Origin of the sequence: Streptomyces sp. NPDC059832 (genome assembly GCF_042731715.1) — a bacterium.
Classification (GTDB): Bacteria; Actinomycetota; Actinomycetes; order Streptomycetales; family Streptomycetaceae; genus Streptomyces.
On record NZ_JBHWIY010000009.1, the window covers coordinates 275,719 to 333,389 of the forward strand.

General features: G+C 70.4%; 47 protein-coding genes and 1 pseudogene (2 of these 48 only partly in view). 19 read left to right on the forward strand and 29 right to left on the reverse strand.

Features of this window, described 5'->3' with window-relative positions:
• Positions 1–523: pseudogene (locus ACFV8T_RS18720) on the forward strand (hypothetical protein) (it extends 178 nt beyond the left edge of the window).
• Positions 524–685: 162 nt separating this feature from the next.
• A complete protein-coding gene (locus ACFV8T_RS18725; RefSeq protein ID WP_385328705.1) occupies positions 686–1,222 on the forward strand; it encodes a TerD family protein in 537 nt (178 codons plus the stop codon).
• Between the two features lie 128 nt (positions 1,223–1,350).
• Here the strand turns inward: ACFV8T_RS18725 and ACFV8T_RS18730 are convergent, their stop codons facing one another.
• The 5 genes from ACFV8T_RS18730 to nrdR all read right to left on the reverse strand — a co-directional run bounded on the left by ACFV8T_RS18730 (position 1,351) and on the right by nrdR (position 8,478).
• Positions 1,351–3,747: an ATP-binding cassette domain-containing protein gene (locus ACFV8T_RS18730; RefSeq protein ID WP_385328707.1), complete on the reverse strand. Its 2,397-nt coding sequence runs from the start codon at positions 3,745–3,747 to the stop codon at positions 1,351–1,353.
• A 139-nt stretch (positions 3,748–3,886) separates the two neighbouring features.
• Entirely contained in the window at positions 3,887–4,297 is a 411-nt protein-coding gene (locus ACFV8T_RS18735; protein WP_385328708.1) for a VOC family protein, read from the reverse strand.
• Positions 4,298–4,307: 10 nt separating this feature from the next.
• Positions 4,308–4,751, reverse strand: coding sequence for a helix-turn-helix transcriptional regulator (locus tag ACFV8T_RS18740; protein WP_385328710.1), 444 nt, complete (start codon positions 4,749–4,751; stop codon positions 4,308–4,310).
• A gap of 159 nt (positions 4,752–4,910) precedes the next feature.
• Positions 4,911–7,805, reverse strand: coding sequence for a vitamin B12-dependent ribonucleotide reductase (locus tag ACFV8T_RS18745; RefSeq protein WP_385328711.1), 2,895 nt, complete (start codon positions 7,803–7,805; stop codon positions 4,911–4,913).
• A 160-nt stretch (positions 7,806–7,965) separates the two neighbouring features.
• On the reverse strand, positions 7,966–8,478 hold the full coding sequence (gene nrdR / locus ACFV8T_RS18750) for a transcriptional regulator NrdR (RefSeq protein ID WP_385328713.1): 513 nt from the start codon (positions 8,476–8,478) through the stop codon (positions 7,966–7,968).
• Between the two features lie 521 nt (positions 8,479–8,999).
• Here nrdR and lexA point away from each other — a divergent pair.
• Entirely contained in the window at positions 9,000–9,794 is a 795-nt protein-coding gene (gene lexA / locus ACFV8T_RS18755; protein ID WP_072488421.1) for a transcriptional repressor LexA, read from the forward strand.
• A gap of 82 nt (positions 9,795–9,876) precedes the next feature.
• Here the strand turns inward: lexA and ACFV8T_RS18760 are convergent, their stop codons facing one another.
• From ACFV8T_RS18760 to ACFV8T_RS18780, 5 genes are read right to left on the reverse strand one after another with little or no spacing between them, the layout of a single operon-like run.
• Positions 9,877–11,847, reverse strand: coding sequence for an ATP-dependent DNA helicase (locus tag ACFV8T_RS18760; RefSeq protein WP_385328715.1), 1,971 nt, complete (start codon positions 11,845–11,847; stop codon positions 9,877–9,879).
• A gap of 38 nt (positions 11,848–11,885) precedes the next feature.
• The gene (locus ACFV8T_RS18765) at positions 11,886–13,799 is read right to left on the reverse strand and encodes an IucA/IucC family protein (protein ID WP_385328717.1); all 1,914 of its coding nucleotides are present in this window, start codon (positions 13,797–13,799) and stop codon (positions 11,886–11,888) included.
• A gap of 60 nt (positions 13,800–13,859) precedes the next feature.
• On the reverse strand, positions 13,860–14,624 hold the full coding sequence (locus ACFV8T_RS18770) for a GNAT family N-acetyltransferase (RefSeq protein WP_385328718.1): 765 nt from the start codon (positions 14,622–14,624) through the stop codon (positions 13,860–13,862).
• Between the two features lie 44 nt (positions 14,625–14,668).
• Positions 14,669–16,558: an IucA/IucC family protein gene (locus ACFV8T_RS18775; protein WP_385328719.1), complete on the reverse strand. Its 1,890-nt coding sequence runs from the start codon at positions 16,556–16,558 to the stop codon at positions 14,669–14,671.
• Between the two features lie 29 nt (positions 16,559–16,587).
• Positions 16,588–17,967 (reverse strand): diaminobutyrate--2-oxoglutarate transaminase family protein, encoded by a 1,380-nt coding sequence (locus tag ACFV8T_RS18780; protein ID WP_385328720.1) that lies wholly within the window; start codon positions 17,965–17,967, stop codon positions 16,588–16,590.
• Between the two features lie 328 nt (positions 17,968–18,295).
• On the opposite strand from ACFV8T_RS18780, the gene ACFV8T_RS18785 reads away from it, so the two are divergent.
• The gene (locus ACFV8T_RS18785; protein ID WP_385328721.1) at positions 18,296–19,516 is read left to right on the forward strand and encodes a trypsin-like serine peptidase; all 1,221 of its coding nucleotides are present in this window, start codon (positions 18,296–18,298) and stop codon (positions 19,514–19,516) included.
• A gap of 262 nt (positions 19,517–19,778) precedes the next feature.
• On the forward strand, positions 19,779–20,963 hold the full coding sequence (locus tag ACFV8T_RS18790; protein ID WP_385328723.1) for a trypsin-like serine peptidase: 1,185 nt from the start codon (positions 19,779–19,781) through the stop codon (positions 20,961–20,963).
• An 87-nt stretch (positions 20,964–21,050) separates the two neighbouring features.
• Here ACFV8T_RS18790 and hflX read toward each other — a convergent pair whose 3' ends face one another.
• From hflX to miaA, 6 genes are all read right to left on the reverse strand, one after another.
• On the reverse strand, positions 21,051–22,571 hold the full coding sequence (hflX, locus tag ACFV8T_RS18795; protein ID WP_385328724.1) for a GTPase HflX: 1,521 nt from the start codon (positions 22,569–22,571) through the stop codon (positions 21,051–21,053).
• A 143-nt stretch (positions 22,572–22,714) separates the two neighbouring features.
• Positions 22,715–24,169 carry a M1 family metallopeptidase gene (locus ACFV8T_RS18800; RefSeq protein ID WP_385328725.1) on the reverse strand — a complete coding sequence of 485 codons (1,455 nt, stop codon included), beginning with the start codon at positions 24,167–24,169 and terminating at the stop codon, positions 22,715–22,717.
• Between the two features lie 96 nt (positions 24,170–24,265).
• Complete coding sequence (locus ACFV8T_RS18805) at positions 24,266–26,431, reverse strand: RelA/SpoT family protein (RefSeq protein WP_385328726.1); 2,166 nt, start codon at positions 26,429–26,431, stop codon at positions 24,266–24,268.
• A gap of 140 nt (positions 26,432–26,571) precedes the next feature.
• Entirely contained in the window at positions 26,572–27,444 is an 873-nt protein-coding gene (gene dapF, locus ACFV8T_RS18810) for a diaminopimelate epimerase (RefSeq protein WP_385328727.1), read from the reverse strand.
• 100 nt (positions 27,445–27,544) lie between these two features.
• Positions 27,545–27,982 carry a hypothetical protein gene (locus ACFV8T_RS18815; RefSeq protein WP_385328802.1) on the reverse strand — a complete coding sequence of 146 codons (438 nt, stop codon included), beginning with the start codon at positions 27,980–27,982 and terminating at the stop codon, positions 27,545–27,547.
• A gap of 107 nt (positions 27,983–28,089) precedes the next feature.
• Entirely contained in the window at positions 28,090–29,028 is a 939-nt protein-coding gene (gene miaA / locus ACFV8T_RS18820; RefSeq protein WP_385328728.1) for a tRNA (adenosine(37)-N6)-dimethylallyltransferase MiaA, read from the reverse strand.
• Between the two features lie 210 nt (positions 29,029–29,238).
• Between miaA and ACFV8T_RS18825 the strand changes: the two genes are divergently transcribed.
• Complete coding sequence (locus ACFV8T_RS18825) at positions 29,239–29,517, forward strand: antitoxin (protein WP_385328730.1); 279 nt, start codon at positions 29,239–29,241, stop codon at positions 29,515–29,517.
• 84 nt (positions 29,518–29,601) lie between these two features.
• Here ACFV8T_RS18825 and ACFV8T_RS18830 read toward each other — a convergent pair whose 3' ends face one another.
• The 3 genes from ACFV8T_RS18830 to zwf all read right to left on the reverse strand — a co-directional run bounded on the left by ACFV8T_RS18830 (position 29,602) and on the right by zwf (position 33,532).
• Positions 29,602–30,315: a class III extradiol dioxygenase subunit B-like domain-containing protein gene (locus ACFV8T_RS18830; protein ID WP_385328732.1), complete on the reverse strand. Its 714-nt coding sequence runs from the start codon at positions 30,313–30,315 to the stop codon at positions 29,602–29,604.
• A 60-nt stretch (positions 30,316–30,375) separates the two neighbouring features.
• Positions 30,376–31,905 carry a tRNA (N6-isopentenyl adenosine(37)-C2)-methylthiotransferase MiaB gene (miaB, locus tag ACFV8T_RS18835; RefSeq protein ID WP_385328734.1) on the reverse strand — a complete coding sequence of 510 codons (1,530 nt, stop codon included), beginning with the start codon at positions 31,903–31,905 and terminating at the stop codon, positions 30,376–30,378.
• A 202-nt stretch (positions 31,906–32,107) separates the two neighbouring features.
• A complete protein-coding gene (gene zwf, locus ACFV8T_RS18840; protein ID WP_385328735.1) occupies positions 32,108–33,532 on the reverse strand; it encodes a glucose-6-phosphate dehydrogenase in 1,425 nt (474 codons plus the stop codon).
• 606 nt (positions 33,533–34,138) lie between these two features.
• Between zwf and ACFV8T_RS18845 the strand changes: the two genes are divergently transcribed.
• Entirely contained in the window at positions 34,139–35,137 is a 999-nt protein-coding gene (locus tag ACFV8T_RS18845) for a TAXI family TRAP transporter solute-binding subunit (protein WP_385328736.1), read from the forward strand.
• Between the two features lie 24 nt (positions 35,138–35,161).
• Here ACFV8T_RS18845 and ACFV8T_RS18850 read toward each other — a convergent pair whose 3' ends face one another.
• Positions 35,162–36,556: an ATP-binding protein gene (locus ACFV8T_RS18850; RefSeq protein WP_385328737.1), complete on the reverse strand. Its 1,395-nt coding sequence runs from the start codon at positions 36,554–36,556 to the stop codon at positions 35,162–35,164.
• Between the two features lie 15 nt (positions 36,557–36,571).
• Positions 36,572–37,264, reverse strand: a complete 693-nt coding sequence (locus ACFV8T_RS18855; protein WP_385328739.1) for a response regulator transcription factor — start codon at positions 37,262–37,264, stop codon at positions 36,572–36,574.
• Positions 37,265–37,621: 357 nt separating this feature from the next.
• Between ACFV8T_RS18855 and ACFV8T_RS18860 the strand changes: the two genes are divergently transcribed.
• The 8 genes from ACFV8T_RS18860 (at position 37,622) to ACFV8T_RS18895 (ending at position 43,957) form a co-directional block, all read left to right on the forward strand.
• Positions 37,622–38,407, forward strand: coding sequence for an amino acid ABC transporter ATP-binding protein (locus ACFV8T_RS18860; RefSeq protein WP_266427622.1), 786 nt, complete (start codon positions 37,622–37,624; stop codon positions 38,405–38,407).
• 69 nt (positions 38,408–38,476) lie between these two features.
• Entirely contained in the window at positions 38,477–39,313 is an 837-nt protein-coding gene (locus ACFV8T_RS18865; protein ID WP_385328741.1) for a glutamate ABC transporter substrate-binding protein, read from the forward strand.
• A gap of 75 nt (positions 39,314–39,388) precedes the next feature.
• The gene (locus ACFV8T_RS18870) at positions 39,389–40,054 is read left to right on the forward strand and encodes an amino acid ABC transporter permease (RefSeq protein ID WP_385328743.1); all 666 of its coding nucleotides are present in this window, start codon (positions 39,389–39,391) and stop codon (positions 40,052–40,054) included.
• Positions 40,051–40,950 (forward strand): amino acid ABC transporter permease, encoded by a 900-nt coding sequence (locus ACFV8T_RS18875; RefSeq protein WP_385328744.1) that lies wholly within the window; start codon positions 40,051–40,053, stop codon positions 40,948–40,950. The genes ACFV8T_RS18870 and ACFV8T_RS18875 overlap by 4 nt, the downstream gene beginning before the upstream one ends.
• Positions 40,951–41,177: 227 nt before the next feature.
• Positions 41,178–42,791, forward strand: coding sequence for an FAD-dependent monooxygenase (locus ACFV8T_RS18880; protein ID WP_385328746.1), 1,614 nt, complete (start codon positions 41,178–41,180; stop codon positions 42,789–42,791).
• Between the two features lie 32 nt (positions 42,792–42,823).
• The gene (locus tag ACFV8T_RS18885; protein WP_311605579.1) at positions 42,824–42,910 is read left to right on the forward strand and encodes a putative leader peptide; all 87 of its coding nucleotides are present in this window, start codon (positions 42,824–42,826) and stop codon (positions 42,908–42,910) included.
• Between the two features lie 73 nt (positions 42,911–42,983).
• On the forward strand, positions 42,984–43,553 hold the full coding sequence (locus tag ACFV8T_RS18890; protein WP_385328748.1) for a cysteine dioxygenase: 570 nt from the start codon (positions 42,984–42,986) through the stop codon (positions 43,551–43,553).
• Positions 43,550–43,957, forward strand: a complete 408-nt coding sequence (locus ACFV8T_RS18895; protein ID WP_385328749.1) for a rhodanese-like domain-containing protein — start codon at positions 43,550–43,552, stop codon at positions 43,955–43,957. Before ACFV8T_RS18890 ends, ACFV8T_RS18895 begins: the two co-directional genes overlap by 4 nt.
• 153 nt (positions 43,958–44,110) lie before the next feature.
• Here the strand turns inward: ACFV8T_RS18895 and ACFV8T_RS18900 are convergent, their stop codons facing one another.
• On the reverse strand, positions 44,111–46,717 hold the full coding sequence (locus ACFV8T_RS18900) for an FtsX-like permease family protein (protein ID WP_385328751.1): 2,607 nt from the start codon (positions 46,715–46,717) through the stop codon (positions 44,111–44,113).
• Positions 46,718–47,029: 312 nt separating this feature from the next.
• Between ACFV8T_RS18900 and ACFV8T_RS18905 the strand changes: the two genes are divergently transcribed.
• On the forward strand, positions 47,030–47,692 hold the full coding sequence (locus ACFV8T_RS18905) for a hypothetical protein (protein ID WP_385328752.1): 663 nt from the start codon (positions 47,030–47,032) through the stop codon (positions 47,690–47,692).
• A gap of 204 nt (positions 47,693–47,896) precedes the next feature.
• On the opposite strand, the gene recX is transcribed toward ACFV8T_RS18905, so the two are convergent.
• The 4 genes from recX to ACFV8T_RS18925 form a co-directional block, all read right to left on the reverse strand.
• Positions 47,897–48,628 (reverse strand): recombination regulator RecX, encoded by a 732-nt coding sequence (gene recX / locus ACFV8T_RS18910; RefSeq protein WP_385328754.1) that lies wholly within the window; start codon positions 48,626–48,628, stop codon positions 47,897–47,899.
• Between the two features lie 3 nt (positions 48,629–48,631).
• Positions 48,632–49,759, reverse strand: coding sequence for a recombinase RecA (gene recA / locus ACFV8T_RS18915; protein WP_385328755.1), 1,128 nt, complete (start codon positions 49,757–49,759; stop codon positions 48,632–48,634).
• Positions 49,760–50,160: 401 nt separating this feature from the next.
• Positions 50,161–51,333, reverse strand: coding sequence for an AI-2E family transporter (locus ACFV8T_RS18920; RefSeq protein WP_385328803.1), 1,173 nt, complete (start codon positions 51,331–51,333; stop codon positions 50,161–50,163).
• 262 nt (positions 51,334–51,595) lie between these two features.
• The gene (locus tag ACFV8T_RS18925; RefSeq protein WP_114247022.1) at positions 51,596–51,790 is read right to left on the reverse strand and encodes a DUF3046 domain-containing protein; all 195 of its coding nucleotides are present in this window, start codon (positions 51,788–51,790) and stop codon (positions 51,596–51,598) included.
• A 79-nt stretch (positions 51,791–51,869) separates the two neighbouring features.
• Between ACFV8T_RS18925 and ACFV8T_RS18930 the strand changes: the two genes are divergently transcribed.
• A complete protein-coding gene (locus ACFV8T_RS18930; protein ID WP_385328757.1) occupies positions 51,870–52,784 on the forward strand; it encodes a hypothetical protein in 915 nt (304 codons plus the stop codon).
• A 29-nt stretch (positions 52,785–52,813) separates the two neighbouring features.
• Here the strand turns inward: ACFV8T_RS18930 and ACFV8T_RS18935 are convergent, their stop codons facing one another.
• The gene (locus tag ACFV8T_RS18935; RefSeq protein ID WP_385328758.1) at positions 52,814–54,106 is read right to left on the reverse strand and encodes a PucR family transcriptional regulator; all 1,293 of its coding nucleotides are present in this window, start codon (positions 54,104–54,106) and stop codon (positions 52,814–52,816) included.
• Positions 54,107–54,257: 151 nt separating this feature from the next.
• Between ACFV8T_RS18935 and ACFV8T_RS18940 the strand changes: the two genes are divergently transcribed.
• On the forward strand, positions 54,258–55,655 hold the full coding sequence (locus ACFV8T_RS18940) for an alkyl sulfatase dimerization domain-containing protein (RefSeq protein ID WP_385328760.1): 1,398 nt from the start codon (positions 54,258–54,260) through the stop codon (positions 55,653–55,655).
• Positions 55,652–57,004: an MFS transporter gene (locus ACFV8T_RS18945; RefSeq protein WP_385328761.1), complete on the forward strand. Its 1,353-nt coding sequence runs from the start codon at positions 55,652–55,654 to the stop codon at positions 57,002–57,004. Before ACFV8T_RS18940 ends, ACFV8T_RS18945 begins: the two co-directional genes overlap by 4 nt.
• A 181-nt stretch (positions 57,005–57,185) precedes the next feature.
• Here ACFV8T_RS18945 and ACFV8T_RS18950 read toward each other — a convergent pair whose 3' ends face one another.
• Positions 57,186–57,491, reverse strand: coding sequence for an AzlD domain-containing protein (locus ACFV8T_RS18950; protein WP_093539376.1), 306 nt, complete (start codon positions 57,489–57,491; stop codon positions 57,186–57,188).
• Positions 57,488–57,671 carry the 3' portion of an AzlC family ABC transporter permease gene (locus tag ACFV8T_RS18955; RefSeq protein WP_385328763.1) on the reverse strand. It continues 620 nt past the right edge of the window, so only the last 184 of its 804 coding nucleotides appear in the window; its start codon lies beyond the right edge, outside the window; it ends in the stop codon at positions 57,488–57,490. The genes ACFV8T_RS18950 and ACFV8T_RS18955 overlap by 4 nt, the downstream gene beginning before the upstream one ends.

Genomic DNA, 57,671 nt, shown 5'->3' on the forward strand with positions numbered 1-57,671 from the left:
CGGCCTCGGCACACCGGAGGAGGATCTGACCAGCGTCGCCGCGCTCGCCGCGCTCGACGTACCGCAACGCCTCGTCGTGTCCATCGGCTTCGGCATCGACGCGTATCACGGGGTGAGCCACGGCCTCGTGCTGGAGAACATCGCCGCGCTCGAACGCGACGGTTCCTGTCTCGGCGCGTTCTCCGTATCCCGTACGACGCGTGAGGGCGCGCTCTTCGTCGACGCCGTGGCACACGCCCAGCACCACACGCCCGACCACCCCAGCATCGTGAACGGGTCGATCTCCGCCGCCGTCCAGGGGGACTTCGGGGACGTCCGGTTCACCTCGCGCACCCGTGGCAGCGAGCTGTTCATCAACCCTCTGATGACGCTCTGCTTCGCCTTCGAGCTGGACGGAGTGGCCCGCAACTGCCTCTATCTCGACCGCATCGAGCACACCCATCTCATCCGTCAGGTCAGCAGCGCCATCGAGCTCTTCCGGGACGAGGTCCGGCAGCGACCGCCGCGCCGCATACCCCACTGAACCGAAGCGGCCGCGAGGCCACGGAGCCGTGCGGCCTCGGGACACCGATGGCCCGATTCCATCGCCGAAATCCAAGCCGGTTGGATCCACGGCCGGTTACGGACATGATCGGGTGATGTGAACGGCCCGACGGCCCAGCGGAAAGCCAGGGAGGCAAGTCCGATGAGCACGCCCAACAAGGACATGGACAAGGTCGAAGTCAGACTCAAATGGGATCCCAGCCCTCATGGCGCACCGGCCCATGACCTCGACATCATCGCGGCGACCTACCTCGCCGAGGCGCCGTACGGCAGCCCCGCGTATCTCGTGCACTTCGACAGCCGCTCGCCGGACGGCACCATCACCCTCAACCGCGACAGCAGGACCGGCCAGGGCTTCGGCTTCGACGAGGAGATGACTCTGGAACTGAGCCGGTTGTCGACCGCGTACACCCGGGTCGTCGTCGGGGTCGCCATCCAGCAGCGCGACGGCCGCAGGACGTTCGCCGAGATAGCGAACACCGGTGTTCAGGTCCGGGAGGGCTACACGAACCTGGCGGAGGACGACTTCTCGGCGGTCGGCGCGGCCACCGCGGCAACCGTGGCCGAGTTCGTCCGGGGCGCCTCCGGGGCCTGGGAGTTCCACGGTACGGTGCGGGGCTTCGACGGCGACCCCGATTCGTTCGCCGCGACGATGGGAAGCCGTACGCCCGGCATGTGACTGGCCGTCGCGGCACGCGGCTCCGTCCCGGACCGCGCAGCCGCGACACGGCGGACACGACGAAGGGGACCGGCCCGCGGTCGGTCCCCTTCGGGTCGGCCTGCGGCGGCGGATCGCCCAGGCCCGGTTCAGGCCCCGACGTACTCCGCGAGGTGCTCGCCGGTGAGGGTGGAGCGGGCGGCGACGAGGTCGGCCGGGGTGCCCTCGAAGACGATCCGGCCGCCGTCGTGACCGGCGCCCGGCCCCAGGTCGATGATCCAGTCGGCGTGCGCCATGACCGCCTGGTGGTGCTCGACGACGATGACCGACTTCCCGGAGTCGACGAGCCGGTCCAGCAGGCCCAGCAGTTGCTCGACATCGGCGAGGTGGAGTCCGGTGGTCGGCTCGTCGAGGACATACACACCGCCCTTATCGGCCATGTGCGTCGCCAGCTTGAGCCGCTGCCGTTCGCCGCCGGACAGCGTGGTGAGCGGCTGGCCGAGGCTGAGGTAGCCGAGCCCGACATCGGCGAGCCGCTCCAGGATCCTGTGCGCGGCCGGCGTGCGCGCCTCGCCGGCGCCGAAGAACTCCTCGGCCTCGGTCACCGACATCGCGAGCACCTCGCTGATGTCGCGACCGCCGAGGTGGTAGTCGAGCACCGATGCCTCGAACCGCTTCCCCTCGCACTCCTCGCAGGTGGTGGCGACGCCGGCCATCATCGCCAGATCGGTGTAGATGACGCCGGCTCCGTTGCACGTCGGGCAGGCGCCCTCGGAGTTGGGGCTGAACAGTGCCGGCTTCACGCCGTTGGCCTTCGCGAACGCCTTGCGGATCGGGTCGAGCAGTCCGGTGTACGTCGCCGGATTGCTCCGTCGCGAGCCGCGGATGGCGCCCTGGTCGACCGAGACCACGTCCGCGCCTGCGGGGATCGACCCGTGCACGAGCGAGCTCTTGCCGGAGCCCGCGACACCGGTGATGACGGTCAGCACGCCGAGCGGGACGTCGACGTCGACGCCCTGCAGGTTGTGTGCCGTCGCGCCGCGGATCTCCAGCGCCCCGGTGGGCTCGCGCACCGTCTCCTTGACGACCGCCCGGTCGTCGAGATGGCGGCCGGTGATGGTGTCGCCGGCCCGCAGCCCCTCGACGGTGCCCTCGAAGCAGACGGCGCCGCCCGCCGTACCCGCGCCGGGGCCGAGGTCGACGACATGGTCGGCGATGGCGATCGTCTGCGGCTTGTGCTCCACGACGAGCACCGTGTTGCCCTTGTCCCGCAGCCGCAGCAACAGGTCGTTCATCCGCTGGATGTCATGGGGGTGCAGACCGATGGTGGGCTCGTCGAAGACATAGGTGACATCGGTGAGCGAGGAGCCGAGGTGGCGGATCATCTTGACGCGCTGCGCCTCGCCGCCCGACAGCGTGCCCGACGGCCGGTCGAGCGAGAGGTAGCCGAGACCGATCTCCACGAACGAGTCGAGGGTCCGCTGCAGCGCGGCGAGCAGCGGAGCCACCGACGGATCGTCGAGGCCGCGCACCCACTCGGCCAGATCGCTGATCTGCATCGCGCAGGCGTCGGCGATGCTCAGCTTCTTGATCTTCGACGAGCGGGCTTCCTCACTCAGTCGGCTGCCGTCGCAATCGGGGCAGGTGGTGAAGGTGACCGCCCGCTCCACGAACTCCCGGATGTGCGGTTGCAACGCCTCCTTGTCCTTGGACAGGAACGACTTCTGGATCTTGGGAATCAGCCCCTCGTAGGTGAGGTTGACGCCCTCGACCTTCACCTTGGTCGGCTCCCGGTAGAGGAAGTCCTGCATCTCCTTCTTGGTGAACCTGCGGATCGGCTTGTCCGGGTCCAGGAGGCCGGACTCGGCGTAGACCCGCACGGTCCAGAAGCTGTCCGACTTCCAGCCGGGGATGGTGAACGCGCCCTCGGCGATCGACTTGGAGTCGTCGTAGAGCTGGGTGAGGTCGATGTCGGAGACCGTGCCCCGGCCTTCGCAGCGGGTGCACATGCCGCCGGTGCGGGTGAAGGTCCGCTTGACGGTCTTGGTCCGGTCGGCACCGCGGTCGACCTTGAACGCACCGCTCGCCTGGACCGAGGCGACGTTGAAGGAGAACGCCTGGGGCGAGCCGATGTGCGGCTTGCCCAGTCGGCTGAAGAGGATGCGCAGCATCGCGTTGGCGTCGGTGGCGGTGCCGACCGTGGAGCGGGGATCGGCACCGAGGCGCTGCTGGTCGACGGTGATCACGGTCGTCAGGCCGTCGAGTACGTCGACCTCGGGCCGCGCGAGGGTCGGCATGAAGCCCTGCACGAATGCGCTGTACGTCTCGTTGATCAGCCGCTGCGACTCCGCGGCGACGGTGCCGAACACCAGTGAGCTCTTGCCCGAACCGGAGACGCCGGTGAACACCGTCAGCCGGCGCTTCGGGATCTCGATGGTGACGTCCTTGAGGTTGTTCACGCGCGCGCCGTGCACGCGGATCAGGTCGTGGCTGTCGGCAGTGTGCGGCGCAGACGACCGCGTGTCCGTCCTCTTGGCCATGCTCATCGTGTCTCCATCTGTTGGGCGGAGCCGCCTTCGCGGTCCCCGTCGCCGTCTGCGTCGCCCGGCCCGGCATCACGGGCGCCGAGCGGTACGTCCGGTTCTGCTTCGCCGGTGCGGCTCGTGGCCGCGGTCGCCGGACGGTTCAGCGCACCTCGTTGATGCGGATGAGATTGCCGGCGGGATCGCGGAAGGCGCAGTCGCGAATCCCGTACGGCTGCTCGGTCGGCTCCTGGACGACCTCGGCGCCGCCGGCCTGGAGGCGGTCGAAGGTGCCGTCGAGGTCGGCGGTGGCCAGGGTGATGATGGCGTAGGTGCCCTTGGCCATCATCTCGGTGATGGCGCGCCGCTCCTCCTCCGTGACGCCGGGATCCGCGGCCGGCGGATGCAGGACGATGGACGTGCCGGGCCGGCCGGCGGGGCCGACCGTGATCCAGCGCAGCCCGCCGAACCCGACGTCGTTGCGGATCTCGAAGCCCAGGATGTCGCGGTAGAAGGCCAGGGAGGCGTCCGGGTCCTCGTGCGGAAGGAAGGTCGAGTGAATCGTGATGTCCATGGCCGTCACGCTAATCCTGGCCCGGTGACCGCGCTTCTCGATTCCTGATCGGTCTGGTCACCTGTTTCGCCACGCACGACGGCATCCCCGCCGTGGCACGCGCGGCCTCGCGCCGGTAGACGCTGGGCGGCATGCCCACCAGCTCGGTGAAGCGGGTACTGAAGGTGCCCAGCGACGAGCAACCGACCGTGAAACAGACCTCGGTGACGCTGAGATCACCACGCCGCAACAGCGCCATCGCCCGCTCGATGCGCCGCGTCATCAGGTATCCGTACGGCGACTCGCCGTACGCCAGCCGGAACGCGCGGCTCAGGTGCCCTGCCGACATGTGCACGCCACGGGCGAGCGCCTCGACATCCAGTGGCTGCGCGAACTCCCGGTCGATCCGGTCACGGACACGACGCAACCGCGCGAGGTCGCGCAGGCGCTGAGCCTCATCGGGTCTGCTGGTCACCTGCGAGATCGTGCCACACCGCGAGGGCCGTCGCGCGCCGGCCCGGGACCGTACGACCGCGGAGGGCGCCGACTGGAAGTCGACGCCCTCCTTGAGCTGCGGTTCAGCTACCCGGGCACATCATGCGGGACCTTGCGTCCCGCGCGATCGGGCAGCCTGTCAGCTGCAACCGCTGGTCGAGCCGCAGCCCTCGCAGATGTAGCAGGAGCCGGCGCGCTGCATCTTCGTACCGCAGGAGAAGCAGAGCGGCGCGTCCGCGCTGATGCCCAGCTGCATCTCGACGAGCTCCGCCGAGGTGTGCGCGGTCTTCGGGGCGGGCTTCTCCGCCTCCGGCACCGCGGCCACCGCCTTCAGCGGCTCCGTCCGCACCGGGGCGGACTGGGCCAGGCTCTCGATGTCCAGCTCCTCGTCCTCGATGGAGGGCTCGTACGAACCCGTGTCGAGGTGGCGCTGGCGCTCCTCGGCCGAGTGGATGCCGAGTGCCGAGCGGGTCTCGAAGGGCAGGAAGTCCAGCGCGAGGCGGCGGAAGATGTAGTCGACGATCGACTGTGCCATCCGCACGTCCGGGTCGTCCGTCATGCCGGCCGGCTCGAAGCGCATGTTGGTGAACTTCGAGACGTACGTCTCCAGCGGGACGCCGTACTGCAGGCCGACCGAGACGGCGATGGAGAAGGCGTCCATCATGCCCGCGAGGGTGGAGCCCTGCTTCGACATCTTCAGGAAGACCTCACCGAGACCGTCGTCCGGGTAGGAGTTGGCGGTCATGTAGCCCTCGGCGCCGCCCACCGTGAAGGAGGTGGTGATGCCGGGACGGCCCTTGGGGAGACGCTTGCGGACCGGGCGGTACTCGACGACCTTCTCGACCGCGGTACGGATGGTCTCCTCGGCCTTGGCGGTGACCGCCTCCTTCTCCTTCTCCTTGGTCTTCGCGGAGAGGGGCTGGCCGACCTTGCAGTTGTCGCGGTAGATCGCGAGCGCCTTGACGCCCATCTTCCACGCCTCGAAGTAGACCTCTTCGACGTCCTCGACGGTGGCCGTCTCCGGCAGGTTCACCGTCTTGGAGAGCGCGCCGGAGATCCACGGCTGGATCGCGGCCATCATGCGCACGTGGCCCATCGCGGAGATGGAACGCTCGCCCATCGCGCAGTCGAAGACCTCGTAGTGCTCGGTCTTCAGACCGGGGGCGTCGATCACATTGCCGTGCTCGGCGATGTGGGCGACGACCGCCTCGATCTGCTCCTCCTGGTAGCCCAGGCGGCGCAGGGCCTGCGGGACGGTGCCGTTGACGATCTGCATCGAGCCGCCGCCGACCAGCTTCTTGAACTTGACCAGGGCGAGGTCGGGCTCAAGACCGGTGGTGTCGCAGGACATCGCGAGACCGATGGTGCCGGTGGGCGCGATGACCGAGGCCTGCGCGTTGCGGAAACCGTTCTTCGCGCCGAGGCGGATGACGTCCTGCCAGGCCTCCGTCGCGGCGGCCCAGATCGGGTTGTCCAGGTCGTCCATGTGGACGGCCGCGGCGTTTGCGTCGGAGTGCTGCTTCATGACGCGCTGGTGCGGCTCGGCGTTGCGGGCGTAGCCGTCGTACGGGCCGACGACCGCGGCGAGCTCGGCGGAGCGCTTGTACGAGGTGCCGGTCATCAGCGAGGTGATGGCACCGGCGAGGGCGCGGCCGCCGTCGCTGTCGTAGGCGTGGCCGGTCGCCATCAGCAGGGCGCCGAGGTTGGCGTAGCCGATGCCGAGCTGGCGGAAGGCGCGGGTGTTCTCACCGATCTTCTGCGTCGGGAAGTCCGCGAAGCAGATCGAGATGTCCATCGCGGTGATGACCAGCTCGACGACCTTGGCGAAGCGCTCGGACTCGAAGGACTGGTTGCCCTTGCCGTCGTCCTTGAGGAACTTCATGAGGTTCAGCGAGGCGAGGTTGCACGAGGTGTTGTCCAGGTGCATGTACTCGGAGCAGGGGTTCGAGCCGTTGATCCGGCCGGACTCCGGGCAGGTGTGCCAGGCGTTGATGGTGTCGTCGTACTGGATGCCCGGGTCGGCGCACGCCCAGGCGGCCTCGGCCATCTTGCGGAAGAGGGACTTGGCCTCGACCTCTTCGATGACGTCGCCGGTCATGCGGGCACGCAGCCCGAACTTGCCGCCGGACTCCACGGCCTTCATGAACTCGTCGTTCACACGGACCGAGTTGTTGGCGTTCTGGTACTGGACGGACGTGATGTCGTCGCCGCCCAGGTCCATGTCGAAGCCCGCGTCGCGCAGGGCGCGGATCTTCTCCTCTTCCTTCACCTTGGTCTCGATGAAGTTCTCGATGTCGGGGTGGTCGACGTCGAGGATGACCATCTTGGCCGCGCGCCGGGTGGCGCCACCGGACTTGATCGTTCCGGCGGAGGCGTCGGCACCGCGCATGAAGGACACCGGACCGGAGGCGTTGCCGCCGGAGGACAGCAGCTCCTTGGAGGAGCGGATGCGGGAGAGGTTCAGGCCGGCACCGGAGCCGCCCTTGAAGATCATGCCCTCCTCCTTGTACCAGTCGAGGATCGACTCCATGGAGTCGTCGACGGCCAGGATGAAGCAGGCGGAGACCTGCTGCGGCTGGGGCGTTCCGACGTTGAACCAGACCGGCGAGTTGAAGCTGAAGATCTGGTGCAGGAGGGCGTACGCCAGCTCGTGCTCGAAGATCTCGGCATCCGCGGGAGAGGCGAAGTAGCCGTGGTCCTCGCCGGCCTTGCGGTACGTCTTCACGATCCGGTCGATGAGCTGTCGCAGACCGGTCTCGCGCTGCGGGGTGCCGACGGCCCCGCGGAAGTACTTGCTGGTGACGATGTTGACCGCGTTCACCGACCAGAAGTCGGGGAACTCGACGCCACGCTGCTCGAAGTTGATCGAACCGTCGCGCCAGTTGGTCATGACGACGTCACGGCGCTCCCACGCCACCTCGTCGTACGGATGTACGCCGGGGGTGGTGTGGATGCGCTCGATACGCAGACCCCTGCTCGACTTGGCTCCCTTGGTTCGGGAACCTCGTGCCGGGCCGCTCGCCGTCTCTGTCATGCCGCCTCCCATATGTGGGCAAAAACACCCTGAAGTGCCCAGAACTTCCCGGGGCACAGTCTGTCTCTGATGCCTCGGACGCCACGCAGAGCGCCCGGAGCAGGTCTATGAAGCCGCCTTGCCGCCGATCCACGGAACCGTGTCGACCGGCCGGCGCCGATCAGTCGGCGGCGACGGCGGGAACGGGGACCTCAAGGGTCTCGCCCGTCCCGCGTTCCTCCACGGGAGGCCGCCGCTCACGGAGTTCCGCGATGGCGGCCTCGAAGTCTTCGAGTGTGTCGAACGCCCGGTACACGGACGCGAACCGCAGGTACGCGACGAGGTCGAGTTCCTGCAGGGGGCCGAGGATGGCCAGACCCACGTCATGGGTGGTCAGTTCGGCACTGCCGGTGGCACGCACCGCCTCCTCGACCCGCTGGCCGAGCTTGGCGAGGGCGTCCTCGGTGACCGGCCGACCCTGGCACGCCTTGCGCACGCCGGAGATGACCTTGGTACGGCTGAAGGGTTCGGTCACGCCGCTGCGCTTCACCACCATCAGCGAGCAGGTCTCCACCGTCGTGAAACGGCGGGAGCAGTCGGGGCACTGGCGGCGGCGTCGGATCGACGTGCCGTCGTCGGTGGTGCGACTGTCGACGACCCGGCTGTCGGGGTGCCTGCAGAAGGGGCAGTGCATGGCTCCCAACCCTCCTTCACAGCACGACTGAATAGCCTCCTCAGGGCCCGTCGGGGCCCGTGGAAGCTGTCACAAGCATAGGCGATGGCCACACCCTCGGCGGACCGGGGACCACAACTTCTGGGTGGCTGGAACAATCCAACCACTAGATCTTGGGTTTGGCCGCGCATTCGGCCCTACCGCGTGTCGCGCATCACGAGCGACCGGCAGGCAGCCTAAGGCCGCGTACGAGGTTACGGGAACCGCGCGGCAGCCAGGATTGCGGGGCTCCCGCTGTCGGACCCGGACAACGGCCCGACGGCCACCCCGCGTGGCGGCGCCGCACCGGTGGCCGCTACCGTAATAGCCCGAATTGCGGGTCGGCCCGCAAGGGAGTCCTGGCCCCTCGGCCATCGCACATACACCTGACAGAGAACACACGGCGGACTTTTATTCGTTTTTCACTCGAACGTGTGTTTGGCGCAACCTTTCGAAAGCTACTACCGTTGTCCAGCTAGGGAGACCATTCGAGAGGGGCCGACGTGACCACCACCGCAGACAGTGCCACCATCACTGCCCAGGACCGCTCCCAGAGCCGATTCGAGCCGGTGCATGCCATGAATGACTCAGTCACGAACATGGAGGGGCCAGAGCCCGCGCGCCCGGCGCGCTCATTGCCCGGCCGACCTCCTGGAATCCGGGCGGACAGCTCGGGGCTCACGGACCGGCAGCGGCGCGTGATCGAGGTGATCCGGGATTCCGTGCAGCGGCGTGGTTACCCGCCCTCGATGCGGGAGATCGGTCAGGCGGTCGGCCTGTCCAGCACGTCCTCCGTCGCCCATCAGCTGATGGCCCTGGAGCGGAAGGGGTTCCTGCGCCGCGACCCCCACCGCCCGCGGGCGTACGAGGTCCGTGGTTCGGACCAGCCCAGTTCGCAGCCCACCGATACGACCGGCAAGCCCGCGGCGTCGTATGTTCCGCTGGTCGGCCGGATCGCGGCCGGTGGCCCGATCCTCGCCGAGGAGTCGGTCGAGGACGTCTTCCCCCTCCCCCGCCAGCTCGTCGGTGACGGCGAGCTGTTCGTACTCAAGGTCGTCGGTGACTCGATGATCGAGGCGGCGATCTGCGACGGCGACTGGGTCACCGTGCGCCGCCAGCCCGTCGCGGAGAACGGCGACATCGTGGCAGCCATGCTGGACGGCGAGGCGACGGTCAAGCGCTTCAAGCGGGAGGACGGCCATGTCTGGCTCCTCCCGCACAACTCCGCGTACCAGCCGATCCCGGGCGACGAAGCGACGATCCTCGGCAAGGTGGTGGCAGTACTGCGGCGGGTGTGAAGCTCGCCGGTTCTGACCGGGCCCCGGGATCCACTGCGCCGATCCCGGGGCCCTGCCCATGCCACCGGGCACCCGAAGCGGACTACTTGCCGTCGGCCTTGGCCGCCGCGTCGATCGCCGCGAGCGAGCGGCGCGCCTGATTACGGTCGGTGGTGTACCAGAAGTCGGGCAGCGAGGCCCGCAGATAGCTGCCGTACCGGGCGTTGGCCAGACGCGGATCGAGTACCGCGACCACGCCCTTGTCGCCCGTGGCCCGAACGAGCCGGCCGGCCCCCTGGGCCATCAGCAGCGCGGCATGCGTCGCCGCGACGGCCATGAACCCGTTGCCTCCCGCCTCCTCGACAGCCTTCTGGCGCGCACTCATCAGCGGATCGTCGGGACGCGGGAACGGGATGCGGTCCATGACCACCAGCTGGCAGCTGGCCCCCGGCACATCGACGCCCTGCCAGAGCGACAGCGTGCCGAAGAGGCAGGTCTCGGGGTCGGCCGCGAAATTCTTGATCAGCTCTCCGAGCGTCTCCTCGCCCTGCAGCAGGATCGGCTTGTCCAGCCGGCCCCGCAGCTCCTCCGCGGCGGCCTGGGCCGCCCGCATGGAGGAGAACAACCCGAGGGTGCGCCCGCCCGCCGCCTCCACCAGTTCGGCGAGCTCGTCCAGCATGTCGGTGCGGGAACTCTCCCGCCCCGGCGTGGCCAGATGCCGGGCGACGTACAGGATGCCCTGCTTCGGATAGTCGAACGGCGAGCCGACATCGAGTCCCTTCCACTGCGGGATGTCGTCGCCCGCGGTGCCTTCGGGAGCCAGGCCGAGCGAGGCCCCCACCCCGTTGAAGTCCCCGCCGAGCTTGAGCGTGGCCGAGGTCAGGACCACGGACCGCTCGGTGAAGAGCTTCTCGCGCAGCAGCCCCGAGACGGAGAGCGGTGCGACCCGTACGGACGCGCCGAAACGGTCATGGCGCTCGTACCAGACGACGTCGTACTCCGAGCCCTGGGTGATGCGCTCGGCGACGCCGTGGATCGTCTCCACCGACGCCAGGGCCTGCTTGCGGACGGCGTCCTCGTCCTGGACGGACTTGTCCCGGGTGGCTCCCAGGGCCGAGATCACCGTGCGCGCGGCGTCGCGCAGCGCCAGCAGCGCGTAGCCGAGGTCCTCGGGGACCTCTTCCAGGCGGCCGGGGAGCGCCAGCTCCATGACGCGCTCGAACCCCTCCGACGCGGTCTGCAGCGCGTCGGCGGCCTTCTCGTTGACCAGCTTCGCCGCGCGGCGCACCGCGCGGTTGACCTGGCCGGGGGTGAGCTCGCCGGTGGCCACCCCGGTGACCCTGGAGACCAGCTCATGGGCCTCGTCGACGATCAGCACCTCATGCTGCGGGAGCACCGGGGCGCCCTCGATGGCGTCGATGGCGAGGAGGGCGTGATTGGTGACGACGACGTCGGCGAGCTTGGCCCGCTCACGTGCCAGCTCGGCGAAGCACTCCGCGCCGTACGCGCACTTGCTGGCGCCCAGGCATTCGCGGGACGAGACGGAGACCTGGGCCCAGGCACGGTCGGAGACCCCCGGAGTGAGGTCGTCGCGATCACCGGACTCGGTCTCGTCGGACCAGTCCCGGAGCCGGAGCAGATCCTGGCCGAGCTTGCTCGACGGGGCGGCGGCCTCGAACTGATCGAAGAGCCCCTCCTCCTCTTCCTGCGGCACTCCCTCATGGAGCCGGTGCAGACAGAGGTAGTTCGACCGGCCCTTGAGCATGGCGAACTGGGGGCGCCGGCGCAGCAGCGGGTGCAGGGCGTCGACCGTGCGTGGAAGGTCGCGCTCCACCAGCTGGCGCTGCAGCGCCAGCGTCGCCGTGGCCACCACGACCCGCTCCCCGTGCGCCAGCGCGGGCACCAGGTAGCCGAGGGACTTGCCCGTGCCGGTACCGGCCTGGACGAGCAGATGGGAATTGTCGTCGACGGCCTCGGCAACGGCCCCGGCCATGGCGGCCTGGCCGGGTCGTTCCGTACCGCCGACGGCGGTCACGGCGGCGTGCAGGAGCTCGGGAAGAGATGGCTTCGTCATAGCCCGACCAGCCTACGGGTCGCCACTGACAACACCGGTCACTCCCGGACTCCGGCGGAGGGGTGGAGCGGGTTGGGAACGGTCCCGTGGATGGCCGCGTGCGGGCGCTGGGGGCGGTCCCGGTATCCGTCGACATGCAGGCGGTTGCGGTTCAGACAGAGGCGTTCGATGCGGGGTGTCAGCAGGTCGAACATCTCGAACCGCTCCTTGAGCTCCGGGAAGCGGGCGTGGTGGCGCAGGATCTCGCCCCGCACGAGTGACCAGAAATCGGCCTCCGGAACGCCCAGCTGTTCCTCGCACAGCGGGGACAGGAAGCGGAACACGCCGATGAACAGTCCGGAGTGGATGAACTGGGTGAGGAAGGAGGGCTCCTCGGTGAGCAGGGTGCGGCGTACGTCCTCGGGCATCGACTCGTGCTCCGGCAGCGGCCGGGCGCTGATGTTCACGTCGTCGACGAAGTCCTTGATCGCCAGTCGCACCGGTACGTCCTGGTCGTCGTAGACCACGATGGCGTTCTCGCCGTGCGGGGAGAACACCGTGCCGTAGCGGTAGAGGAAGTGCAGCAGCGGCGGCAGCAGGGCGGCGAAGAGGCGGGTCAGCCAGACGGTGGGCGTCAGCCCGGAGCGGGCGACGAGCTCGGCGGTGAAGGCGCGGCCCTGCGGATCGGTGTGGAGCAGCGAGGCGAGGGTCCGGGCCCGCTCGCCGGGCGCGAGCCGGGGCTGGAGGGGTTCGCGCCAGATCGCGCCGAGGATCTCCTTGAACTGGTACGGGGCCTCGGGAAGGTGGTCGTAGAGCGGGTGCTCGACCGCCACCGAGGCCACCTCGCCGAGCAGGATGACCCCGCAGGTGTCACGCAGAAAGGCGTCCCCGTCGCGCAGGCCGTGGACCCAGGTGGTGACGGCGGGGGCCGCGAGGGTGCGTTCGGTCGGCAGTCCTCGCCAGACCAGTGTGTTGAGGATCGACAGGGGCAGCTTGACGGTGTGCCGGTCGGGGCGGGCCACGTTGCTGAAGGTACGGATGGACTGCTGAGCCAGCCTGAGGTCCGCGTCGGCGTGCAGCGGAACGATGTCACCGGCGGCGATGGCGGGGGCGAAGACCGGAACGATCCATTCGTCCCACTGCCAGGGGTGTACGGGAAGGAAGAGGTAGCTGTCGGCATCGAGGCCGCGGGTACGGAGCACGGCGGCGAAGGAATCACGGACCGACGGGTCGAGTTCCTGTGCGTACAGCTGCTCCGGTCCGGCCAGGCCGGCCACTCCGCGGTAGGCGGCGATCCTCGTGGAGACCGCGATCCACGGCAGCGTGAGGGGCGTGCGGGCCTCGGGGGTGTAGCGCGAGGCGTCGGTGGCGGAGAAGCCGAGGCGGCCCTTGTTGGCGACGAGCCAGGGGTGGCCGGTCTGGTGCCCTTCCAGCTCGGCGTAGTCGAGGTCGGCCAGTCGGGCCGCGGTGAGGGCGGTGTGGTCGAGCCGGGCGTCGGCGGTGAGGGTGGTGGTGATCTCACGGATGAGGTGGCCGAGGGTGGCGCCGTCGATGTCGAGGAGCCGGCGGGCGCGCACGAGGAACTGGAGCGGATCGCGGAAGGGGACGGGGTCGGTGCTCCGGTCGCCGGGCGGCTCGGTTGCGGAGCCCCGGTCGCCCTCGGGCCCCGCGCCGGCCGGTGTCCCGGGAGTGTTCCCGGGCGTCTCCAGGATCGAGTCCGGGGCGATGTGCCAGCTTCCGTACACGCCCCGCCGGGCCCTGAAGCCGAGGGTTCCGCCGTCGTCGAGGCCGAGGGTGTACGTATCGGCGCCTGCCTGCGCGGCCGGCTCGATGACTTTCTCGTAGGCGAATTGACCGAGCATCTTCGCGAGCAGTCGGGCGGCGGCTCCGTCCCAGACCGTCCGGTTCAGTTCTGGCGTGCTGAGCAGCTCGGCGGAGTGCGCCGAATCATGGCTCGCGGGATATTTCGGCACGGGGACTCCTCGGGACGGAACCGATGGGTTTCGAGCGGTGTGAGTTGTGCAGCGGTTCGTTCACAGCTGGGCACGATGAGTTCGGTCGCGGACCATCAGGGCGGCTCGTTTGTCGGGGAGTTCGAGTTCCGCGGAGAAGCGGAAGCCGGCACTCAGAAAGGCGGAGACGGACGGGGTGTTACGCAGATCGGGTTCCGCGACCACCCGCGCGCACCGGGGGCGGTTGTCGAGTACGAGATCGGCGACGGCCCGCAGCAGAGTGGTCCCGACGCCGTGCCCGCGGTTGTTCACACCGCCGATGAGCAGGTGGATGCCGGTGTCGTGCGGACGGGCCGGGTAGTGGCGTGCCAGCGGGTCGAGATCCGCGCGGTAGATCTCCCAGTAGCTCATGGGAATGCCTGCCAGCACACCGAGGCAGGGGACGCTGCGTCCGTCGCCGTCGAGTTGAGTACGCAGATGGGCGGCTGTGACGGCCTCGGGTCCGGCGAGTTCCCAGAAGGCCGCGACGGCGGGGTCGTTCATCCAGCGGCTCAGTACGGCGAGATCGCGTTCCAGCCGCACGGGGACGAGTTGGAGGACTCCGGCCGGGGTGGTGACCGGTCCCCAGCCGGCCGGATGGTCGAGCAGGTCCGAGGAGGCCGCCCTGCTCGCCGTCGGCTGCGTACCCGCCGCCCGGCCCGCGTCGCCCGTGGTGCCCGGGGGGTCTTCCCCGAACAGGGCGAGGAGTTCCTCGGAGAGCTCCAGGTCCAGGGTGTCCTCGGCACCTGTGTCGGCCGGTGGGGCAGGACCGGTAACGGCGTCGGTGTGCGCATCGGCTGGAGCCACGGTGTCGCTCTCCTCTCGGCGGTTCGGGCGGTGGTGATGTTCCCTCAGGCGTACAGGGGGTTGGCGATGGTGACGTAGACGGACTGGGTGTCGACGGGGCCGACGAGTTCGTCCAGGCCGTGCATCCGGGTCAGCAGGTTGGCCTTGCACCGCAGCTCGGGCTCTTCCAGCAGATGCGCGGGGAGCGGGGAGCCCAGGGCGGCGGCCGAGCCGAGGAACCGGCGGAAGGCCGCGATGAGTACGCCTTCGCCGGCGAGACGCTGGGCGCCGAACGCGCCGATCAGGCCGAACACATGGTTGATGCCGAGGTAGTAGGCGAAGCGTTCGTCGGTGACCGCGTCGGAGACGAAGGTGTCGCTGGCCGATCCGATGCCGGGGAGCCTGCGCTCCAGCGCCGCGCGGTGGGACTCGCGGAAGTAGTAGCCCTGGTTGTCGCGGTATCGGCCGCCGACCGGCCATCCCTCGGGGTCGAGCAGCACCAGGGTGTTCTGCTGATGTGCTTCGAGGGCCACGCCCGCGTGGCCGTCGAGCCAGAGCACCGGGCCCACGACGCGGTGCAGGTAGCGCAGGAACCACTCGGCCGCGACCGCGCGCACGGTTCGTCCGGTGACGGCGGCCAGGGAGTGGACGATCTCGGCGAGGCGCGAGTGCATGCCCGTCCTGCCCGGCCATGGGCGCGGGGCGGTCAGGGCCGCGATGCAGACCGCGTCGTCGTGCGGCCCGAACGGGTTGTGGCGAAGCATCACGTCGAGGCCCTGGACGGGTTCGCCGTCCGGGCCGTCCACAGCGAGCCAGGCGGGGTCGCGGACGATGTCGAAGCCCGGATGGGCGGCGTGCCACTGTGTGGCGAGCCCGCTGCGGAGCAGCCGGTGGACCTCCACTCCGCGGTGCAGTTCCTTGCGGAGGTTCTCCCGGCGGGAGTTGGTGATGCGTACGCCGAGGGAGAGCTTGAGCATGACCTCGGCACCGGGCCGGTGCACGGTACGGACGGAGGAGGTGGGGTACCAGCGCCTGCCGTGCGGTCCCAGGTCGTGGAGGAGCCCGGCGTCGAGCAGGGCGGCCACCTCGGGGCGGTGGGCGAGTTCGCGGGCCTGCCAGGGGTGCAGCGGAATCGGTGCGGTGTTGTCGGGGAGGCGCAGCCCCTCGGCATGGCGGGTGACCAGCTCCGTGGCCGGTACGGGACGGCCTCCGTCGGTCCAGGCGGAGTCGGTGGCCAGCACGGACCGGTCGACGGCCATCCAGTTCAGCGGGAAGGAGCCGTGCGACTCGGGCGAGTAGAGGCGGGATTCGGCGTCGGAGAGCCCTTCTCGGCTCTTGGGGGTGGGGTGGAGCGGATGCCCGAGCAGAAGCGACTGCTCCGCGGTGAGGAAGAGGTCCGCCTCGGCCGGGGCGTCGGGAGTGCGGCGGCGCTCGGCGATGAACCCGGCGGTTCGCCGTACCGAGTCGGCCACCCGGGCCACCATGTCGGCCCCCGGGTCGCGGTCGGTCTCGCGGCCCAGGAGGGCGGCGATCGTGACGGCGTCGGCGGGGGGTGCTCCTTCGGGTGCCCCCTCCAGGGCGGGCGGGCCGAAACGGTGCCAGCCGGTGGCCGACCAGTGGAGGACGGGGACCAGCAGCGCCGTTCCGCTGGCGGGGAGGGGGACGCGGAGTGTGTGCCCGTCCGGCTCGGGCAGGTAGGTTTCCCGGACCCAGCAGCGCAGCAGATTCTCCGCGCCCGCCGTGTCGGCGGCCCGCAGCGGGTCCGGGTGGTCGAGCGGGTCGGCCGGTGCCCCGGTGGTGAGCGCGGGCTTCGGGGTGCACCACTCGTCGGGCGGTGCCGTCATCTGGCGCGGCACGGTGGACTGCTCGGCGACGAGGTCGCCGGTGAGCCCGGCCTGTCCTCGCTGCGGGGTGTGGGGAGAGCCGTCGGCCTGGGGCGTGGGGGTGGGGTTCACGGCGGTCTTTCTCGTGAGGGTGTCCGGGGTCAGCGGATCGACCCGGTCGTGATCCGGCGGTGCGGCAGCCGCTCGGCGGCTGCCAGGGCGTCGGCGAGGCGGTCCACGACCGCTGTTGCCTGTTCGTCGGTGAGTGTGAGGGGAGGGAGGAGGCGCACGACGGTGGAGTGGCGTCCGCCGAGTTCGACGATGAGCCCGCGGCGCAGGCACTCCTGCTGGACGGCTGCGGCAAGGGCGGGGGCGGGCGGCGGCTCGGGGCTGTCGCCGAGCGCCACGGCTTCCGGGTCGACCAGCTCGACCCCGATCATCAGGCCGCGTCCGCGTACGTCACCGATGGTGGGGTGGTCGGTGGCCAGCGCCTGGAGCCGGGCGAGCATGCGGGCACCGAGGGTCGCGGCGCGCTCGGCGAGGCGGTTCTCCCGCACGAAGGCGAGGGTGGCCGTGCCCGCCGCCATCGCGAGCTGGTTGCCCCGGAAGGTGCCGGCGTGGGCGCCCGGCTGCCAGGTGTCGAGTTCGGAGCGGTAGACGATCACGGCGAGCGGGAGGGAACCGCCGATCGCCTTGGAGAGCACCATCACATCGGGCACGATCCCGCTGTGCTGGACCGCCCAGAAGGCACCGGTGCGACCGACGCCCGTCTGGACCTCGTCGGCGATCAGGGGGACGGAGCGGGCCTCGGTGATCTCGCGCATCCGGCGCATCCAGCCGTCGGGGGCGGGGTTCACACCGCCCTCCCCCTGCACCGGTTCGAGGATCATCCCGGCCGGCGCGGGTGTGCCTCCCTTGGGATCGTCCAGGAGGTTCTCGGTCCACCGGGCGGCGATCTCCGCGCCGCGCTGACCGCCGACGCCGAAGGGGCAGCGGTAGTTCTGCGGGAAGGGCAGCCTGGTCACCCGTACGTCCTCGGCGCCGCCCGAGGCGGCGAGGGCTCCCGCCGTCATCCCGTGGTAGGCGCCGGTGAAGGCGAGGAGGCCGCTGCGGCCGGTCGCGCCGCGGACCAGCTTGAACGCCGCCTCGACCGCGTCCGTGCCCGCCGGTCCGCAGAACTGGATCCGAGCGTTGTCGGCGAACTGCCGCGGCAGGGTGGCGAACAGCTCCGTGGTGAAGGCGTCCTTGACCGGGGTGGCGAGGTCGAGCACATGCAGCGGCGCACCCGAGTCGAGGACCTTCTTGATCGCCTCCAGGACAACCGGGTGGTTGTGTCCGAGCGCCAGGGTGCCGGCTCCGGAGAGGCAGTCGAGATACCGCCGCCCGTCCGCGCCCTCGATGGTCAGCCCACGGGCCCGGACCGGCACGATCGGCAGTGAACGCGCGTAGGTACGGGCGGCGGATTCGCGCAGGGACTGGCGGCGCAGGATCCCCTCGTGCACCGTCGGTGCTGCCACCGGGGCTGGTTCGGTCACGGCCACGGCTGTTGGTCCTCCCGCTGTAACGGTTGCGTTGCACATCAGTACGTCGACGCATGGACGGAGTACGGGGATGAACGCTTTCCCCGGGTCCCACGCACGTACCAACGACGCCGGGGACGACGGATCACGGGTAAATCGGAAGATCCTTGCGGAGGCGGAACCACGGCCCTGCCGCTCGCCGTCCCCATCGGCACCGGCATAGTGGGGGCCGCACAGGATCCAGGACAGTTGTCCGAAAGTCCGCAGGGTGTTCGGAGCAGGTGGCTCGGAGCAGTACCGCAGTGCAGTACAGAAGTGTTGAGTTACGAAGTCCCAGGGGGATCACCACATGCGACTCATTCGACCGGTTCTCGCCGCACGTCAGGGGAGGGCACGCCGCCGGCCCTCGTCGGTGCTCGCGGTGGCCGCGGTCACCGCGGTCATCGCGCTCGGCGCCACCGCCTGCGGGCCCGAGGAGGACAACGCGAGTGACAAGCCGAGCGTTCCCGCCGGCCAGTCCTCGGACGGCAAGATCACGATTCCTGACGATCTGAAGGACCGGCTCAAGGCACACGGGATCGACCTCGACCAGTGGAAGAACGGCGAGTGGAAGAACTGGGACAAGGACAAGTGGCTGCGCGAGGCCAAGGACTTCGTCAACCCGATCATCGAGGACCTCTGGGACCCGGACCGGATGCGGGATGCCGACAAGTCGCCCGAGAAGCCGGTCGACAACGACATCTCGGGTGACGTGGGCGTGACGGACCCGACGCCCGCGCCGGTCCAGGCCGCGGGCGTCCGGACGCCGTACCACGCCAACGCCGCGGAGTCCGGGAAGCTGCTCTTCGACAGCCCCGAGGGCTCCATGGTCTGTTCCGCGACCGTGGTGAAGGACCCGGCGCACCCCGGGAAGTCCAACCTGGTGTGGACCGCCGGGCACTGTGTGCACGCGGGCAAGAAGGGCGGCTGGTACCGCAACATCGCCTTCGTGCCCTCGTACAACAACCAGGGCCTTTCCCTGGCCGCGCTGAAGAAGGCGACCAAGCAGGAGATCGCCCCCTACGGCGTGTGGTGGGGCACTTGGGCACAGACGTCCGACCAGTGGATCTCGCAGGGTTCCTCGATGGGCGGACTGGGCGCGCCCTACGACTTCGCGGTGCTGCACGTGACGCCGGAGAAGGGCTCGACGGGCAAGTCCCTGGAGGAGACGGTCGGTTCCGCGCTGCCCGTCGAGTTCAACGCCCCGGCCGTGCCGAAGATCGACAGCATGACGGCGACCGGTTTCCCCGCCGCTCCGCCGTACGACGGCCAGAAGGCGTTCCAGTGCGCGGACAAGCCGGGCCGGCTCTCGCTGACCGCGCAGGACCCGACGATGTACCGCATCGGCTGCACCATGACCGGCGGCGCCTCGGGCGGTGGCTGGGTCGCGGCGGGCCAGGACGGCAAGCCCGCGCTGGTCTCCAACACCTCCATCGGGCCGGTGACCGCGGGCTGGCTGGCCGGGCCGCGGTTCGGCAAGGAGGCCAAGGGCGTCTACGAGTCGGTCAGCAAGAAGTACGCGGGACAGTGACGACGGACCGTCACCCGGCCCGGTCCCGGCGGCGGTGACGGCACATCGGGGGCCCCTGGCGCGGCAGTTGCGCGCCGGGGGCCCTTTCCGTCGTGCCGCGCCGCCGGCCGGCCGCGTCCCGTGCGGGCCGTGCCGCCGTGGCGGGGAGCACGCTCCGGACCGTCATAGGGTGAGGCCCTGCATCTTCGATGGCCGCTGGTCCGACCATCGAACCGCATGACACGTTCATGGCAATTTCGGAATTCTCGGGGGTACCTTCTCCATGCGATCCATACGTCCGCTGCTCGCCGCGACCGGGCTCGTCGCCGCGCTAGCGCTGACGGCCACGGCCTGTGGTCCGAGCGAGGACAACGCGACCGGCAAGCCCGCCGCCGACTCTGCGGGCGGCCAGGACGCGGGCGGCCAGGACGCCGGCGGCTCCCTGCCCGACGGCCTGGCCGAGACGCTGAAGAAGCACGGCGTCGACCCGGAGAAGTGGAAGAACGGCGAGTGGAAGAACTGGGACAAGGACAAGTGGCTGCGTGAGGCCAAGGACTTCGTCAACCCGGTCATCGAGGGGCTGTGGAAGCCCGACCGGATGAAGTCGGCCAAGGACCCGGCGAAGACCATGGCGGCCGGCGACGTCTCCGGCGACCGGGGCGTCACCGACCCGGAGCCCGCTCCGGTGCGGGCCGAGCGCGAGAAGACTCCGTACCACAGCTACGCGGCCCCGGTCGGCAAGGTGTTCTTCGACTCCCCCGAGGGCTCGATGGTCTGCTCGGGCACCGTCGTCAAGGATCCGGGGAACCCGGGCCGCTCCAACCTGGTGTGGACCGCGGGCCACTGCGTGCACGCCGGTTCGAAGGGCGGCTGGTACCGCAACATCGTCTTCGTGCCCGCGTACAACGACAAGGGCAAGTCCGCCGCCGCCCTGGAGAACGCGCAGCCCCAGGAGATCGCCCCGTACGGCGCGTACTGGGCGGACTGGGCGACGACGTCCGGGGAGTGGCTCGCCGACGGCGGCCCCACCGGGGGCGAGGGCGCTCCCTATGACTACGCGGTGCTGCACGTGAAGCCGGAGAAGGGCACCAAGTCCCTGGAGGAGACCGTGGGCAACGCCCTGTCGGTCGACTTCGACGCTCCCGGGATCTCCCGGATCGATGCCATGGGCGCCTGGGGATACCCCGCCGCTCCCCCGTACGACGGCCTGATCATGCACAAGTGCGTCGATCGCCCCGGGCGGCTGTCCATCAGCCCGAGCACTCCGGCGATGTACCGCATCGGCTGCACCATGACCGGTGGGTCGTCCGGCGGTGGATGGTTCAGGAAGGGCAGCGACGGCAAGTCCGTGCTGGTCTCCAACACCTCCATCGGACCGGTGACTTCGGGGTGGCTCGCCGGACCCCACCTGGGTCCGGGCGCGCAGGACGTCTTCACCACCATGAGCGAGAAGTTCGCCGGCCACTGACGGCCACCGGCACCCGATGACGACCCGAAGGCCCGCCCCTGGTCGGGGCGAGCCTTCGGGTCGTTGCCGGGCCGTATCGCGTCGCGGTCAGTGCGCCACGGGGACGAACGAGGAGAGCTCGGCCGCCAGTTCCTCGTGCACCCGCGCCTTGAGCAGGGTGCCCTCCGGCGTGTGCTCCTCGGAGATCACCTCACCCTCGGCATGCACCCGGGAGACGAGTCCGCCCTGGATGTACGGCACGAGCGCCTCGATCTCGACCGACGGCCGCGGCAGCTCGGTGTCGATGAGCGCGAGCAGCTCCTCGATCCCGGCGCCGGTGCGCGCCGAGACGGCGATCGCGTGCTTCTCGATGCGCAGCAGTCGCTGGAGCACCAGCGGATCGGCCGCGTCCGCCTTGTTGATCACCACGATCTCGGGCACGTTCACCGCACCCACTTCGCGGATCACCTCGCGCACCGCGGCGAGCTGCTCCTCCGGCACCGGGTGGGAGCCGTCCACCACATGCAGGATCAGGTCGGATTCGCCGACCTCCTCCATGGTGGAGCGGAACGCCTCGACGAGGTGGTGCGGCAGATGCCGTACGAACCCGACGGTGTCGGCCAGCGTGTAGAGCCGGCCGCTCGGCGTCTCGGCCCGGCGCACGGTCGGGTCCAGGGTGGCGAACAGCGCGTTCTCCACCAGGACGCCCGCACCGGTGAGCCGGTTGAGCAGCGAGGACTTGCCCGCGTTGGTGTAGCCGGCGATGGCGACCGACGGCACCTTGTTGCGCTTGCGCTCCTGGCGCTTGATCTCGCGGCCCGTCTTCATCTCCGCGATTTCCCGGCGCATCTTCGCCATCTTCTCGCGGATCCGGCGCCGGTCCGTCTCGATCTTGGTCTCACCGGGACCACGGGTGGCCATGCCGCCACCGCCGCTGGAACCGCCGCCGCCCATCTGACGGGAGAGCGACTGACCCCAGCCGCGCAGCCGCGGCAGCATGTACTGCATCTGTGCCAGCGAGACCTGCGCCTTGCCCTCTCGGGACTTGGCGTGCTGGGCGAAGATGTCGAGGATCAGGGCGGTCCGGTCGACCACCTTGACCTTGACGACGTCTTCCAGGTGGATCAGCTGGCCGGGGCTGAGCTCACCGTCACAGACGACGGTGTCGGCCCCTGATTCGAGGACGATGTCGCGCAGCTCCAGCGCCTTGCCCGAACCGATGTAGGTGGCCGGGTCCGGCTTGTCGCGGCGCTGGAAGACCGCGTCGAGCACCTGGGCGCCCGCCGTCTCCGCCAGCGCGGCCAGCTCCGCGAGGGAATTCTCCGCGTCACGCACGGTCCCCGACGTCCAGACGCCGACCAGCACCACGCGCTCCAGGCGCAGCTGTCGGTACTCGACCTCGGTGACATCTTCAAGCTCGGTGGAGAGTCCGGCCACACGCCTCAGTGCGGCTCGCTCGGAGCGGTCGAGCTGCTCGCCGTCCCGCTCTCCGTCGATCTCGTGGCTCCAGGCGACGTCCTCTTCCATCAGGGCGTCGGCCCGAAGGCTCTCGGTGAGGCTTTCGGTGACATTCTCCGTAGCGCTCTGCGCATCCTGCGCGTCCTGGGGAAGGGAAGAAGAGGAGGTCATTGGATCCTTACGTCGTTGGAAGTCCGTTACATCAGTCACAACGCGTGACCCCTTCCGATGATTCCCGCTGTCGGGAATCTCCGGTCCGGCCGCCGCGGCGACTCGTCGATAGTGGCATGGTCCGCCGCACCAGTCACCCGGGTTTACCGCTGTCCGGCGGGCGCGGTGCTGTGCCAGTCCGGGTGCCCCGGCATCGGCGGGGTCTTCTCCCCGTACAGCCAGCCGTCGAGGAACGAGGTCAGGTCGCGGCCCGCGGTCCGGGACGCCAGCCGGACGAAGTCCTCGGTGGTGGCGTTGGAGTCCCGGTGCTTCCGCACCCAGCTCCGCTCCAGCCGGTCGAACGCGCTCGCGCCGATCTCCTGGCGCAGCGCGTAGAGGATCAGTGCGCTGCCGTCGTACACCACCGGCCGGAACAGGCTGACCTTCTGTCCGGGTGCCGGGGCGTCGGGGCGGGCCGGGGGGCCGCCCGCGGCGCGCCAGCCGTCGGACCTGGTGTATGCCTCGCGCATCCGGCGTTCCAGGGACTTGCCGGCGTGCTCCTCGGCGTAGCGGGCCTCGTACCAGGTGGCGTGTCCCTCGTTGAGCCACAGATCGGACCAGTTCTGCGGGGAGACGCTGTCGCCGAACCACTGGTGGGCGAGCTCGTGCACCATGATCGAGTCGAGGTACCACTCGGGATAGCCCGCCCCGGTGAACAGGGAGCGTTCGAAGAGCGAGAGCGTCTGGGTCTCCAGCTCGAAGCCGGTGTCGATGGCGGCGACGAGCAGTCCGTACGTCTCGAAGGGATAGCGGCCGACCTGCTGTTCCATCCACTCCAGCTGGGCAGGGGTCTTGCTCAGCCAGGGTTCGAGACGCTTACGGTCGGCGCCGGGCACCACGTCGCGTACCGGCAGTCCGTGCGGGCCGGTCCGGCGCAGGACGGCGGAGCGCCCGATCGAGACCTGGGCCAGTTCGGTGGCCATGGGGTGTTCGGTCCGGTAGGTCCAGGTGGTGTCGGCGCCGTGCCGGGCCGTGCCGGTGGGCAGTCCGTTGGCCACCACGGTCAGGTCCTTGGGCGCGGTGACCCGGAAGGTGAAGTACGCCTTGTCGGAGGGGTGGTCGTTGCTCGGGAAGACCCGGTGCCCGGCATCGGCCTGATTGGCCATCGCCAGACCGTCGGCGGTGCGCACCCAGCCGCCGCTGTCCCGGTCTCCGCCGGGGTCGCTGGTGTGGTGGACGGTGATGTGCAGCGGTACCCCGGCAGGGAGTCGGCCCAGTGGCTGGATGACCAGGTCCTCGTCCTTGACCGCGAAGTCGGCGCGCAGACCGTTGACTTCGACCGTGCGGACGGTGCCCCGGGTGAAGTCGAGGTTGATCCGGTCGAGCGGTTCGGTGGTCCGCGCGTCGATCCTGGTGACGGCGTCCAGCGGCTTGCTGTTGTCGCCGTGGTAGGTCAGTCCGATGTCGTAGGCGCGGACGTCGTACCCGGGGTTGCCGAGATGGGGGAAGAGCGGATCGCCGATGCCGAGCGGCACGGGTGAGGGGAGGGTGGCGGCGACGAGAGTGGCTGATGCGGTGGCCAGCAGAGCGGCCCGCAGACGGCGGGAGATGAACGGCATGAACTACCGCTACCAGCGACTTCCCGCTGGACAGGTGCGGCGCGCGCCGCACCACCCGAATGAGAGCGCTGTGGCGGATGGCTCCGACCGGAGGAGTCAGACGATGGCCACGGGGTGCTGGGCGCGGCTCACGTCGTACACCCCGGGCACGTCACGCATGGCGCGCATCAGGGCCGGCAGTCCGGCCGCGTCGGGGAGCTGAAGGGTGTAGGTGTGCCGGACCCGCTGTTCGCTGGGCGGTTCGACGGTGGCGGAGATGATCGCCGCGTCCGCCGTCGCAATCGCCTCGGTGAGATCGGCGAGCAGCCGGGGGCGCCCGAAGGACTCGGCGACCAGCGTGAACCGGCAGTCGGTGGCCTCCTCCCAGCTCACCCCGACCGGCGCCCGGCCGACGGACCGCATCCGGGCGACGGCGGAACACTCCAGCCGGTGCACGGTGACGGCTCCGCCGCGCACGACGAATCCGGTGACGGCGTCGGGTGGTACGGGGGTGCAGCAGCCCGCGAGCCGTACGGTGGCGTCCGGCCGGTCCACCACGGCGGTCGCGGCAAGCCCGGCGCCGGAGGGTTCCGGTGGCTGCGGTCCGGGCCTGGAGTGGCCCTGCGGCGGCTGCTCCGGCCCGGTTTCCGCGGGCCGGCCGCCGTGCGGGCCCCGGGCGTCTTCCGGGTGGGCGTCCAGCCAGCCGGTGATGGCGATGCGGGCGGCGGGGGTCCTGGCGTGGTCGAGCCAGTCGGGCGAGGGGCCGGAGGCGGCGTCCTCGGCGAGCAGCAGCTGCACGGTGTCGCCGTCGCTGAGCACGGTGCCGAGGGTGGCCAGCCGGCCGTTGACCCGGGCGCCGATGCAGTTGTGCGCTTCGTTCCCGTACTGCGCGTAGGCGGCGTCGACGCAGCTGGCTCCGGCGGGCAGCCCGAGCGTGCCGCCGTCGGTCCGGAAGACCGTGATCTCCCGGTCCTGGGCCAGGTCGGCGCGGAGCGTGGTCCAGAAGGTGTCGGGGTCCGGGGCGGACTGCTGCCAGGCGAGGAGCCGGGAGAGCCAGCCGGGCCGGGTGGGGTCGGCGCGCTCTCCGTCCGCGGGTTCGGCGGCCTGGGGGCCGGCGCCGCCGTCCGCGGCGTACGGATTGCCGAGGGCGATGACTCCGGCCTCGGCGACCTTGTGCATCCGGTGGGTACGGATGAGGACTTCGGCGACCGCCCCGTCCTCGCCCACGACGGCGGTGTGCAGTGACTGGTACAGGTTGAACTTGGGGGCGGCGATGAAGTCCTTGAACTCGGAGATCACCGGGGTGAAGCAGGTGTGCAGTTCGCCGAGCACGGCGTAGCAGTCGGCGTCCTCGCCGACGAGCACCAGCAGTCGGCCGAAGTCGGTGCCGCGCAGTTCGCCGCGCTTGACGCCGACCCGGTGCACGGAGACGAAGTGGCGCGGCCTGATGAGGACTTCGGCGGGGATTCCGGCCTCCCGCAGCACGGTCGTGACGTTCTCGGCGACGGTCGCGAGCGGGTCCTGGAGGGCGGCGCCGGAGCCGTCCGACCGCGCCGACGCGGCGGCGATCAGCGCGCGGGTCCGCTCGTACTCCTCGGGGTGGAGGATCGCGAAGACGAGGTCCTCCAACTCGGTCTTGAGGGCCTGCACGCCGAGCCGTTCGGCGAGCGGGATCAGCACGTCGCGGGTGACCTTGGCGATCCTCGCCTGTTTCTCGGGCCGCATCACGCCGAGGGTGCGCATGTTGTGCAGCCGGTCGGCGAGCTTGATCGACATGACCCGGACGTCGTCCCCGGTGGCGACCAGCATCTTGCGGAAGGTCTCCGGCTCGGCGGCTGCTCCGTAGTCGACCTTTTCGAGCTTGGTGACGCCGTCGACGAGGTAGCAGACCTCTTTGCCGAACTGGTCCCGTACCTGATCGAGGGTCACATCGGTGTCCTCGACGGTGTCGTGGAGCAGCGATGCGGTGAGCGTCGTCGTCTCGGCGCCGAGCTGGGCAAGGATCAGCGTGACCGCGAGCGGGTGCGTGATGTACGGCTCGCCGCTCTTGCGCATCTGGCCGCGGTGCGAGGACTCCGCGAGCACATAGGCCCGGTGCAGGATCGAGAGGTCGGCATCCGGATGGTGGGCCCGGTGGGCCTCGGCGACATGGCCGATGGCGTCGGGCAGCCGGTCGCGGGGGACGGGACCGAGCAGCGCGACACGGCCGAGCCTGCGCAGATCGATCCGGGGACGGCCCCGTCGGCGGATGGGGGCACCTGGGCTGGTGGCCTCTGCACTCATGGGGCACCTCCGGCGACGTCGACCGGCGGTGGGGAGGTGCGGTCGCGCCTCCGGGCCGGTGCTTGATGCTACCGAGCCCACCACGTGGCGGAGTCCGGCTCTCGCCCAGCGTGAAAGGGATCACCCATTCGAGCGAAGCTCTAAGGCCTTTCCGTTTCGAGCCAGGCGGAGTCGATCAGGCCCTCGGCGACGATCACGGCCGGTCCGGTCATCTCGATCTCGCCGTCCGGCAGCTCGGTGATCACGAGGGTGCCGCCGGGCAGATCGACCGTGTACGTGACGGGGGTGCCGGTCTCCGCGGGGTCCGCGCCGTCCCTGCGGGCCGCGGCGACGGCCACGGCGCAGGCGCCCGTGCCGCAGGAGCGGGTCTCGCCGGAGCCGCGCTCATGGACCCGCATGGCGACATGGCGCGGTCCGCGGTCCACGACGAATTCGATGTTGACGCCGTCGGGGTAGACGGCTGCGGGGCTGTAGGGCGGCGCGGAGAGCAGGTCGCCGGCGTGTGTCAGGTCGTCGACGAAGGCGACCGCGTGGGGATTGCCCATGTTCACGTTGCGGGCGTCCCAGCTGCGACCGCCGAGGCTGACCGTGACGCCGTCCTCGGGAAGGAGCGCGCGCCCCATGGAGACCGTGATGGCGCCGTCCTTGGCGATGTGGACCTTCTTCACGCCGCCCCGGGTCGCGACGGCGAGGTCGCCCTCCTCGACGTGTCCGGCGCGCTGCAGGAACCCGGCAAAGACCCGCACCCCGTTGCCGCACATCTCGGCGATCGAACCGTCCGCATTGCGGTAGTCCATGAACCACTCGGCCTCGCCCGCCATGGTCCGCGCCTCGGGGTGCGCGGCGGAGCGTACGGCGTGCAGCAGCCCGTCACCGCCGATTCCGGCCCGGCGGTCGCAGAGCCGGGCGACGACGGACGCGGGCAGGTCGATGGCGTTGTCCGGGTCGGGAACGATCACGAAGTCGTTCTCGGTGCCGTGACCCTTGAGGAAGGCGATCTGCGAGGTGCTCACAGGGCAACTGTACGAAACAGCGCCGACAACCGACTGCCCCGGGCCGCCCCGCCGGCTCACGCGCGAGGGCAGGACCTGCGGAAAGGGACCGCTCCGGCCGTCAGCGGAGCCGTGCCACGCGCCAGACGGCCAGGGCGACCAGCGCGCAGCCGACGACGACGTACAGGGCGATCACCCGCCAGTCGGACCGCTCGCCCGAACCCCGCTGCGGCAGGCCGGGCCAGGTGTATCCCACCCGGCGGGCGGCCATCATGCCCCAGCCGGCCGCGCAGCAGCTGATCAGCAGGCCCAGCATGGCCACGACCGCGCCGCCGTCGCCGAACTCGAAGGCCAGCGGGAAGGCGAACATCAGCGATCCCACCGCGGCAAGCATGACGATCGGTGCCAGCTGCCAGATCCGCAGCCTGCGCGCGGGCCGCAGCTCGACCTCGACCTCGGGGGTCGCTTCGAGCTCGTCCGGCCCGTCGGGGCTCAGACCGCCTGTCCCGTGCAGCGCGTTCGGTGCGTCTTGTTCAGTGTCGCGAGGGCCGGCCTCCATCGCCACGCGCCCTCCCAACTCGGACTCCACTGGTCGATCGATGCTCGATGATGGCACGCTCCAGGTCGCCGAAATGACGGGCAGGGCTTCCCGATGCCATCACGTGATCAGGCTGTAACCGCTCGTTCGACCAACGCCAGCGCCTGGCGCGGGAGTTCCCCGCGGTGCTCCGCGGCGCCGCTCAGCCAGTGGACCCGCGGGTCGCGGCGGAACCACGAGTCCTGACGGCGTGCAAATCGCTTGGTGGCGCGAACGGTCTCGGCCCGCGCCTCGTCCTCGGTGCATTCCTGGGCCAGCGCGGCAAGCACCTGCTGGTAGCCGAGCGCCCGGGACGCGGTGCGGCCCTCCCGCAGCCCCTGCGCCTCCAGGGCGCGCACCTCGTCGACGAGTCCGGCCGCCCACATCCGGTCGACCCTCAGGGCGATGCGTTCGTCGAGCTCGGGGCGGGCCACGTCGACACCGATCTGGACGGTGTCGTACACCGCATCGTTACCCGGGAGGTTGGCGGTGAAGGGCTTGCCGGTGATCTCGATGACTTCGAGGGCCCTGACGATCCGGCGGCCGTTGCTCGGCAGGATGGCCCGCCCCGCTCCGGGGTCGGCGGCGGCGAGCCGGGCGTGCAGCGCTCCGGAGCCGCGCTCGACCAGTTCCTCCTCCAGCCTGGCCCGTACGTCCGGGTCCGTGCCGGGAAACTCCAGGGCGTCGATGGCGCCCTTCACGTAGAGCCCGGAGCCGCCGACCAGGACGGGGGTGCGACCGGCGGCGAGCAGCCGGTCGATCTCGGCGCGGGCCAGCCGCTGGTACTCGGCGACGCTGGCGGCCTCGGTGACGTCCCAGATGTCCAGCAGGTGGTGCGGGACGGAGCCGCGTTCGGCGAGCGTCAGCTTCGCGGTACCGATGTCCATTCCCCGGTAGAGCTGCATGGAGTCGGCGTTGACCACTTCGCCGTCGAGCTGCTGAGCAAGGAATACCCCCAGATCGGACTTTCCGGCTGCAGTGGGACCGACAACGGTGATGACCCGCGGTGCGGGAGCTGAACTTCTCACTGCCACAGTCTCGCAAACCTCGGCGTCTTCCCGAACGAGTGAGCCTGCCCCGCCCCCTCGGGAAGACGCCGAGCCCCGCGCCGCGCCGACCGCAGGGCCCCGGACAGCGCGGATCTTCTCGCGCGCCAGTAGAATTCCAACTAAATATGGGCGTTTTTTCATGGTTTGAAGAAGTGCCCGACCGTAGTCCCCCAGCAGGGAAGGTGCCCGATGGGCTTCCTGGACAATTTGAAGGCCAAGCTGAGCCCCGCCAAGGACAAGGTCGGCGAACTCGCGCATCAGCACGGGGACAAGATCGACCAAGGGCTCGACAAGGCCGCACGGACGGTCGACCAAAAGACCAAGGGCAAGTACAGCGACAAGATCGAGTCCGGCACGAGGAAGGCCAAGGACGCGGTCGAGCGCCTGTCCCACAAGGACCATGGTGGTACGCCCAAGAACGAGGGCGGTACACCCAAGAACGAGGGCGGTACGCCGCCCGCCTCCTGACCGTGAACTGATCAAGTCCGACGGACGGCCGTGGAGCGACGACGCTGCACGGCCGTCACCGGAAGGTCTCCGGGCGGCAGGGGCTCAGGACCAGGTGGCGACCAGGTAGCCCACGCCGTACGGGGCGTCCTCGTACAGCAGCCGCCCGGCCAGGCCCGCCCCTTGCGCCGCGCCCGCGAGCACCTGCCAGGGCGCCCGGCCCGCCGCCTTCAGTTCGTACGCCAGTGACGCGTCCAGCGCGATCAGCGCGCCGGTGTCCGCCGTGCCCAGCGCACGGGCGGCCGCCGCGTCGAACCCCTCGGCACGTTCGTCCAGATAGCCCGGGGCCTTGAGCGTGCGGCAGGCGCTGCCGTCGCCCATCACGAGCAGCGCGACCCGGTCCGCCCTGACGGCCAGGTCCCGTCCGGCGCTCGTGCAGCGGCCGGTTTCGAGCGGCTCTCCCACGCCCAGCCCCTCGACCGGCGCACCGGCCCATTCCGCGCGGGCCAGCAGCCAGGCGCCGACGGAGAGGGACGGCGGAAGCGAGTCGTCCGCCACCGGTCCGCGGTCGCGCCCGAGCCGTACGCCGAGGTCGACGCCGAAGCCCTTGAAGGTGCCGGTGGCTCCCTCGGGGTGCGGGCCACGCCCCGGCAGGTCCGCGGGTCCGACCACGATGAGCAGATCGGGACGCGCGGCGGCGAGCACGCCGAGGGCCTCGGCGCAGGCGTCCCGCACGGCGTCGAGCTCGGGCGCGGCACCGGCGGCGACCTCCGGTACCAGCAGGGGTGGGCAGGGGCAGACAGCGGCGGCGACAAGCATGGTGGGCAGCGTACTGCTTGGCCCCGGCACGCCCGTCGGCCACCGTCGAGGTCCCCGGTGTCAGTCGCAGCCGCAGCCGGGGGCCGCCGCGGCCGGCAGCGGCGCCGGGGCTCCGATGCCCGGCAGTCCCAGCATCACCCCGGCCGGCTTGGCCGCCTCGGCGGCGGTGCGCTTCTCCCAGGCGTCCCCGGCCCGGGTCCGCCGCACGGCCACTGGTGCGCCCTCGGCGAGGAGGTGGTGCGGGGCCGCGTAGGTGATCTCGACAGTCACCACATCACCCGGTCGCACGTCCTGGTCCGGCTTGGTGAAGTGGACCAGGCGGTTGTCGGCGGCGCGGCCGGAGAGGCGGTGGGTGGCGCCGTCCTTGCGGCCCTCCCCCTCCGCGACCATGATCTCCAGCGTCCGGCCGACCTGCTTCTTGTTCTCCTGCCAGGAGATCTCCTCCTGGAGGGCGGACAGGCGCATGTACCGCTCCTGGACGACCTCCTTGGGGATCTGCCCCTCCATCTCGGCGGCGGGGGTCCCGGGGCGCTTGGAGTACTGGAAGGTGAAGGCGTTGGCGAAGCGCGCCTCGCGGACCGCGTGCATGGTCTGCTCGAAGTCCTCCTCGGTCTCACCGGGGAAGCCCACGATGATGTCGGTGGAGATCGCGGCGTCCGGCATCGCGGCGCGCACCTTCTCGATGATTCCGAGGAAACGCTCCTGCCGGTACGAGCGCCTCATCGCCTTGAGGATCGTGTCGGAGCCCGACTGCATCGGCATGTGGAGCTGGGGCATCACATTGGGCGTCTCGGCCATCGCCGCGATCACGTCGTCCGTGAAGTCGCGGGGGTGCGGCGAGGTGAAACGGACCCGCTCCAGCCCTTCGATCTTCCCGCAGGCGCGCAGCAGCTTGGAGAAGGCCTCGCGGTCGCCGATGTCGGAGCCGTACGCGTTCACGTTCTGGCCGAGCAGGGTGATCTCCGAGACGCCCTCGGCGACCAGGGCCTCGATCTCGGCGAGGATGTCACCGGTGCGGCGGTCCTTCTCCTTGCCGCGCAGCGCCGGGACGATACAGAAGGTGCAGGTGTTGTTGCAGCCGACGGAGATCGAGACCCAAGCCGCGTAGGCGGACTCGCGCCGGGTGGGGAGCGTGGAGGGGAAGGCCTCCAGGGATTCGGCGATCTCGATCTGCGCCTCCTCCTGGATACGGGCGCGCTCCAGCAGCACGGGCAGCTTGCCGATGTTGTGCGTACCGAAGACGACGTCCACCCAGGGGGCCCGCTCGACGATGGTGTCGCGGTCCTTCTGCGCCAGGCAACCGCCGACGGCGATCTGCATGCCGGGCCGCTTGGTCTTCATCGGGGCGAGCCGGCCGAGGTTGCCGTAGAGCTTGTTGTCGGCGTTCTCCCGCACCGCGCAGGTATTGAAGACGACGACATCGGCGTCGCCGTCGGAACCCTCGTCCGCACGGATGTAACCCGCGCCCTCCAGCAGCCCCGACAGCCGCTCGGAGTCGTGGACGTTCATCTGGCACCCATAGGTGCGGACTTCGTAGGTCTTGGGTCCCTCGACGCTCACTGCGGGGCTCCGGTCGCTGCTGCTGGTCATGCCCTCAAGGGTATGTGGTCCGGGAGACGGCCCCCGCTGCCTCGGGCCCGGGACGCCGGCGGCGCCCGTGCCGGGGCGGCGGAGGGTCTCCTCTTCGGCCTTCGTCTTCGGCCTTCGCCGGGACGCCGGGAGTGCCTGCCTCCTTCGGCCGGTCCCTCTTCGGCCGGTCCCCTCTCGGTCCGCTCGCTTCAGCCGGTGCCCATCAGTCGGTCCCGAAGAGACGCCGTCCCGGCTGGTGCCAGTGCCTCAGACCGGGGAGCCCGTCGCCCGCCTCCGGGCCCCAGCTTCCCGGCGCGTACGGGAGGGGTTGCCCGGCGGGGTCCAGCACGGGCTGGACGATCCGCCAGCACTCCAGGATCGCGGGGAAGAAGGCGAAGTACTCGGGGTCGCCCTCGACGGCTCCGCGGAGGATGTTCTCGTACGGGAGTTCCTGCCGCCCCAGTGCCTGCGCGAAGTCGACGCCGACGGGGACGGTCACCGGCTCCTCGCCCTTCCCGGGCTTGCGCAGCATCAGGTCGGCCCTGATTCCGGTGTCGCCGGCGATGCGGAAGCGGATGAGGTTGGACGTCGTCTCCGTCGCGTCCCCGCCGAAGAGCTCCAGCGGCGGCTTGCGCAGTTCGACCACGACCTCCGTGGCGGTCACGGCCAGCGCCTTGCCGCTGCGGAGGTAGAAGGGCACCCCTGCCCAGCGCCAGTTGTCGATGAACAGACGGGTCGCGAAGTACGTCTCGGTGGTGGACTCCGGTGCGACGCCTTCGACGTCCAGGTAGCCCCGGTACTGGCCGCGCACGGTGTCCGCGGGGTCGATCGCGCGGGTCGCGTGCAGCACCCGCCACTTCTCCAGCCCCTGGGCACGGGCGTTGGTGACGCTCGGCGGGTCCATCGCCAGGAAGGCGAGGACCTGGAGCATGTGGTTCTGGACCACGTCGCGCAGGCAGCCCACCCCGTCGTAGAAGGATCCCCGGTCGGCGACGTCGAAGTCCTCGACGAGGGAGATCTGGACGTTGTCCACGTAGGAGCGGTGCCAGATCGGCGCCAGCAGGGTGTTGGCGAAGCGGGAGACCATCAGGCCCTCCACCGCGTCGGAGCCCAGGAAGTGATCGACCCTGAGCAGGTGGTGCTCGTCGAAGTAGGCGCCCAGCGCGTCCTGCAGTTCCCGCGCCGAGTCGAGATCGTGCCCGAACGGCTTCTCCACCACCAACCGGGCGTTACGGTTCAGGCCCGCCCCGCCCAGGCCCGCCGCGACGGCGGTGAACAGCGACGGGGGGATCGCCAGATAGTGGGTCACGAAGCCGAACCCGGCCACGGCCTCGCGCAGTCTGTCGAAGGTGGAGCTGTCGGCGAAGTCACCGGTGACGATGGACAGGCGCGCCGCCAGCCGGCCGAAGACCGCCTCGTCGATGTCGGTGCAGGCGGCTGCGACCGCCTCCCGTGCGTGCCTGCGGAGCGCGTCGTCGTCCCAGTCGGTGGCGGCCACACCGATGACGGGGACGTCGAGTCTGCCGTTCTCGGTGAGGCGGTACAGCGCGGGGAGCAGCATTTTCTTGGCCAGGTCGCCGGAGATGCCGAAGAGCACCAGGGCGTCGGAGTGTTCGAGGTCGGTGGAGGTGAGGAGCGTGTCGCTCATCGCGAGCGTCCTTTCAGGGGTGAGGCTCCGCGGGTCGGGGGAAGCGTCGTGCGGGACCGGCGCCGGTGCGGGATCCCAGACGGCCTTGGCGGGCTGACGAGGTCAGGCGACCAGGACGCCCACGGTGATCACCAGCTGGTTCGGCGTGCGCAGGCGTTCACGGATCCTCGTCGGTGAGATCTCGACGGCACCCGTGTCGAAGCCGAACATGGGAGCCGCCCAGTGCGGTCGCGGCCGCCCGGAGTGATCTTGCGGACCCCTTTCGGCGAAACCTCGGTCAGAGGCCCCTCGGTGCCCGGCTCCCTGAAGAAACCCTGAACCATGTCATGTCCCCGTCTCTCGGCACCCCCTCGTCTCTCAGCACCCCCTTCGCCCATCCTCGGCACCCGGCAGGAGACCGGGGTACTTGGACGGGCAGTCGGGTGAACCCCGCACGACCGGGCGTGACGGGATCGCGCGAGGCCGGTGAGAACGGGCGTGACGGGGTCGCGCGGAGCCGATGAGGCCGGGCTTCCGGAGGCGGAAGACGGGACGGGACCGGGCCCGGGGCGGGGGCCGTGAGGCCGGCCCTGGTCATCGCCGGAGCGGACTGGCAGGATCGCCGCCATGCTCCAGGCACTCTCCCGTATCGGCAGGCGACGCGTTCTTCAGGCGTGCGCCGCCGTCGCCGTCGTGCTCGGGCTGCTGCTGTGGTGGCTGCTGCCGCTCGGGCAGCCGGCACCGACGGGCACGCTGACCTTCAGCACCGGTGTGCGCAGCGGGGTCTACCAGCGCTACGGCGAGCGCCTCAAGGGAGACCTGGCCAGGGATCTGCCCGAGGTGTCGATACGGCTGCAGACCAGCGAGGGCTCGCAGCAGAACATCGCACGGGTGGCGACCGGGAAGGCCGACTTCACCATCGCCACCGCCGATGCCCTCGCCACCTATCTGCACAGCGGCAAGCCGGGCGCCGACCGGCTGCGGGGCTGTGTGCGGCTGTACGACGACTACATCCAGCTGGTCGTGCCCCGCGACTCGGAGGTGCGGAAGGTCTCGGATCTGCTCGGCAAGCGCGTCGGGGTGGGGCAGCGCGGTTCGGGGGTACGGCTGGTCGCCGACCGGCTGATGACCGCCGCGGGGCTCGATCCCGAGAACGACGTGACACCGGTTTCCGCCGGTATCGACACCATGCCGAAGCAGTTGGAAAACGACCGGCTCGATGCCTTCTTCTGGTCCGGCGGACTGCCCACGTCCGCCGTGCAGGAGTTGTCGGACCGGTTCGCGATCCGGCTGGTGCCGCTGGAGGCCCCGCTGGTCAAGGAGCTCCAGGCGGTGGGCGGGTCCGCCCGCTACTACCGTTCGGCCATGATGCCCGCCGACGCCTACCGCAACGCGCAGCAGGATCAGGCGGTGCCGACGGTCGCGGTCGCCAATGTGCTGGTGACCACGGACCGTTCGGATCCGGCGCTGACGGAGGCGTTCACCCGGACCGTGATCGACAGCCGGGACCGGATCGGGCGCGAGGTGCACGCGGCCCAGCTGGTGGACCTTCGTACGGCGATCTACACCGATCCGCTGCCGCTGCACGAAGGGGCCAGCCGCTACTACCGCTCAGTCAAGCCCTGACCGTTCTCCTCGGTCCCGTTGCGCTCAGCCCTGCGGGCCGTTGCGCGGCACCGAGACCGTCACCCGCAGCCCGTGCGGCTCATGGGCCGCGTAGCTCAGGGAGCCGCCGCCGGCCGCCAGGAGCGCCTGCGAGATGGAGAGCCCGAGGCCGGAGCCCTGGATGTTCTGATGCTGGGTGCTGCGCCAGAAGCGGTCGCCGATGCGTTCCATCTCCTGCGCGATGAGGCCCGGCCCGCGGTCGGCGACGACGACTGTGACGTCGTCGCGGCCGGAAGCGACCGTGACGACGACCACTTCCCCGGCGGGGGTGAACTTCAGGGCGTTGTCGATGATCGCGTCGAGGGCGCTCGACAGCGCGATGGGGTCCGCCCAGGCGGTCACCGCGGACGAGCCGTCCGCCCTGAGCCGTACCCCCTTCTCCTCGGCCAGCGGCCGCCAGGACGCGACCCGCTCCGCGGTGAGCGCGCCGATGTCCGTGAGTCGCAGATCGGCCGCGGCGTGCTCGGCCAGCGCCAGGTCGAGCAGGTCGTCGAGGACCTGCCCGAGGCGCTTGCCCTCCGTGCGCACGGAGGCGATCTCCTCGTTGCCCTCGGGGAGTTCGAGCGCGAGGAGCTCGATCCGCAGCAGCAGCGCGGCGAGGGGGTTGCGCAGCTGGTGCGAGGCGTCGGCGACGAAGGCGCGCTGCTGCTCCAGCACATCCTCGACGTTGTCGGCCATCTCGTTGAACGACCGGGCCAGGCGCCTCAGTTCCGGCGGCCCACCGGAGGCCGCGACCCGGGACCGCATCCGCCCGCTGGCGATGTCGTGGGTGGCCGCGTCCAGGGTGCGTACGGGCAGCAGCACCCAGCCGGTGAGGCGAATCGCGGCGCCGACCGCCACCAGCATCGCGACCGCTTCGCCGGCCGCGATCAGCAACCAGCCGCGCAGCGTGCGCGAGCGCATCTCCTCGGTGGGCGAGTCGAGCACCACGACGGCGACCACATCGCCGTCCCGTACGACGGGCGAGGCGACGACGACCCGGCCGTCCTGCCACGGCCAGACCTGCGGCGGATCGTGGCTGCGCCGGCCCAGCAGGGCCTCCTTGAACGCCTCGCGCCCCTCCCCCTCGATCGGGAGCTGCCAGGCGGCGGGGGCCTTCGCCATGGCGCTGTCGTCGCGGTAGAAGACACCGGCGCGGATGCCGTACACCGATGCGTAGGTGTCGAGTTCGCTCCGCAGGGTGCGCCGCCGCTCGTCGTAGCCGGCTGCCCGCTCGGTGATGAACTGCGCGAGTGCGGCGAAGCGTGCCGTGTCGTCGATGCGGTCGATGACGACGCGTTGCTGCTGGGCCGCCGCCACGCTGACGGCCAGCGGGAAGCCGAGGGCGAGCAGCACGCCCGCCATGAGCACGATGAGCAGGGGAAGCAGCCTGGTACGCACCTGGGACGTACGCCTCTACGCGGACGGGGCGACGAGGCGGTAGCCGACCCCGCGCACCGTCTCGATCAGTGCGGGCAGCCGCAGCTTGGAACGCAGGGACGCGACATGCACTTCGAGCGTGCGCCCCGTGCCCTCCCAGCTCGTGCGCCACACCTCGCTGATGATCTGCTCCCGGCGGAACACCACTCCGGGGCGCTGGGCGAGCAGCGCGAGCAGATCGAACTCCTTGCGGGTGAGCTGGACTTCGGACCCGTCGACGCTGACCCGGCGGGTCGGCAGCTCGATGTGGACATGTCCGAGACGCAGCGCGGCGACGGGCGTGGGCACGGTGTCCTCGCCGGACGCGTTGCGCCGGCTGACGGCGTGGATGCGGGCGAGGAGTTCGCCGGTGTCGTATGGCTTGACCACGTAGTCGTCGGCGCCGAGATTGAGGCCGTGGATCCGCGACCGGACGTCTGCGCGCGCGGTCACCATGATCACCGGTGTGGAGGTGCGCTTGCGGATCTTCCCGCACACCTCGTAGCCGTCCTGGTCGGGCAGGCCCAGGTCGAGGAGCACGACACCGAACGGCTCCGTGTCCGCGGGCAGCAACGCCTGCAAGGCCTCCTCGCCGCTGCGCGCGTGCACGACCCGGAAGCCGTGCCGGGCCAGGATCGCGGAGAGGGCGGCCGCGACATGGTTGTCGTCCTCGACGAGCAGCAGTCTCATGGCCTCCCTTTCCGGTTCTCCGATGGTTTCGATCGTGCGGTGCCGGTACGCGTCGGCAGAAGTTTCGGTGCGGTCTCTCGTACGCTCCCCGTCACTTCCCCGTACCGAGGCGTTTCACGTCATGCCGTACGAGGGCATCCACTCCGATGAGAGGCAGGTCAGTCAAGGCCCGCCCGCCGCATCCGGCCATCTGTTATCCACCCGGTACGCCACGTGCGTCACACCCCGCACCCCGTTCACACGGAGTGTCCGGTTGCCGCCGGATCGTTATCCTCAATTTCCGCTCAGATGTAATGACGCTGGTAGCACCGCGTCACTAGGGTCCTTCCCAACCGAGGAGGACGGAGCAAGAAGCCGATGAGCGGAGTTTCAGTGACCAAGGGCGCCGAGGACGCCGCGCCTGCGGCGAACGACCTTGTCGTACTGAGCAACGTCAACAAGCACTTCGGCGCGCTGCATGTGCTCCAGGACATCGACCTGACCATCGCCCGTGGCGAGGTCGTGGTCGTCATCGGGCCCTCCGGGTCCGGGAAGTCCACGCTGTGCCGCACGATCAACCGCTTGGAGACGATCGACTCGGGCGCCATCTCGATCGACGGCAAGCCGCTGCCCCAGGAGGGCAGGGAGCTGGCCAGGCTGCGTGCCGACGTCGGCATGGTCTTCCAGTCGTTCAATCTCTTCGCGCACAAGACGGTGCTCGAGAACGTGATGCTGGGCCAGATCAAGGTCCGCAGGACGGACAAGAAGTCCGCCGAGGACAAGGCCCGTTCGCTGCTCGACCGGGTGGGTGTGGCGACGCAGGCCGACAAGTACCCCGCGCAGCTCTCCGGCGGTCAGCAGCAACGCGTGGCCATCGCAAGGGCGTTGGCGATGGACCCGAAGGTGATCCTCTTCGACGAGCCGACATCGGCGCTCGACCCCGAGATGATCAACGAGGTGCTGGAGGTCATGCAGCAGCTCGCCCGGGACGGCATGACGATGGTCGTCGTCACCCATGAGATGGGCTTCGCGCGCTCGGCCGCGAACCGGGTCGTCTTCATGGCCGACGGAAAGATCGTCGAAGAGGCCACGCCCGACCAGTTCTTCAGCAACCCGCGCAGTGACCGGGCCAAGGACTTCCTGTCGAAGATCCTTCACCACTGATTGATCCTGCACCACCGGGCCCCGGACCGGCTGATCACTCACATCGCGTCAACTCTAGGGAAAACCACCATGCAGCTTCGTAAGGTCACCGCCGCCTCGGCCGCCGTGCTCGCTCTCGCCCTCTCCGCCACCGCCTGTGGTTCCGACAAGGCGGACGGCGGCTCGGGCGACGGCAAGAAGATCACGATCGGTATCAAGATCGACCAGCCGGGCATCGGCCTGAAGACGCCCGACGGCAAGTACACCGGCTTCGACGTCGATGTCGCCACATACGTGGCGAAGGAACTCGGCTACGACGCCAAGGACATCGTCTTCAAGGAGACCAAGAGCGCCGACCGCGAGACGGCGATCGAGCGCGGTGACGTGAAGTTCATCGCCGCCTCCTACTCGATCAACGACGAGCGCCTGCAGAAGGTCGACTTCGCCGGTCCGTACCTGCTGGCCCACCAGGACATCCTGGTCCGCGCCGACGACAACTCGATCAAGTCCCCGGCCGACCTGAACAACAAGAAGCTGTGTTCGGTCGCCGGCTCGACCTCGGCCAAGAACGTCAAGGACAAGCTGGCCCCGAAGGCCGACCTCCAGACGTACGGCGGCTACTCGGAGTGCCTGACCGGCCTGGAGAACAAGGTCATCGACGCGCTGACGACCGATGACAGCATCCTGGCGGGCTACGCCTCGCAGGCGAACTTCCAGGGCAAGTTCAAGCTGGCCGGCTTCAAGATGACCAACGAGAACTACGGCATCGGCCTGAAGAAGGGCGACGCCGACCTCAAGAAGAAGATCAACGACGCGCTCACCAAGATGGTCTCGGACGGTTCCTGGGACAAGGCCGTGAAGGACAACTTCGGCCCGGCGAACTACAAGAACGAGCCCGCCCCGAAGATCGGCAACATCGTCAAGTGAAGCAGGGCTGACCGGGCGCGCCGTCCGTGAACGACGGCGCGCCGTGCCCTCCTACACGCGGAAGCGCGGGAGATCGTGTTCGACTTTCTTGATGGTTACGACCTGCTGGGGGCCTTCTGGGTGACGGTGCAGCTCACCGTCTACTCCGCCCTCGGCTCCCTCATATGGGGAACGCTGCTGGCCGGAATGAAGGTCAGCCCGGTCCCCCTGATGCGTGGCTTCGCCACCGCCTACGTGAACGTGGTCCGGAACATTCCGCTGACCGTGATCATCGTGTTCTCGTCGCTGGGCCTGTACCAGACACTGGGCATCGCGCTCGGAGCCGACGTCACCGATGACATCAACTTCAGGCTGGCCGTGCTCGCCCTGGCCGCCTACACGGCCGCCTTCGTCTGCGAGGCGCTGCGCTCCGGCATCAACACGGTTCCGGTCGGCCAGGCCGAGGCGGCGCGCGCACTCGGGCTGAGCTTTACTCAGGTACTGCGGCTGATCATCCTTCCTCAGGCGTTCCGTGCGGTGGTCAACCCGTTGTCCAACGTGCTGATCGCACTGACGAAGAACACCACGGTCGCCTCCGCGATCGGCGTCGTCGAGGCCTCCTACCTGATGAAGGACATGATCGAGGCCGAGGCCCAGCTGATTCTGATCGCGCTGGTCTTCGCGTTCGGCTTCGTCGTCCTGACCCTCCCGACCGGCCTGATCCTCGGCTGGGTGAGCAAGAAGGTGGCGGTGAAGCGATGAGTTCCGTCCTCTACGACGCCCAGGGCCCTCGCGCCAAGCAGCGCAACATCCTCTACACGGTGCTGTTCGTGCTGTGCGCCGCTGCCGTGGTGTGGTGGGTGTACGACGGTCTGGCCGAGAAGCACCAGCTCGACTGGATCAAGTGGAAGCCCTTCTTCACCAGCCCCCAGCCGTGGCAGACGTACATCTGGCCGGGCCTCCAGAACACGCTCAAGGCGGCGTTCTTCGCCCTGATCATCGCGCTGCCGCTGGGCGCCCTGTTCGGGATCGGCAGGCTCTCGGACCACCGCTGGGTACGGATGCCGGCCGGCTTCGTCGTGGAGCTCTTCCGTGCCGTCCCGGTATTGATCCTCATGATCACCGCGAACGCGGTGTACGCGGAGTACACCACCATCGGCACCGATGTGCGTCCGCTGTACGCCGTGGTGACCGGACTCGTGCTGTACAACTTCTCGGTCCTCGCCGAGATCGTGCGGGCCGGGATCGAGACCCTGCCGAAGGGCCAGGCGGAGGCCGCCAAGGCGCTCGGCATGCGCAAGAACCAGATCATGCTGTCGGTGCTGCTGCCGCAGGCGGTGACGGCCATGCTGCCGGCGATCGTCAGCCAGCTCGTCGTCATCGTGAAGGACACCGCTCTCGGCGGCGCCATGATGACGTTCCCCGAACTGCTGGCGTCGGTCCGCCCGATGAGCGCGAACTACGGCGCGAACACGATCGCCTGCTTCACGATCATCGCCCTGATCTACATTGCCTTGAACTTCGCCCTCACGTCCTTCGCCAGGTGGCTGGAGCAGTGGCTCCGGCGCAACAGGAAGGCGAAGGGCACCGCGCCCGGGGGCGCACCCGAGACCATCGGTACGCCGTCGCTCGTCATCGATGACGGGCGCGCCGTCTGACGGCTCGTCGGAACGAGTGCCCGAGGGGCGGTGGCAGATCTGCCACCGCCCCTCACCGCTCTTTGGTGTCGCTTGACGCAAGCACCGGCAGTAGGTTGCATACGTTCTGTGATCGCGCCCCCTGCCCCCGCCGCCACACTTCCTCCGCCGCCTACCCCCGTTGCGAGCCGTGCGCTCGTCTCGTTCGCGTCCTCGGCACCGTCCGCTCGGATTCGAGGAGCCGCCCCGTGGACCCGGTGATCGTCATCGGCGCCGGGCCCGTCGGTCTGGTGCTGTCGCTCGCCCTCGCGGCGCAAGGCGTTCCCTCCGTCCTTCTCGACGAGGATCCGGGCAAGGACGAGACACGCCCCGCCCGCACCGTGGTGCTGCGCGAGGACACCGCGGCCCTGGTGGAGCGGCTGGGATGCAAGGCGCTCCGGCACGAGGGGGTGCGGTGGTCCGGGTGGCGGTCGATGCGGCGCAGGCAGCTGGTGCGCGAGCTGTCGCTCGGCGAGGACTCCCCCGAAGGTGATCCGTCGCCGGCCCCCGTCCATCTGCCGCAGCACGTCCTGACGCGCGGGCTGCGGGACGCGGTGGCCGCGCAGGAGCTGGTGCAGGTGGCCCCGTACGGCCGGATCGACACGCTGGAGCAGGACCCGGCCGGGGTCACGGTGCACACCAGGGAGCCGAACGCGACCTGGTGGCGGGGGAGTTATCTGGTGGGCTGCGACGGCGCCAGGTCCACCGTGCGCAAGCTGCTCGACATCCGGTTCCCCGGTCGTACCGCCGTGGAGCGGCATGCCGTCGCGGCGCTGCGCACCGAGCTTCCCTGGCCCGGACAGGCCGTGCTGCACCGGCTGCCGCCGTGGCGCACCGGCGGCGCCGAGGTGACGGCACGACCGCTGCCGGACGGCGTCTGGCGGCTGGACTGGCTGCTGCCGCCGCGCGGCGAACTCGTCACCCCGGACGCCCTGATCACGCGGGTCCGGGACACCCTGGCAGGCTGGTGCGGCGAGACACCGCCGTACGAACTGCTGGACACCGGCGTGTACACGCTGCACCACCGGCTCGCCCTGCGCTGGCGGGTCGACCGGGCCTTCCTGGCCGGGGACGCCGCCCATCTGCTGGGCGCACTGGGCACCCAGGGACTCGACGAGGGGCTGCGGGACGCCGAGAACCTGGCCTGGAAGCTGGCCCAGGCCTGGCACCACGGCGCCTGTGACGTACTGCTCGACAGCTACCAGGCCGAGCGCCGGGCCGCGGTCGCCTCGCGGCTGCGCGCCGCGGACCAGTCACTGCCGATACTGCGTGGCGGCGGAGGGCTGCGGACCCTGGTACCGGGGAGCGCACGGGGGCACGATTCGCTGCTCACCGACGGGCATCTGGGATGCGGCCCCCTCGGTGCGCCCCCTTCGTACTCGCATTCGCCCCTTGCGCCCCCGCGCGCCGAGGCGCACACATCTGTGGGTACGCCCCCCGGTGCGCCGGTGGCCGATGTGCGGGTGACGGCGCCCGACGGCACGACCGTGCGGCTTCGGGAACGGCTGGGACAGGGGCATCTGCTGGTGCTCCTGGTGGCACCCGGCACCGGGGTGTGGGACCGGCGTCACTGGATGACCGCCGGCGTCATGCCCCGCCTCGCGGCGGCCGTCGACGCACTGCCGGTGAAGGGCGAGCTGCTGGTGACCGAGAGCTATCCGGGGGCGTCGGCCCACACCGTGCTGCTGATCAGGCCGGACGGTCATCTCGTGGCGTCGTTCGGCGGGGTACGGCCCCGGGAGCTCTTCGCGGCGGCGGACGCGGTGCGGGGCGGGGCGGCGCGCGCCTCCGTACGATCCGACCAGACTGCGGGCATCAATTGACCGCTGCGGACGTACATGGTGTACTCCGAAACGTGACCGACACCGATGTACGCCTGTGGCGGAGGGTCCATATGGACCTCGTCCGCTATGCGGGCTGCGTGTGTCGGCCGTCCTGCTGAATCGCCTTCCCCTGCCCCGCCGTGCGCGCTGCCGTACGGGCGGGCATCCGCGCGAACCCTCAGGACGGTCCTTGTGTCTGCCCCCGCCTCACCCCCTGTAAGCACGCCTGCGCCTGCGGCCGGGCCCGCGTCCGCGTCCGTCGATGGTTCCGGTCCGACGGCTGCGGAACTGCTCGATTTCGTCCGCCGTGTCGCCGCCGACGCCGCCGTCGTCGCCTCGCTCCCGCTCGATCCCGAAGGCCGCACCTGGGTCCAGCTCGAAGGCCCCGGCGGCAGCGAGGCCTGGCTGATCGGCTGGCCGCCGGGCACCGGCACCGGCTGGCACGACCACGCCGACTCGATCGGCGCCTTCACCACCGCGGCCGGCACCCTCAAGGAGCTGTCGCTGGCCGCCCGGCTGCCCACCGACGGCTGGAAGACCCTCGAACTCACCGAAGGCATCGACCGGTCACGGGAGTTGGCCACCGGCCAGGGCCGGGCTTTCGGCCGCCACCATGTCCACGAGGTACTGAACGAGTCCACCACGCAGCACGCCGTCTCCGTCCACGCGTACCACCCGCCGCTGCCGCGGATCCGGCGTTACAGCCGCACGGGCGACCTGCTCCGCCTGGAGCAGGTCGAACGGCCGGAGGACTGGCAGTGAGCGACGGCCGTCGGGGTGGTACGGCGCCGGTCGGGATCGACGAGCTGCTGGAACGGGTCCGGGCGGGGTTCGTCAGGGTCGGACCGCGGGAGGCGGTCGCCGCCGCTGCGGACGGGGCGCTGCTCGTGGACATTCGCTACGCGGAGCTGCGGGAACGGGACGGGCTGATTCCGGGGGCGCTGGTCATCGAGCGCAACGAACTGGAGTGGCGGCTCGATCCGCAGGGAAGTCACCGGGTCCCGCAGGCGGTGAGCCACGATCTCCGGATCGTGGTGGTCTGCAACGAGGGTTATGCGTCGAGCCTCGCCGTCGCGTCCCTGCGACAGCTGGGGCTGCACCGGGCGACGGATCTGATCGGCGGGTTCCAGGCGTGGCGTGCCGCGGGACTCCCGGTCGAGACGTGACGGACGGGGTTCGGGGTGGCGATTGCAGTGCGGGAGTGACGATCGCGGTGCGGAGTGACGGGTCGGGCTCGGAGTGACGGGTCCGGCTCGGGGTCCTGCTGAGGGACCCCGACGCCGGATGCGTCGGGGTCACCGTCGGAGGCGCCATCGGGGTCACTGCCTGGCCGTGGCCGCCTCCACCGGCCGGACCCTGAGTGCGAGTCGGCCGGGCAGCGCGGTGGCGGCCAGTGCCAGCAGTGCGGCGGCGCCCACCACCGTCGCGTACAGCAACGGCAGGACGGTGGGCGCCGCACTGCCGGTCATGCCGATACTGAAGGCGGTCAGCACGGCCAGTGCGATCCCGCTGCCGAGGGCTGCGGCGATCAGCAGCACCGACAGGGCCTCGACGCGGAGCATCCGCAGAACCTGACGCCGGGTCGCGCCGGCCAGTCTGAGCATGGCGAACTCCCTGATGCGCTCGGACACGGACATGGCAAGGGTGTTGACGACAGCGATGGCGGTGAAGGCCAGGATCAGGCCCATGGCGAGATAGTTGACCGCCGCGTTCTCCTGCTGCCGGTCCGCCTGGAGCCGATCGACGGTTTCCGGCGACATGACGGAGACACCGGGGAACTGCTTGAGCGCGGCGGCGAGTTCGTCACGGCTGCTGTGACCGGCGACCAGAACGGTGGCGGCGAGCGGATTGTCCATGTGGCGGGCGAGCAGGTCATGAGGCAGTGTCAGGTCGCCGAAGCCCAGCCCGCGACTGTAGACGGCGGCGACGGTGAGAGTCGCGGGGGTGCCGTCGCCGAGGTGGAGACTCAGCGCGCTGCCGGGGCGGAGGCCGAGCCGGTCGGCGGCGAGTTCGCTGATCGCGGCGGTGTCGTGGCCGCGGGTGAACGCGGTGAGCGATCCGCTCGTGACGTCCGGGTTCCAGGTGCGGGTGAGACCGGCCTGGGTGACGCCCTGGGCCTGGTACTTGTCCAGGCCGACGCGCACGGTGGTCCGCACGACCTCCGTGGCGGCCGTGACGCCCGGCGCCCCGCGGACCGTTCCGGCAGCCTCGGACGGGACACCCGGCCCCTGCGCGGCCAGCACCCAGGTGGCGCGGACGCCGTCGCGGGCCTGGGCACGGGCGGCGTCCCCGAGGGTCGGCTGAACGAAGAGAACCGTGCAGGTCATCCCGATGAGCAGGGTGAGCGGGGTGACGACGGAAGCCATCCGGGCGGAGTTCCCGCGGATGTTGGCGGTCGCGAGAGGTCCCCCCGGACCCGCCAGTCGGAGTACCCCCGCGAGCAGCACGGACGCGAACCTCACCAGGAACGGCCCCAGCAGCGACACGGCCGCGGCCGATACGACGACGGCGAGGAACGTGACGGGGGTCGCGGCGGCCTCGGTACGCAGCACGCTCAGTACGCCGACGAGAACGGCTCCGCCCGCGAGCAGTACCAGCCCTGCCACGATCCGGCCCCGGGCCGGACCACGCTCGACGGCGGACTCGGCCATGGCCTCGGCGGGCCGGATACGGGCGATACGGCGGCCGGAGATCCTCGCCGCCGCCCAGGCGCCGACAAGGGTGACGGCGAGCGCCGCACAGGCCGGGAAGATGCCTGCGGTGCGTTCCAGGGTGACCGGAATTGCGCCCATGTCGATGAATCGACCGTGCAACCAGCCGGCGAGGGGCAGTCCGGCGAGCACGCCGAGCACACCAGCTGCGGCTCCGACGGCCAGGGCCTCGCGGCCGAGGAGGCGGCGGATCTGGCGCGGGGTCGCGGCGATGGCGCGGAGCAGGGCCAGTTCACGGTGGCGTTGCTGGATGGAGAGCGCGAAGGTCCCGACCACGACGAGGACCGCGACCAGGAGGGACGTGCCGCCCATGGCGCCTCCCATGGAGACCAGCTTGATACGGGCGCCCGCGGCGTCCAGGAATTCGACGGGGCCCCGGGCCTCACCGGTGGCGACCTGGGCGGAGGTGCCCTTGAGCGCCTGCTCGACCCGCTGCTTCAGCCGCGCGAGGTCGGTTCCGGACGCGGGCGTCACGCCGAGAGCGGCGATCCGGCCGGGGCGGGCGGCGAGGCGCTCCGCCTCGGCGGAGGAGAAGAAGAGCGAGGTCTGCTGTCGGAGGTCGCTCCGCCCGGCCGGGGCCGCGATCCCACTGATGCGGTACGGGCGGGGAGCGCTGGTGGACTGGACGGTGAGCCGGTCCCCGGTCTTCAGGCCGTTCTGTTCGGCGAGGGCGCGGTCGATCACCACGTCGTCATCGGCGGAGGGAGCACGGCCCGCGACGAGACGGAAGGGCGTCAGCGGGGCGGAGGCCCAGGAGTGACCGTAGGAGGGACGAGCGGAGAGGTGGGCCAAGGGGCGGGGCTCGGACTGGGCCACGCGCTTGCTCACGGACCGACTGCTCACGGGCTGGCTACTCATGGGCTGGGCCATGAAGGTCAGCTCGGGTACGGCCTTGTCCACGCCTTCCAGGGCGCTGATCCGGTCGACGATGTCTGCGGGGAGCCAGGCACGCTCGGCAACCGGCTTCGCCTTGTGCTTGACCTTGGTCTTTCCATTGCCCTTGTGCTTGACCGTGGTGCGGTGGACGTTCTGGTCGGCGGAGACCACGAGCGGCGCGGCCGCGTAGCGCTCGGTGGCGATCCTTCCGCGCAGGCCGGTCTCCAGCAGCGTGCCGCAGGCGGTGATCAGAGCGGCGGCGCACAGGAGAGCCAGGAAGGCACCGAGGAACCCGCCTTTGCGGTCCCGGATCGTCTGTAAGGCATAGCGCAGCATCATCGTGCGTCCGTCTCTCTTTCGTTGTCGTGCTCCGGGGTCACGGCCGACGGCGGTACCGGAGTCCCGGCCGGGGCCGGGACTCCGGCGGTGTGCGGCTTCTCCGTCATGCGTCACACAGTGCTCCGTGCACGGATGCCTGCGCACTGGAGTGTGCCCGTGTGTTCGTGCGGGGGGTTACCCCCCGTATGCCGCCGGCCGTTCCCCCGAATCCGCCCCGACACACCCGAACGCCACGCTCCGGTGGAGCGATCCCCGTACCCGACCGACATTCACCTCAACGCCAAGGACCGACGTGACGGAGGCCTCGCACCCATGCCGACCCCCACCCTCACCCCCGACCAGCTGGACGCTCAGGCCGCTCGCCTCCATGACACCGAGGCATGGCAGCAGATCATCACCGGCTGGGACATCACGGCCCCCGCCCCCGTGCGGCCGTCCGCCCCGGCCCCTGTACGGCTGTCCTCCCCCGACGCCGCGGAACAGCCGCCGGACCGTCGGCCGGCCGACTGGCGCGACCTGCTGTCCGTACCGGTCGACCAGCTCATCGCCGACTCCGTCCGCGCCCTGCCGGCGACGGCCCCGCGCGAACGGCCGCTTCCCGGACGTCTGGGTGCGGTCCTCCCCGACCGGCTCCACTCCTGGCGCCGCATCGGCCAGCCCGAGGTACGGCCCTCCACGCATCTCGCCTACGCAAGGCAGATCCTGACCGAATGGGGCTGGCAGAACACCCCGTACCGGCTCCGCAACGCCCGCGGCGCACGGTGCATCTGCGGCGCCCTCCTCACTGCGCACCGCCTGGGCTACGGCTCCCTCGACACCGTGGACCGGGCCGGTGCCTGGCTCGTCGCCGAGCTCCGCTCCCAGGGCTGGACCGGGCTGATCGGGCCCTGGAACCGCTGCCCCGGCCGCACCGCCGCAGATGCGCTCGCCCTGATCGACGCCACCATCACGCGCGCCGCCCACGCCGGGCAGTGATCACCGCATCACCGCGTCTCCCCCGCAAGTCCGCCTGGCGCACGGCGGGCCCTGCCGAGGCGCTCCCCTCGCCCCACGGCTCCCCCGGCTCCGATGTCCCACCGTCCCGGATCGCGCCCCGTGTTCCTCGGGCGCCCCGTTGCTCCTTCGGGCGCCCCGTTGTCTTCTCGGACACCCCGCATGCCCCGCCCGGTCCGAACCCGGTCAGAAGGGCTCGTCCAGACCTTCCGTGTCCTCGCCCTCTTCCTCCAGCGCCTGCCGCACGACGCGCAGGGCCATGCCCTCCCCGTACCCCTTGCGCGCGAGCATGCCCGCAAGGCGGCGCAACCGCTTGTCGCGGTCCAGGCCACGAGTGGAGCGCAGTTTGCGCGCGACCAGCTCGCGGGCGGTCGTCTCCTCCTGCTCCGAGTCGAGCTGTCCGACCGCCTCGTCGATCACTGCGGAGTCCACACCCTTGGTGCGCAGCTCACGGACGAGGGCGCGGCGGGCCAGTCCGCGTCCGTGATGCCGGGACTCCACCCAGGCGTCCGCGAACGCCGCATCGTCGATCAACCCGACATCCTCGAAGCGCGAAAGCACTTCTTCGGCCGCCTCGTCCGGAATCTCGCGTTTGCGCAACGCGTCGGCAAGCTGCTTCCGGGTACGCGGGGTCCCGGTGAGCAGCCGCAGGCAGATGTTGCGCGCCTGCTCGACCGGGTCTCGCGGCTCCCCCTTCTCGGCCCTCGACGAGGAGGGGGAACCGCTGCTCCTGGTGCGGGAGCGGGCACGACGGCCCGCCCCCTCGCCGAATCCGGCGCCCGAGTCCGTGCCGCGACCGGGACCGGCATCCGGCTCGTACACATCCTCGGACTCGGTCATGTGCCCGGCGGCGAATGCGTGGCCGGGACCGGCGTGCTGGTCAGTGGCGCCGACCGGCCACTCCGTGCGACGCGTCACGGTCTAGCTCTTGGCCGCCGCGGTCTTGGCCGGCTTGGTCTTGCCGGCCGGAGCGGGCACCGACTTCGCGCTGTCGGCCGGGGCCGTGGCACCGCCCGCCGCGTCCGCACCGGACTCGGCGGCGCTGTCGTCGGGCCTGACGCCGATACCCAGCTTCTCGAGGATCTTCTTCTCGATCTCATTGGCGAGATCGGGGTTGTCCTTGAGGAAATTGCGGGCGTTCTCCTTGCCCTGGCCGAGCTGGTCGCCCTCGTACGTGTACCAGGCGCCCGCCTTGCGGACGAAGCCGTGCTCCACACCCATGTCGATCAGACCGCCCTCGCGGCTGATGCCCTGGCCGTAGAGGATGTCGAACTCGGCCTGCTTGAAGGGCGGCGCGACCTTGTTCTTGACGACCTTGACGCGGGTGCGGTTGCCGACGGCGTCGGTGCCGTCCTTCAGCGTCTCGATCCGGCGGATGTCGAGGCGCACCGAGGCGTAGAACTTGAGCGCCCGGCCACCGGTCGTGGTCTCCGGCGAGCCGAACATCACACCGATCTTCTCGCGGAGCTGGTTGATGAAGATCGCGGTGGTCTTGGACTGGTTGAGCGCGCTGGTGATCTTGCGGAGCGCCTGGCTCATCAGACGGGCCTGCAGACCCACGTGCGAGTCGCCCATCTCGCCCTCGATCTCCGCACGCGGCACGAGCGCCGCGACGGAGTCGATGACGATCAGGTCGAGGGCGCCGGAGCGGACCAGCATGTCCACGATCTCAAGAGCCTGCTCGCCGTTGTCCGGCTGGGACAGGATGAGGCTGTCGATGTCGACGCCGAGCTTCTTCGCGTACTCGGGGTCGAGGGCGTGCTCCGCGTCGATGAAGGCGACCGAGCCGCCGAGCCTCTGCGCGTTCGCCACCGCGTGCAGTGTCAGCGTCGTCTTACCGGAGGACTCCGGTCCGTACACCTCCACCACACGGCCGCGCGGCAGGCCGCCGACGCCGAGGGCCACGTCGAGGGCGGTCGACCCGGTGGGGATCACTTCGATGGGCTCGTTCGGCCGCTCACCGAGGCGCATCACCGCGCCCTTGCCGAATTGCCGTTCAATCTGTGCGAGTGCGGCGTCCAGCGCCTTCTCGCGGTCGGTTCCTGCCATGGGTTCCACCCGATTTGCTTGAGTCGATCGCTTCACGTCAAAGACGCTAACCCCTGCCACTGACAATGGGCCTCGACGTCCTCCCGGCCTGTGGACAACTCCACGGTCGGGCCCGGGAAAACCCGGCCGGAATCCCATGAGAATGGATGTTCGATTTTGGTGTCAAGCGCACCGCACCGGACCGATCTGCACCCAGAGTAGCCCTCAAGCACCTCGCTTCCGGACAGTCAAGAACAAGTGATCGACATCATGACGAATCCCTGCCTCATGGGCACAAAACCGGCAGGAAATGTGGTCTTGGCCGCCTGGACGGCACGGGCGCGGGCAGACCCGTCGACGTAACGAACCACCGCTGAGAAGCGGAGCCCGAGAGAGCCGGAGAAGCCCTGCCGACGAGAGGGTCAGGCGCGCTCCGGGGCCTCCCGCACCCCGGCACCGCCTTCTCCGCCCTCGCCCCCGTCGCTCCCGGAGGCCCGCCAGGAACGGCGCAGCCGTGTGAGCACCGGCTCGCCGCGCCGTGGGCTCCGGCCGTGCATCCGCGGGTCGTCCGTCACGTCGTACCGCTTCACGTACGCGCCGAGGAACGCCTGGAGGGTGGCGACGGCCGGGATCGCGATCAGCGCGCCCACGGCGCCCATCAGGGCGGTGCCCGCGATGACCGATCCGAAGGCGACCGCCGGGTGGATGTCGACGGTCCTGGAGGTGAGCTTGGGCTGCAGGGCGTAGTTCTCGAACTGCTGGTAGACCACGACGAAGCCGAGCACCCACACCGCGTACCAGGGGTCGACGGTGAACGCGATCAGCATCGGCAGAGCGCCTGCCAGATACGTACCGATCGTGGGGATGAACTGGGAGACCAGCCCGACCCAGACGGCGAGCGCGGGCGCGTACGGAACCCCGAGGATCACCAGCAGGATGTAGTGCGCGATTCCGGAGATGAGGGCCATCAGACCGCGCGAGTAGAGGTATCCGCCGGTCTTGTCGACCGCGATCTCCCAGGCCCGCAGGACCTCTGCCTGCCTGGCGGGCGGCAGCACGGAGCACAGGGCGCGCCGCAGCCTGGGGCCGTCGGCCGCGAAGTAGAACGAGAACAGGAAGATCGTCAGCAGACGGAACAGCCCACCGAGCACGGTGGTGGAGATGTCGAGCACTCCGGTCGCGCTGTTCTGGACGTACTTCTGCAGCCAGTCGGAGTGGAGCAGACTGTCCTGGACCTCGACCCTGGAAAGGTCGGTGTGGAAGGTCTGGTTGACCCAGTTGATCACCGAGTCCAGATACTTCGGGAACTCCTCGACCATGTCGACGATCTGGCCCGCGAGCATCGAGCCGAGCAGCAGGACGAAGCCCACCCCGGCGATCAGCACCATGAGGAAGACCAGGAAGGTGGCGAGGCCGCGGCGCATACCGCGCGCCGACATCCGGCTCACCGCCGGCTCGATGGCAAGCGCCAGGAAGAACGCGATCAGAATGTTGATCAGCAACCCGATGAGCTGGTCGAACGCCCAGTTGCCGAGCCGGAAACAGGCGTAGAGCGCCAGGGCCAGCACCATGGCGCGTGGCAGCCACGCGGGCATGCGTACCGGCCCGTTGCCGGCGGGCGCGGCGGGTGGCGCGGCCGGCGGGACGGGCGGGGTGGAAGGCGGCTGGGTCTGTGCTGTCTCGTCTGTCGGTGCCACGGTTCCAGTCTCGCCTACGGCTGTGACGAGCAACCGCCCGCCCCGGGCAACAGCACGGGTCCGGCGGCCGACGGGCCGGGAATCGGTGCAGGTCCGGCCGCTGACGGGCCGGAAATCTGTGCAGGTGGGCCGTGGGCGAACCGCGGATACGAACCTGGAGTCAGCGCTTGTCCGCGGGGATGCCGACCGCCGTGCAGACGCCGCGCCAGACGTCCTTGGTCTCCCAGCCCGCGGCCAGCGCCTGGTGCACGGTCTGCCCGCCGAGCTCGGCCATCACATGATCGCGCGCGAAGGAGTCGGCGTACCCCGCGCCGAAGTGGTCTGCCATCCGTTCCCAGAAAATCGTCAACCGCATGACCTCAGTATCCCGCTCCTGAGAGTGCAGCCGGGCCGCTACGTCTTGTTGAGAGCGCTTACCGGCCTACGGTCGGTCCATGGCTGGAACCGGAACAAGTCCCCTCAACCGTGCCGAGCAGTTCATCTGGCTCACGGCCCGTGTCCTGGAACAACGGCGGTTCGCCCATCACTTCCTGGAAGGAAGTGCGGACGCCGTGGAAACCGCACTCGCCGCCTATCTGAACGAGGACGGCGGCTACGGGAACGCGCTCGAACCCGATCTGCGCGGCCCCGTCAGTCAGCCACTGCACACCGCGCACGCGCTCAATGTGCTGGACTCCATCGGGCGCTGCGACGGGCTGCGGGTGGAGCGGATCTGCCGCTTCCTCACCGGGGTGTCGACCAAGGAGGGCGCGCTGCCCGCCCTCCTGCCGACGCAGCGTGGCTATCCCGCCGCGCCGTTCATCCCGATCGTCGACGATCCTCCCGCCGAGCTGTTGGCCACCGGCCCCGTCGTCGGGCTCCTGCACCGCAACGCGGTGTGGCATGCCTGGCTGTTTCGGGCCACCGACTTCTGCTGGGCCGCGGTGGACGCCCTGGACCGGTCGCACCCGTACGAGATCGAGGCGGCGCTCGCCTTTCTGGACGGCGCCCCGGACCGGGCACGGGCGGAGGCGGCGGCCGACCGGCTCGGGCGGCTGGTGCGGGATCAGCGGCTCGCCGTACTGGATCCGGAGCAGCGCGCCGGGTACCCCGTCGCAGCCGGGTACGCGCCGGGTGAGCAGCACTTTCCGTACGACTACGCCCGTACACCCGAGTCGCTCGCCCGTCACTGGTTCACCGACCAGGAGCTGTCCCGTTCGCTCGACCATCTCGCGGCCGAGCAGCAGGCGGACGGCGGCTGGCCGGTCAACTGGCGGCAGTGGGCACCGGGGACGGCTCTGGAGGGGCGGCCCATCGTGACGCTCAAGGCGCTTCTGACGCTGCGCGCCCATGGACGCAGCCTCGACTGAGACCCGGTCGTCGGTGCGGGTGCCGGCGGTCAGCCGGCTGCGGAAGCTCCGTCGGGCCCGGCGGCGGTGTCGCGCAGCAGCAGGGCCGCGATGGCGAGCGCGGCGCCGCGTGGCGACGACGGATCGAGGCCGGTCAGCTCGGTGAGCCTGGCCAGGCGGTTGTCGACGGTGTTGGGGTGCAGCCCCAGCAGAGCCGCCGTGAGGCGTCGGTCCTGGTGCTGCGCCAGGTGGGTGCGGAGGGTCCGCAGCAGTTCGGGGCGGCCCGCGACGGGGTCCAGCAGAGCGGCGATGCGGTGGCTGCTGGGGCCGGGGCGGGACAGATGGAATTCGAGGAGCACGTCGTCCAGGACGTGCAGTCCGGGCGGCAGCCCGCAGGTGCGGGCGACCCGGAGGATCTCCACGGCCGTCCGGGACGCCTCGGGGACCGCCTCCGGCGTCGCCGCCGCGACGGCGGCGATCCGGACTCCGGCCCCGCAGGCGCGCGTCAGCCGCTCGGCCAGGTCACCCGGTGGCTCACCTCCGCGTGGTACGACGGCGCGCCCGGCCCCCGCGTCGAAGAGGAAGAGCAGCTCCGCGCCGAATGCCTGGTCGAGCACGGTCTGGACGCGCCGCATCCGGCGCCGTACGGTCACCGCGTTCCCCGGTTCCGGATCGCCCGGTTCCGGACCGCGCGGACCAGCACCGTCCGAGGCCTCACCTCCCGGGACTTCACCCCTCGGGGCCTCACCGGCGTCGGCCGAGGGTTCCAGGGCGACGGCGAGCACGAGCGCGGGCCCGTCGAGGCCGAGCTGCTCCAGCAGGGCGCGGCCGGGTTCCAGCGTTCCGTCGAGAAAACCGCGTACCAGGGAGCGACGCCGCTCGCGCTGTTCCGCCTCCAGCGCGGACCGCTCGTCCATATAGGTCTCGGCCACCGCACCGACCAGGGAGTGGTGCGACCGGAGCAGCAGATCGACCAGTTCGATCAGCGCGTCCTCCTCGCCGGGCTCCGCCGTCTCCCGCAGCAACTGCCACAGGACGTAGACGCCGAGCGCGTGGCTGCGCAGCAGCAGATGCAGCGGCATGCCCTCCTCCGCGCGCTGCGCCGCCCGCTCACGGAAGAGGCGGAGTCCGCCCGGACCGGGGTGCGGTTCGGTGACGCGGCGGAGAAAGAGGCGTACGCCGTGCCGGACGGTCGCGGCGATCTCCAGGTCCTTCACATCGTCCGGGAGCCCCGCGTACCCGGGGAGCTGCTCGAAGGACTCACGGGCCATGTGCCGCGCCAGCTCGTTGACCCTGGGTTCGCAGCGCAGAGCGAGGACCCTGGCCCCGTCGGACAGCGTCACGTCCGTGCTCCTTCTCCTTGAAGGGTTCCTGTGACGCGTCACAGTACGCAGCCGGTCGAGGTGTGACGAGGACGGGTGTCGCAGGTCACCTCCGGGGCCGACACTCGGGTTCCGGGCCATCCGCCCGCACAGCACCGAAGGGACCGCAGGTATGACCGAGCACAAGCCGACGGACTATCTCAGCTATATCGACCGGGTCTGGCACGGTGAGGACACATTGCTGGCGCACCTGTCCGGGGCGTACTCCGGCGCGGAGCTGGTGACCGTGCGCGAGCGGGTCGGCTTCCTGCCCTCCTTCGCCAATGTGGCGGTGTTCGACACCGGCGACGGACTGGTGCTGGTGGACTCCGGCGACATGCGGACAGCGGCTCCGCTGCGCGAGGCGGTCCGCGCCTTCAGTGAACAGCCGGTCGCTGCCGTCGTCTACACGCACGGCCATGTCGACCATGTCTTCGGCGTCGCGCCCTTCGACGAGCAGGCCGACAGCGAGGGTCGCCCCCGTCCCGAGGTGATCGCCCACGAGGCGGTCACGGCCCGCTTCGACCGGTACGTCAGCACTGCGGGCTACAACACCTGGATCAACCGCAGGCAGTTCGGCGTTCCGTCGCTGAACTGGCCGTCCACCTACCGCTACCCCGACACCACCTACCGCGACCGGATGACCGTCGTGCGCGGCGATCTGACCTTCGAGCTGGTGCACGCCAAGGGCGAGACCGACGACAGCACCTATGTGTGGGTCCCCGGGCTCAAGACGCTGTGCACCGGTGACCTCTTCATCTGGAACACCCCCAACGCGGGCAATCCGCAGAAGGTGCAGCGGTATCCGGAGGACTGGGCGCGTGCGCTGCGTGCCATGCAGGAGCTCGGCGCCGAACTGCTGCTGCCCGGCCACGGTGTGCCGATCGTCGGCAGGGAGCGGGTGCACCAGGCGCTCGACGACACGGCCCGGCTCCTGGAGTCGCTCTGCGAGCAGACCCGGGACCTGATGAACGCCGGGCACCGGCTCGATGCCGTGCTGCACGGCGTACGGGTGCCCCAGGAACTGCTGCGGAAGCCCTATCTGCATCCCGCCTACGACGAGCCGGAGTTCGTCGTACGCAATCTGTGGCGGCTGTGGGGCGGCTGGTACGACCAGAATCCGGCGCACCTCAAGCCGGCCCCGGACGCCGCGGTCGCCACCGAGTTCGCGAACGCCGCGGGCGGCGCGTCCGTGCTTGCGCAGCGGGCGCTGAAGCTGCTGGAGGAGGGTGAGCCGAGGCTTGCCTCGCATCTGGCGGAGACCGCCGCGCTGGCGGCGCCGGCCGATGTGGAGGTGGCACGGATACGCGCACGGGTCTACGGGCAGCGGGCGGCGTCCGAGACGTCGACCATGGCGCGGGGGGTGTTCAACTGGGCGGCGGCGGAGTCGGCCGCGGTGGCGGAGGGAACCGATCTGGAGACCGAGCTGACCCGCTCCGCCGACGGCCGGAAGCGGGCCGCCGGAATGATCAGCGTGGGTGTCGCGGACGAGGACGGGTGTGGCTGCGGAGCATCCGGGGAGGACGGGTGACCACGCCCGCCGGGGCCGTCGGCCGGCTCCGGGCGGGCGGCGCAACCGCGATGCAGGAGCGGGCGCACAAGGGCGCCTGGGGCAGCACCTGGCTGCTGCTCGCCTTCATGCTGGTCAATTTCGCCGACAAGACCGTCATGGGCCTGGCCGCCGGCCCGATCCGCGACGAGCTGGGGCTGACCCGGGGTGAGTTCGGCACCGCGCAGTCCTCGTTCTTCGCCCTGTTCAGCCTGGCCGCACTGGGGGTGTCGTTCCTGACCCGCCGGGTCCGCACCACCGTGCTGCTGCTCGGCATGGCGCTGCTGTGGTCGGTGGCGCAGTTGCCGATGCTGCTCGGCGCCGCCGGTTTCGGGACGCTGGTGGCGACCCGGGTACTGCTCGGTGCGGCCGAAGGACCGGCCGCACCGGTGGCGGTGCACCACCTTCACGGCTGGTTCGGGCAGAAGGAACGGACCCTGCCGACCGCCGTAATGATGGTCGGCGCGGCGGGCGGGGTGGCGCTGTCCGCCCCGCTGCTGACGCTGGTGATCGATGCGTGGGGATGGCGCTGGGCCTTCGGCGTCGTCGGGCTGGCCGGACTGGTGTGGGCGGTGTGCTGGTACGCACGGGGCGAGGAGGGGCCGCTCGCACCACCACCGGGGACGGCCGACTCGGCCGGCTCCGAGGGGACCCGCCCGGCCGTTCCGTATCGCGGACTGCTGCTCTCCGGCACCTGGCTGACGGCGGCCTTCGGCGCGTTCGCCGCCTACTGGATGCTCTCGGCGGGACTGACCTGGGCGCCCGACTATCTGCACGAGGTTTCGGGGCTGACTGCGAAGCAGTCGGGAGCAGTGGTGACGGCCACCGCCGTCGGCAACGCCGCGGTGCTGCTGACGCACGGGCTGCTGGCACGGCGGGCTTCCCGGAGGGGGACCGCGCCCCGGCTTCCGGCGGGACTCGGCGGTGGTCTCCTGATGTGCGTGGCCTCCCTGTCGATCGCGGTGTTCGCCGAGGTGGACTCCGTGGGTGTGAAGATCGCGCTGATGGTCGGTCCGATGGCGCTGACGAATGTGATCCTCACCGTCTCGCAGACGGCTGTCGCCAGGATCACGCCCGCCGGGCAGCGCGGGGTGGTGCTGGGTGCCATGGCCTTCGTCTACGCACTCGCCGGAATCCTCTCTCCGCTGGTCACGGGCCGGATGGTGGATGCGGCCGCATCCGTGCCCACGGGCTACCACTCGGCGTATGTGCTGATGGCCGGGCTCGTGGCGGTGGCCGGAGTGCTCGCCGTGTGCTTCCTGCGACCGGAGAGGGACGCGGCACGGCTGGGCATGACGGAGACTGCGCCGACAGGTCCGCCGGCGCACTGAGACCGGCCGTCCACGGGCGCGTGTGTAAGGGGCTCGGGCCCAATGGACCGAGCCCCTCACCGAACGCATGCCTACCCCGTACAGGAGGCCTGTACAGGGGGTTTGTACGGGAGGCCTGCATGGCAGGTCTGCACGGAAGGTCCGTACGGGCGACCCGCACGGCAGGTCCCCACATGTGGGTCTAACCGAGGGCACGTACTCCCGCTGTGACGACCACGGCGGAGCCCACGACCACGAGGAAGGGCGCACGCAGGACCAGCGCGAGCGCCGCCGCGGCGAGCCCGGCACCCCTGGCGTCCAGCGCCAGGTGCTGCCCGTCGCCGAACGTCTGCTGCGCGGTGAGGGCTGCCAACAGTGCCACGGGCAGGAGCGCGGCGAGACGCTGGGCGAGCGGGCGTTCCAGCACACCGGCGGGCACCAGCAGTCCGAGCAGTTTGGCGAGGTAGCAGCCGACGGCGGTCAGCGCGATGGCGATCCAGACGTTCATCGGTTCTCCTCCGTGACGGCCGTTTCCCGGCTCGTGCCCTTGCGGCGTCCGCTCAGGAAGAGGACGGCGGGGGCGGCGAGCGCCGACAGCAGGACGGGGACGCCCGCGGGCAGCACGGGCAGCAGACCGAGCGCGAGCAAAACCGCGAGCGCGGCGGTGACGCGTTCTGTGGTGCTCTTC

Excerpts from the sequence above, each read along its gene's own strand:
- ACFV8T_RS18725 (WP_385328705.1), top strand. The coding sequence starts at position 686 with ATGAGCACGCCCAACAAGGACATGGACAAGGTCGAAGTCAGACTCAAA.
- ACFV8T_RS18730 (WP_385328707.1), bottom strand. The coding sequence starts at position 3,747 with ATGAGCATGGCCAAGAGGACGGACACGCGGTCGTCTGCGCCGCACACT.
- ACFV8T_RS18735 (WP_385328708.1), bottom strand. The coding sequence starts at position 4,297 with ATGGACATCACGATTCACTCGACCTTCCTTCCGCACGAGGACCCGGAC.
- ACFV8T_RS18745 (WP_385328711.1), bottom strand. The coding sequence starts at position 7,805 with ATGACAGAGACGGCGAGCGGCCCGGCACGAGGTTCCCGAACCAAGGGA.
- nrdR (WP_385328713.1), bottom strand. The coding sequence starts at position 8,478 with ATGCACTGCCCCTTCTGCAGGCACCCCGACAGCCGGGTCGTCGACAGT.
- ACFV8T_RS18760 (WP_385328715.1), bottom strand. The coding sequence starts at position 11,847 with ATGACGAAGCCATCTCTTCCCGAGCTCCTGCACGCCGCCGTGACCGCC.
- ACFV8T_RS18785 (WP_385328721.1), top strand. The coding sequence starts at position 18,296 with ATGCGACTCATTCGACCGGTTCTCGCCGCACGTCAGGGGAGGGCACGC.
- ACFV8T_RS18790 (WP_385328723.1), top strand. The coding sequence starts at position 19,779 with ATGCGATCCATACGTCCGCTGCTCGCCGCGACCGGGCTCGTCGCCGCG.
- hflX (WP_385328724.1), bottom strand. The coding sequence starts at position 22,571 with ATGACCTCCTCTTCTTCCCTTCCCCAGGACGCGCAGGATGCGCAGAGC.
- ACFV8T_RS18800 (WP_385328725.1), bottom strand. The coding sequence starts at position 24,169 with ATGCCGTTCATCTCCCGCCGTCTGCGGGCCGCTCTGCTGGCCACCGCA.
- ACFV8T_RS18805 (WP_385328726.1), bottom strand. The coding sequence starts at position 26,431 with ATGAGTGCAGAGGCCACCAGCCCAGGTGCCCCCATCCGCCGACGGGGC.
- ACFV8T_RS18815 (WP_385328802.1), bottom strand. The coding sequence starts at position 27,982 with ATGGAGGCCGGCCCTCGCGACACTGAACAAGACGCACCGAACGCGCTG.
- ACFV8T_RS18825 (WP_385328730.1), top strand. The coding sequence starts at position 29,239 with ATGGGCTTCCTGGACAATTTGAAGGCCAAGCTGAGCCCCGCCAAGGAC.
- ACFV8T_RS18830 (WP_385328732.1), bottom strand. The coding sequence starts at position 30,315 with ATGCTTGTCGCCGCCGCTGTCTGCCCCTGCCCACCCCTGCTGGTACCG.
- miaB (WP_385328734.1), bottom strand. The coding sequence starts at position 31,905 with ATGACCAGCAGCAGCGACCGGAGCCCCGCAGTGAGCGTCGAGGGACCC.
- zwf (WP_385328735.1), bottom strand. The coding sequence starts at position 33,532 with ATGAGCGACACGCTCCTCACCTCCACCGACCTCGAACACTCCGACGCC.
- ACFV8T_RS18845 (WP_385328736.1), top strand. The coding sequence starts at position 34,139 with ATGCTCCAGGCACTCTCCCGTATCGGCAGGCGACGCGTTCTTCAGGCG.
- ACFV8T_RS18855 (WP_385328739.1), bottom strand. The coding sequence starts at position 37,264 with ATGAGACTGCTGCTCGTCGAGGACGACAACCATGTCGCGGCCGCCCTC.
- ACFV8T_RS18860 (WP_266427622.1), top strand. The coding sequence starts at position 37,622 with ATGAGCGGAGTTTCAGTGACCAAGGGCGCCGAGGACGCCGCGCCTGCG.
- ACFV8T_RS18865 (WP_385328741.1), top strand. The coding sequence starts at position 38,477 with ATGCAGCTTCGTAAGGTCACCGCCGCCTCGGCCGCCGTGCTCGCTCTC.
- ACFV8T_RS18875 (WP_385328744.1), top strand. The coding sequence starts at position 40,051 with ATGAGTTCCGTCCTCTACGACGCCCAGGGCCCTCGCGCCAAGCAGCGC.
- ACFV8T_RS18900 (WP_385328751.1), bottom strand. The coding sequence starts at position 46,717 with ATGATGCTGCGCTATGCCTTACAGACGATCCGGGACCGCAAAGGCGGG.
- ACFV8T_RS18905 (WP_385328752.1), top strand. The coding sequence starts at position 47,030 with ATGCCGACCCCCACCCTCACCCCCGACCAGCTGGACGCTCAGGCCGCT.
- recA (WP_385328755.1), bottom strand. The coding sequence starts at position 49,759 with ATGGCAGGAACCGACCGCGAGAAGGCGCTGGACGCCGCACTCGCACAG.
- ACFV8T_RS18920 (WP_385328803.1), bottom strand. The coding sequence starts at position 51,333 with ATGCCCGCGTGGCTGCCACGCGCCATGGTGCTGGCCCTGGCGCTCTAC.
- ACFV8T_RS18925 (WP_114247022.1), bottom strand. The coding sequence starts at position 51,790 with ATGCGGTTGACGATTTTCTGGGAACGGATGGCAGACCACTTCGGCGCG.
- ACFV8T_RS18930 (WP_385328757.1), top strand. The coding sequence starts at position 51,870 with ATGGCTGGAACCGGAACAAGTCCCCTCAACCGTGCCGAGCAGTTCATC.
- ACFV8T_RS18940 (WP_385328760.1), top strand. The coding sequence starts at position 54,258 with ATGACCGAGCACAAGCCGACGGACTATCTCAGCTATATCGACCGGGTC.
- ACFV8T_RS18950 (WP_093539376.1), bottom strand. The coding sequence starts at position 57,491 with ATGAACGTCTGGATCGCCATCGCGCTGACCGCCGTCGGCTGCTACCTC.